Source organism: Ochrobactrum sp. RH2CCR150, assembly GCA_014138095.1.
Lineage (GTDB): Bacteria > Pseudomonadota > Alphaproteobacteria > Rhizobiales > Rhizobiaceae > Brucella > Brucella gambitense.
The window spans coordinates 57672-115342 of sequence record JACGXE010000002.1 but is presented as its reverse complement, the minus strand read 5'-3'; the positions used below and the strand labels follow the sequence as shown (position 1 = coordinate 115342).

The following is a 57671-nucleotide window of genomic DNA, read 5'->3' as shown; positions in this document are numbered from 1 at the left end:
GAGGCGACCGGCTCGCGGACGCTCGGGATACGGGCAGAAAGCTCATTCAAAAGCTTCCAAGCCTTGATTTCCATCGATACTTCATCGAGGCGATAGGGGCTAAGCTCCCGGCCAAGGAAAATATTGGCCACGACATCGAGATTTTCGCACAGCGCCAGATCCTGAAAGACCGTCGCTATGCCAAGATCGAGCGCAACGCCCGGCGAGGACAGCACAACCTTCTCGCCATTGAATTCTATCGTACCCGAACTCGGCTGATGCACACCGGCGAGCGTCTTGATGAGCGTGGATTTTCCGGCGCCATTGTCGCCAACCAGCGCCACCACTTCACCCGGATAGACTTCCAGATCGATATCGGTCAGCGCAGAAACCGCGCCGAAATTCTTGGAAATGCCGCTGAGGCGCAGCACGGGCTGCGACGATGACGTCGCCGCTTTGTTTTCCTGGGACATTTTTCACTTTCCCCGACATATCGCACGATATGTCTTTGCGCACGAAACACAGCACATCCCGAAAAATGTGAAACGGCTTTCGGATCAGATGTGCGTAAAAAAGACGCCCGACCGGTAAACCGGCCGGGCGGATCGTTGCTTAGTTCGTGATGCCGAGCTTCTTGCAACCATCGGCATAGCGATCGACGCACAGCGTTGCTGCTGGAACAACGTTCTTGTCGATGATTTCAGCCTTGAGGTTTTCAGCCGTCACAACCGCCGGGACGAAAAGCTTCGACGGCGTGTTGTAAAGGGTGGTTTCAGCCTTCGGCGTTTCGCCATTCAGCAACTGGGCGGCAACGCGCGCAGCTTCCGAAGCGACGATTTCCGATGGCTTGTTGATGGTGTTGAACTGGTCACCCGAAATGATCAGCTGAAGCGCCGCGATGGTCGCGTCGTTGCCGGTGATCGGCGGCAACGGATCGATGCCCGCAGCCTTCATGGCCGCAATCGCACCGCCTGCGGTGCCATCATTGGCAGCCACAATGCCGACGATCTGGTCGTTGAAGCGGGTGATCTGGCCACTCGCCCACTGCTGAGCCTTGCTTGGCGCCCATTCCGGCGTGTCATATTCGGCCAGCGTCTTGTAGCCGCTGTCCTTCAGACCGGCATGAATGCCGTTCTTGATAAGACCGGCAGCCGCGTCGGTCGGCGAACCGTTGATCTGAAGAACGCCGCCCTTGTCGGTCGGCACGTTCTTGGCCTTCAGGTCCTTGACGAGCGATTCAGCAATCGACTTGCCGATGGCTTCATTGTCGAACGAAACGTAGAAATCCGACGTCGCATCCGGGATCGGACGGTCATAGGCGATGACCTTGATATCTTGCGACTGGGCCAGCTTCACGAGGGAGGCTGCGGCAGCAGTATCAACGGCATCGAGAACAATCACCTTCGCGCCCTGCGAAATGACCGAATTGAACTGTTGCTGCTGCTTGGTCGCATCGCCATCGGCGTTGAGATAAAGCACCTTGCAGCTTTCGCAGAGCTTCTTCATTTCTGCTGCGAAACCCGGGAAATCGCGCTCTTCATAGCGCGTGGATGCCTGATCCGGCATCAAAAAGCCGACCACCGCGTCCTTGACTTCCGCATGAGCCGTCGTAGCGGCCATCATCAGCACGCCAGCCAGCGCGCCTGTCATCTTCGATACCTTCATGACACTCTCCTCCTGATTGTCTGTTTTTCTGGCATCCGACCGGGAATTTCGCCTGCACGAGGCGGCTTTACATGCGCTGAAGCCAACGGCTCGCTCACCGGACATCCCCGAAATACAATCCCGCTTTCGAAAGGATGTGCTTGAGCGCAGATATCTAGAGCGCCGATCCGATTCAAACAGATCGAAACGCACTCCGGACAGCCGTTTTCAAAAAATTCACGCGCGTAGCATTGCCTCCACTTGCCAGCGCCGCCATCTCCCGTCAGGCGGCGGCATCTCGTCCCCGGCCTCTTCCGGTTGGAGATGCTGTAACTTTGCACAACAATTTGCACAATCGATTGTGCAAGCTGATAATGCGCCAGCCTCTAAAATCTGTCAACACGATTCCGTGGTGTATGCGATGACGATGTCGGAGTGCTTGTAATAAAACGAGCTTGGAAAAACGCAGCGCGGTTCCGGCCAGAGCTGCGCCAGCAGCATGTATTTATTTGATATCTTTCAGACTATCCACCGGCAGCGCGATGGCCGAACGCGGCGCGATTAATCTGGGCATAACCAGATGCAGCTCCGGTTCCGTGACGTGTTTTTCCATCAGATCGAAGGCTTTGGCGATCATGCCTTCCACGTCCTGCTGGATTGAAATCACCGGAAACGACAGGAAGGAGGCAAAGGGGTCGTAGTCGTAACAGCCGACCACCAGATCGTTGAGCTGCTCGTGCGGATACTCGACCATATAGCGCAGCAGACCCTCAAGATTGATCGAGGAATTGACGAACAGACCACGCGGCAACCGACCATGATGCCTGCGATAGTCATCGAGCGCTCGCAGCGTATTAGACGGAGAATAGCCGGTGTGGAAAACGCAGTTTTCCGGATCGGAACCCAGCACGGCCTGCTTGGTATGATGAAAACCGCGAATACGCTGGCGTGTGGACTCATCGTTGCGCCCACCGAACAGACAAAGCTCCATCGGCTGCAATGGCTCACGATCGGCAAAATGCGCGATGATCGCTTCCGTCAGCATCCGGCCACCGGCGAAATTATCTGTGGTCACTGATGGCGCCCTCGATCCGGGCAGATCGATATTCACATGGGGGATCGCAGCCTGCTCGCATAATTCATGCAAACTGTCCGGGTCCGTCGCGCCACAGATGAACAATTCATCGATGGAATAGGAAATCAGCGTTTCCGCCGTTTCTCGCTCTTCATCCGGATCGCGCCCCGCACTGACCACGACGGGACACAGCCCCCGCGCGCGGACATGCGCCTCAAATGTCTGCGCCATGGACGAGAAGAAGCGGTTGTCGTGCAAAGGCAGCAGCAGTCCGACAAGGCCGGACCGGGAATGACGCAGCCCCTGCGCCTGACGGTTGGCGGTATATTGGTGCTGTTCGGCAAGGCCCAGAATGGATTCCGCCGTCGCCTGACTGATCCTGCGCTTGCGCCACGTACCATTGAGCACGGCACTGACCGTGGAAGGCGAGCTTCCCGACAGAACGGAAAGGTCGTAAATCGTCGCCTTCTTCTTGTCGCGGCGCATTCTGTCTCCCTCATTTCGCGGTATAGAAATATCGATCATCGGCGGAAACTGGAACAAGTTTCTCGGGCTGCCAGCGCTGGACCCACAGAGTTGACGTTCAGCAGTTCATCCGGCGTTGCCTGATGTGACAGCAATCATGTTTCACGATAACCCGGTCTACCGCGTCGATAAACTTCACGCATGGCGCGGTTTTTAGCATCGCATTCCTTAAGCGAGCAATCTGGTCAGCTACAATATTCCCCGAACACATTGCGCTGCTCCATATGTCCGATGGCATCCATCGGGCAATGAGTGGGCTTACGGAACACTGGAAGAAAGGTCTCTCATGTCCACCAATGGAAAGCCGCTCGATTTTCTCTGGTTCATCCCGTCATCGGGTGACGGCACCTATCTGGGAACCGACGCGCTGAGCCGCCCTTCCGATCCCGCCTATTTTCGGGAAATTGCACAAGCCGCCGACCGCCTCGGCTATTCCGGCGTTCTCATCCCGACAGGCGTTGCGTGCGAAGAGTCCTTCGTTCTGGCCGCAAACCTCGCCGCCTATACGGAAAAGCTGAAGTTTCTGGTGGCGATCCGTCCCGGTGTCGCCTCACCTGCTTATTATGCGCGCCTTGCCGCAACGCTTGATCGCGTGTCTCAAGGCAGGCTGCTTCTCAATATCGTCGTTGGCGGCAGCCAGCAGGAGTTGGCTGGCGACGGCATTTTCCTGCCGCATGATGAACGTTACGACCATGCCGATGAATTCTTCCAGGTGTTCAACGATCTGATCGAAACCGGCCACGGCAATCTCGACGGCAAATACATAAAGGCTCACAATGCAGCTCTCGGACTTCCGCCCGTGCAAGCCCATCCGCCTATTTATTTCGGTGGTTCGTCACAGGCCGGCATCGACTTTTCGGTCGGTCTCGTCGACAAATATCTGACCTGGGGCGAGCCTCCGGCTCAAGTCGGCGAAAAGATCGCCGCTGTTCGCAAAGCCGCCAAGGCCAAAGGCCGCGACGACCAGATTTCCTTCGGTATCCGCCTGCACTTCATCGTGCGCGAAACGGATGATGAAGCGTGGGAAGCCGCCGACCGTCTGATTGCGCATCTCGACGATGAAACCATCGCCGCAGCCCAGCAGGTTTTCCTGAAAAACTCCGATTCTGTCGGTCAAGCCCGCATGGTCGCCTTGCACAACGGACGCCGTGACAAGTTGGAAGTATCGCCCAATCTCTGGGCGGGCATCGGCCTTGTACGTTCCGGCGCTGGGACTGCTCTGGTCGGATCGCCGCAAACCGTTGCCGCGCGCCTGCGCGAATATCAGGAACTGGGCATCGATACCGTGATCGCTTCCGGCTATCCGCATCTGGAAGAGGCTTACCGGGTTTCCGAACTCCTGTTCCCCGAATTGGGGCTGGAAGGTCCGCGCAACCAGATCCGCTCGTCCTTCGGCAAAAAACAGGTGTTTGGCGGCGGCGGACATGGGGGTAATGTAAAGGTCGCTTCCGGCTCGTGAGATTTGAAATGCTGACGAAAGCCCACACAGGCACCGTCGCCATCATCGGCGGCGGTTTTACAGGCGCGGCTGTTGCGCTGCATCTGGCGCGCCAACTGTCCCACCACCAGCATGACGCCAACTGGCGGATCGTGGTGATTGAGCCACGCGAGAAGCTTGGGCGTGGCCTGGCTTATGACACGCTGGAACCGGTGCACCGCATCAATGTGCCTGCCGACCGGATGTCCATCCTGCCCGACGAGCCGCAGGATTTCAGCAACTGGCTCGCAGAAACCCGGATATTGGAAAGCGATCGGGATGCCTTCAGTCTGGACGGAGCCCCCTTCCCGGCCCGTACAGTCTTCGGCCTTTATGCGTCATCGAGACTGGAGCCGCTCATTGAGGCCGGACGCGTGGAGCACCGCCGCACCCGCGCTGTGAATGCGACCAAGGACAATGACTTCTGGACCATTGAAACAGAAGACGGCGAGCCGATCATCGCCGATGTCGTCGTATTGGCGGTCAGCCATCCCGCTCCATCCCTGCCGGGTGTGCTGGACCCGATCAGGGAGCATCAGGGGCTGATTGCCGACGCAACGCGCCCTGGCGCACTGGATAATGTTCAGTCAAAAGATCGCGTGCTGGTAGTCGGCAACGGACTGACGGCAGCCGACGTCATCGCCACGCTGAAAGCACATGGCCATAAGGGCCAGATCGTTTCGATTTCCCGCCGTGGCCTTCGCTCCCGCGGTCATCCCCGTACCACCCATGACCCTTATGGCGATTTCATCACCGAGCCATCGCTCAGCGCTTCAAAATTGCTGCACCGGGTGCGCAAAGTCATTAAGGCAGCACAAGCCGAAGGGTTGAGCTGGCATCCGGTTCTCGATGCAGTCCGTCTTCAAGGGCAGGACATCTGGCGGGCCTTGCCCGTGTCGGAGCGCAGACGCATTGCTCGCCATGTTCGCCCGTTCTGGGATGTGCATCGCTTCCGCATTGCTCCACAAGTGGAAAATGCTCTCGATAGCGCTGTCGCCGATGGCAGCCTGTCTGTCCGCGCCGCCTCCGTCCGTAGCGCGGCTGCCTCCGGCGACACCTTGCGCATCGGCCTCAAAGATCGCCGGACAGGCGAACTCGATATTCTCGACGTGGACAAGGTGGTTGTCACCACCGGTCCCGGTCATGGCGGCATTCTCGGATCACAGCCATTGCTGAGCGCGCTTGCCGCATCAGGGCATCTGGCGCTCTGTCCGACTGGCCTCGGTCTTCTCTGTGACCGGCAAAGTCGTGCGATCTCGACATCAGGCTTCGCCGATGAAACGCTGCTGATCGCCGGACCGCTCGCACGCGGCACCTTCGGTGAGCTGATGGGATTGCCGCAAGTCAGCGAGCACGCGGTTCTCGTTGCCGGGGTCATTGCCACGCTGATCGCTGAGCGGAACCGCGCCCTCGAAAAGGCCGCGGTCTGATCTTTCAGGACTTGGCTGGCTGTATGCGCGCCAGATGATCCTGAATGTGCTGGTGCAGGTTGGAAGCCGACATCGGATCATGCCCCGGAACTTGTTTCAGTTCGCGCAGATCTTGCGGTGAAACATCATAGCGATCCTTGAACAGCCGCGTGAACTGGGCGCGATCCGAGAAGCCGCATTTATAAGCGATCTCTTTCAGAGTTTCCGCCCTGCCTTTGCTATGGATGAGATAGCGGTAAGCCAGATCCAAACGCTTCTGCCGGATCAGTTTGGTAATGCCGTCATCCTGATCGAACTGCCGATACAGATGCGAGTGTGACAGTTTGAAATGCGCCATGATCGTCTTGGGGCTCAAACGCTGGTCGCGAATATTCAGATCGATATAGTCCATCACTCTTTGTCGCATAGACTGGTCAATGGCGCTCGATTGCGCCGGAGAGAGCGCAACACCATCCACGGCCGCGACCAGCAACAGGACAAGTGCTTCCTTGATCCCCGGTATTTCATTCTCCTGAACGAAATCCAGCGCACCATCCAGACTCAAAATAAAATCGAACAGCACCTGATTGATGTTCACATTCCTCGGCAGAACCAGCCCATGCAGATCTTTTGCGGGGAACCATTTGTTTATCTCAAACCGGGGTATGGCGAGGGTCACTCGGGAGCCAGCTTCCTTTCGACTATCCAGCACTTTGGTGAGGTCCATGAAAAACATGTCACCCGGCTGCACATAGACATTCGTCCCGTCGAAATCGCCTGTATATTCCCCTGACAGGACAAGCTGAAGCAGACAGATATCCAGATCGGTGCGCGCAATCATCTCCGGCGTCCGCCGGCAGATCTGCTCATTGAACGTCGTGTCGCCCAGAACCATACTGTCGAACAGCCGCGAGCGGATTGTCCCGATCAGCTCGGTATCGATATTCTCGTCGGCAGGTGAAACTTCGTATATGAGTTTCGATACTTCCTGCCAGAAAGCATTGCGAGATTTTTCATCCACCATATCGGTCGAGAGAAAAAATTCCGGCACTATTTACCAGCCTTTCTTCGAGCCAAACACAAATGTTGACGGCATTCATTACTTCCTAAAATCCACTTGAGAGCGTCAAGTAGGCCTTCTAAACAACACGCCCCTCGCGCGCTCATGAATTTGCCACGAAAATAACTGCTCTAAATGAAGCAAAGAGCACCCTTAACAGAAGCATCCGCTTTTATATTTCCATATAAATATAAACCGGTCGATTTCTATTTCCAAATAAATTCTAATATCTTCCAGTACGTATTAGATAGAGATAATATATATACCAATATGGGATAAATTCGTATTGCTCCTCTTTGAGTTTTACCTATAGCTCGTAGTTGAGGAGAATAGATGCGCCTGTTTCAATATGAAACACGCACGCGCAGCGAATATGCAGAAGACTAAATCTCTCCAAGGACAGTTTTCACTACAACCGGAAAAGCTCGCGCTTTTCTGACGCCAGATTCCTGCCCTTAACAGATACCTATCCTTTCAGATACAGGATCTCGCGAATGGACCACGATCAGTCAAGCCGGTTTAGCTTTTCACGACGTTCGTTCTTAAAAGTGGCCGGAGCTACTGCAGCCGCCACAATTGCCCCGGAAATTGCATTTGCTCAGCAGAAGACTTTTCCACCCGGTTTCAAGTGGGGCGCCGCGTCTGCTGCCGCGCAGACCGAGAGCCGCGCCGGTCGTGGCCGCAGCAACTGGGACGTTTTCGCGGATATCTCTGGAAGGATTCACGACGGCTCCTCCAATGTAACGAACACGCAGTTTGAAACGCGCTACGGCGAAGAGCTCGCCATGTTGTCAAATGCCGGTTTGAATGCCTTTCGCTTTTCTTTCTACTGGTCGCGCATTCAGCCGGAAGGACCGGGAGCGCCAAGTATTGCAGCACTCGATCTGTATGACCGCATGGTTGACGAAATGCTGCAGCTTGGGCTCGACCCCATGGCGACTATCGTGCATTTCGAAAATCCGGTCTGGGCGGGTAATTTTCGCAATCGTGAAATCATTCAATATGCAGCCGATTACACGGAAATCATCACGCGCAAGTTTGGCGACCGCATCAAGCTTTGGATCGCCATGAACGAGCCCGGCACTGTCTCCACCTTCGGTTACGGATCGGGGCGTTTTGCACCGGGATATATATCCTTAAGGGCGATGGGAGACGCTATCCACCATCAAAATGTTGCGCAGGGTCTTATCATCGCTACCGCCCGTGCCAACCTACCAAAAGATGCCAAAGTCGGCACCACTCTCAATCTCCAGACTGTTCGCTCCAAATCTAACTTCCCAGAGGACGAGAAAATCGTTCGAACCATGGATGCCTACTGGAACACAGCCTATCTCGATCCTTTGTTCGGACAGGAGTATCCGCAAGAGGTGCGCGCGCTGGTCGCACCAGTCATCCGCCCGGGAGACATGGAGATCATTGCCGCCAAGCCCGATTTTCTTGGCGTGAACTATTATTCACGTTTCTATGTCAAAGCCGAGCCATACACGCCACTTGGGTTCATACAGGACACACCTCCAGACAATCTCAAACTCACCAAATATCTGCCCTATGAACCAGACGGCTTTTCGGAAACGCTGCTGCGCGTTCACAACGGTTATGGTGCACCCGACATTTACGTCACTGAATTTGGTTTCCCTGTCGACGAACCCAATACCGTCGTCAATGGGGTTGTCGAAGACACAACCCGGATTGAATTCATCAAGGGCTATGTTGAGGAAGCCTATAAGGCGATGCAGAAAGGCGTCAACCTGAAGGGGCTGGTCTACTGGTCATCCACGGACAACTGGGAATGGAACGAAGGATTTGCAAAGAACTTCGGCCTGATAAAGGTTGACCCCAAAACGCAGAAGCGATGGCCGAAGCGCAGCCTCGAATATTTTGGAAAATGCTGCAAAACAAACAGCATCGTTTGAACGCTTCACCGATTGGCTTTCTCTGAAAGCAAATCCCTGAGTTCTCATCCATCATACCGGTGCTCGCCAGGCTGATACAGACTACACAGTCAATGTGCGGGCACCGGTGTCGATGTTCTGACATGCATACATTTGGGGAAGCGAATGGCTCGTGGGTGGTATTTTCTGGTTGCCGGAGCAATCCTCGCTTCGTCCTTTGGTTTTGATGCACAGGCTGAGGACACAAGCGGCAAGATCGAATTGCAACAAGGATGGCGTCTTATCCAGGATGACGCCGCTAAAGCTGTGCAGATCGATGTGTCCAACGGGCCGCTCGGCGATAAGGGCTACGCCATCCAGAGCATGCCATCCACTGTTTTGAACACGCTCAGCAAGGCCCGTGTCTACAAGGATATCTATTATGGCGACAATCTTGCAAGAGTGGATAACACCCTCTGGAAACACCAGTGGTGGTACCAGACCAAGCTAAACGTTCCAGAAGGTCATGACCGTTACACGCTGATCTTCAACGGTCTCAACTATCGCGGTGAAATCTGGCTGAACGGTCAGAAGATTGCCGGGCCCGACGAGATTGTCGGCATGAGCCGCAAGTACGAATTTGACGTAACGCAATACATTCATCCCGGGCTGGATAATCTTCTCGCGGTCAAGATCACCCCGGAGCAACGTACGCCCAGCCTGACTTTGGGCGACACACCCGGATCAGGAAAACATGAAGGTGTCGACCTGACCGATACATGGATGGATTGGATCAATCTCAAGTATTTTGGTGATCCCACAACCAAGACCTCCTATGTGCCTGATAAAGGCGCAGGCATCTGGCGCAAGGTCTATCTGACCTATGGCGGTGATGTTGCTCTGCGTAACCCCTATGTCAAAGCCGATTTGGACGTGCCCAGTCTTCAAACGGCAAAACTTGATGTCTATGCCAATCTGGTCAATCGCTCATCCAAACCCGTTACCGGGGTGCTGAGCGGTGAGATCACTCGCGAGGGCAAGCCAAGCATTCATCTTGAGAAGACCGTGACCCTAAAAGGGAATGAAACGCGCGAAGAGCGTTTCACGCCGGAACAGGTGAAGGCATTATTGGTTCAGAAACCTGATATCTGGTGGCCCTATATCTGGGGCAAGCCCAACCTTTATAATCTGAAACTGACATTCAGCATCGATGAGAAGGTTTCCGACACTGTTACGACTGATTTCGGTATTCGCAAGATCACCCAGCACGTCGACAGCAGCAAACTATTTCCCAAATTCAAGAATCCCGGCAGCTTCTATATCAAGGTCAATGGGCGCGATTATCTGATCCGGGGCGCGGCTTATACGCCCGATTTGTTGTTTGACAACAATCCGCAACGTGATCGCGACATCATCCGCTACGCGAAAGACCTTGGCATCAACATGCTGCGCTGGGAGGGCAAGTTTGCCGATGATGATATACTGGAGTTGGCCGACAAAGAGGGCATTCCTGTCATGCGCGGCCTCATGTGCTGCGGGTCGTGGGAACTGTGGAGCCATTGGGACAAGGAAGACTATACCGTTGCTTCCGCCACTGTCCGGGACATGATCCTGGACTACCGTTCGCATGCATCGGCGTTTATCTGGGCAAACGGCAGCGATGGCCTACCACCCAAAGATGTTCTTGAAAATTACCATAAAATCTTGAATGACCTGCACTGGCAGAACGCCGTTGTGGATACCGTTTCTGCGCGCAATACTCACTGGAGCGGCATCCACATGGCCGCCCCCTATTCCTGGCGCTCGCCCGCCTTCTGGTTCAAGGGCAATATCGTCGGCGCCATGGGCTCCATTGCCGAAGCAGGCAATGACGAGACTGTTCTGCCTCTGGATAGCCTGAAGAAATTCCTGCCAGCGGATAAGCTCTGGCCGATCAATGATTTCTGGTATATGCGCGCCGGTTCCGCGCCCGGCAATAGAACGCTGGATAGCGCCAAGGCCGCCGTTGAAAATCGATATGGTCCGTCGAACAGTGTCGAGGATTTTGCGCGCAAGGCGCAGCTCACCGCTTATGAAAATGTCCGTGCGCAGAATGAAGCTTATGGCGCGCTTGGCGGCGACACCCACAAGATGACGATCTTCTGGATGCTCAACAGCCACTGGCCATCCTTCTTTGGTCATCTCTTCGACTATTATATGAAACAGGGTGGCGGGTATTTCGGCGCCCAAAAAGCCCTGCAACCGCTGAGCGTGGTTTTTGACGGCTATGCAACAGGCAATCGCACCAAAGCCAAGATTTATCTCGTCAACCAGGCTCTGGAAGGCTTGAAAAACCTCACAGTCACCGCGCGCCTCTACGACATAAATGGCAAGCTAAAGCACGAGAAGAATGTAACCGTCAAATCCACCGGTCCCACGACCTCGACAGTCGCGATGACGCTTCCGCGTTATGACGACATGGGCACGGTCTATTTCGTCCGGCTGCAACTCAGCGATGCCAAGAACGAAATACTCGCAGAGAACACGTATTGGCAGTCGGCTAAGGACGACATTCCCGAGGACATGGACCCGAACAACATGATGGACGCCATGGTCCTGAAGCAGAAACAATGGGCTGATTTTACCCCGCTCAACACGATGCCGAAGGTGGAACTTAAATCTGCAATCGAAGAAATCGTCTCCCAAGACGACCTGCGCCGCTTCAAAATTTCGCTAACCAACCCGACCGACCACATTGCGTTTTTTGTCCGGGCGGAGCTTCGGCAGGACGATGGTTCCGGCGAAATCCTGCCCATCACCTATGACGACAATTACGTCACGGTCTATCCCGGCGAAACGCGCGAAATCGTGGCGGAAGTCTCAAAGGCACAGATCAACGGGCAGAACCCGCATGTCGCCATCGAAGGCTACAACACCAACTGATTGCCGTTGCAAAACCAACGTCACTGAACCACTGGATTAGAGCAGGCTCATGAAACCAGCATCCCAAACCCTAAAGCCTTTCCTCTGGTCCATTCCGGCGACGCTCCTCTGCTTTGGTGCGCAGGCCGCCGAAAACGGCCTCGGCTTTTACCTGCTGGGGTCCAAAGGGCCAATGGCCGCGATCCTGCCCGCGCCGGGTCTCTATCTGCAGAACGACACCTACTTCTATCGTGCAAGCGCTGGTGCGTCCGCGCCGCTGCCACTGGGCGGTGTGGTCGGGTTCGGTGTCGATGCCAAGGCCGTCGTCGACTTGCCGACCTTCATATGGTCCACTCCCTATGAACTTTTGGGAGGACGGCTGGCCTTTGGCTTGACCACACCGTTCGGTCACCAGAATGTCGATGCCGACCTCGTCTATGGCTCCTATTCTGGTGACATCGATAACAGTGTCATCAGAATCGGCGACCCGGTTGTCACGACGACAATCGGCTGGAGCGATGGTGACTTCCATTGCAGTCTCAATGGAATGGTCAATGTGCCCATTGGGGACTATCAGAAGGACTCGCTCGCCAATATTGCCTTTCATCGCTGGGGTGGCGATCTTTCCGCTGCGGGAACCTGGTTCGATCCGGCACGCGGCCTCGATATATCGGGCGTGGTCGGCGTTACCTTCAACGGAGAAAACCCGGAAACGGATTACCGCACAGGAACCGAAGTCCATGTGGAAGGCGCGATTTCGCAATATTTCTCGAAGCAGTTCTCGCTCGGCGCCGTCGGCTATTATTACCAGCAGATCAGCGACGACAGCGGCAGTGGTGCAATACTCGGCGGCTATCGCGGGCGTGTTGCGGCACTGGGAGTAACCGCCAGCTACAATTTCGAACTCGATAAAACACCGGTTCAGGCGCGGGTGAAATTGCTGCGTGAGTTTCACACCCAAAACCGGGTCGAGGGCACAGCAGCGTTTCTCACGCTTTCGGTTCCGCTTTACGTCAGCAAATGATGGAAATTTCGTCCCGTCGAAAGACCATACCTTACGGTTCGGAGGGTTAGAATATTCTAAGTATTCTCTATCCCATTATATTAGCAATATATAATTTTGCGATAACTTAATTACTGAAAATAATATATCGAATTGCTTTTATTGTTTCAAATATAATTTATATAAATTAAGTTATTGAGAGATTCTATACATATCGAAAGAACCGCTATGCCTTTAATCACCCCGGTGCAATTTACGATTGCACGGCCATGACACATTTAAACATGCAGTCTTGCGGAAGGCACTCCATCCCATAGCGTTCTGCCTCGCATGATCTGCGTTGAAGCCCCCAGCAAATGACGCAAGCCCTCCCAAACAATCAGAACAGACCCAGGCGACCGTGTTCCGCTACGAAGGTCCGCGGGCCGGGACAACCCACTTTGGTTGTCCTTGAAATAAGCAGGATAATTTGATGCGCAGATACCCATTGCACAAACTGGCAGCCGTCCTTTCCGCAAGCACGGCGCTACTCACATTTCCTCTTACCGCAAATGCAGCTGACATCGAATATATTGGCCCATCGGCTGGCGGACTTTGGGGAACAGCATCCAACTGGAGCAATGGTGCTGTGCCAACAGCGGCTGACACTGTAATCATCAATCCGGGCATCCTCAGCATATCAGTCAACCCTGGGCAGACTTACTCGGTCGGCAGGATTGACGTTCTTGAGGATTCCACTTTGAACGGTAACGGCATTGGAGGCACAACCACAGGGGGTACGCTGACATTTTACGGTGTCAATGGGATTGGCTTCCACTATGCCGCCAGTGGAAGTGGCGCTTCTGGTCCCAGAAGGTTTCAGCTCGCCAATGATGTTGCCTTCATTGTCGACAACCCCAATGGCAGCACTGTCACGCTCGCATATTTAGGCACGGTTGGCCTGAACGATAAGACGCTTACCATCAATACAGCCAATGCAAACAATACGGTTGTCATCAGCGGGGCTGTCTCCGGGGCGGGCGGCATCGTCAAAACCGGTGACGGGTTGCTATGGACGGCGGCGTCTAACAAGTACACAGGCGTTACAGATATACACTCTGGAACCATGGAGCTCCGTACGTCGGGAACCTTGAGTTCATCCAGCCGCATCAATGTGGACGGATTACTTGACGTCAGCGCCGTAACCCCCACTTCCACTTCGATCCAGACCTTGACCGGTACGGGCGAGGTTCGACTCGGGACCAAGACACTCGAGATCACAAACGCAAGCACAACATATGCGGGCGATATCAGTGGCACGGGTGGCCTCACGGTCAGCAACGGCAATCTCACTTTGTCGGGTGCGACCAGCTATACCGGTTCCACCGCGATTGCAGCCGGTGCCCGGTTACAGCTCGGTGCGGGCGGCGCGACAGGCAGTCTGGCCAGCCAGCAAATCTCCAATGAGGGTGAACTGGCTTTCAATCGCAACAATGCGTTTGATTTCAGCGCCGATATTTCTGGAACCGGCGCCGTGTTCCAGAGCGGAACGGGCACGACCACCCTGTCGGGCAACAACAGCTATACCGGCGCTACCCATATCGAGGCCGGAACCCTGAAAGCTGCCGCTGCCAATGGTTTCAGCACGTCATCGGCTTTTGCAGTTTCGTCCGGCGCAACGCTCGACCTCAACGGCATGGATCAGACGCTGGCGTCGCTCACCAATGCGGGTAATGTCAATTTCGGCACAGCCACCAGCAACAATCTCCACATCACCGGCGATTATGTCGGCAATAATGGCATGCTGACGATCAATGCCGTTCTGGGCGATGACACGTCAAACACCAACAAGATCGTGATTGATGGCAATACGTCGGGCACCAGCTTCCTCCACGTCAATAATCGGGGCGGAACGGGCGACAGCACAACGCTTGGCATTGAGGTCATCACTGTCAGCGGCAACTCACACGGCGATTTCATACTGGACGCGCAATATCGCGCAGGCGGCAGACCAGCTGTGGTGATCGGTGCGTATGAATACAGCCTTTACAAAGGCAATGCTCAAGGTCAGGACACCAATGACTGGTATCTGATTTCAAAGAAGACGCCAGTGATTCCCACGCCAGATCCAGACCCCAATCCGGAAAACCCCAACACCGAAAATCCAATTCCCGAGAAGCCAGAACCACAGCCGGAAGGCAAGCTGCAGGCTGGTGCGCCTGTCTATGAGGCCTATTCGCAGCATCTGCTTGGGCTGAACGGCGTCTCATCGCTGCGCCAGCGCACCGGCAACCGTGTGTGGGTGGGGCAGACGACAGCATCAGACAATGCAACCTCCATGGGCAACGGCGTCTGGGGTCGCATCGAAGGCGCGCATAATCATCTTGAGGCCGACTACAGCACCACCAGAACCCAAATCAGTCAGAACATCTTCAAGATGCAGGCGGGTATTGACGGCGCATTTCTGGAAAAGGAACGGGGACGCCTCGTTGGCGGCATCTTCGGCCAGTATATGCATGGCAAAACCAGAACATCGTCAAGCGACTTTGTGTCCGGCGACATTTCCACGGATGGTTATGGCCTCGGCGGAACACTGACCTGGTATGGCGAGAACGGCTTTTATGCCGATGGGCTAGCGCAGGCGACATGGTATGACAGCGACCTGACCACATCGGCAGAAGGTGCATCGGCTCTCGCCAACGGAAGTCGTGCTTTTGGCTATGCGCTCTCGCTGGAAAGCGGCCAGAAACTCACCATCGACGACCATTGGTCTGTCACGCCGCAAGGCCAGCTGGTCTATTCGTCGGTGGATGCCGACAACTTCATCGACGGTTTCGGCAGCGCCGTTCGGTTTGATCGTGGCGAAAGCCTGCAAGGCCGTCTCGGCCTCAATCTCGATTACACATCCTCCTGGCAAAACACCAAGGGAACGACCGACCGTGCCAGCCTCTACGGCATCGCCAACCTTTATTATGAGTTCCGCGACGGAACCCGGGCCGATCTCGCAGGCGTCAGTCTGGCAAGCGGTCAAGACCGTCTGTGGGGCGGTCTCGGCGTCGGCGGCAGCTATGATTTCGACAATCAGCGCTATTCCCTGTTCGGCGAAGGACTGGTCAACACAAGCCTGAATAATTTCGGCGACAGCTACACGCTGAAAGGCAATGTTGGCTTGCGCGTCAACTGGTAAGCGCACGACAGAGCGGCTTCGCATCACGAAGCCGCTCTCAATTTTGTTACAGGCCCGATTGAACCAAATCGCCAGAGCGGCGTTTATTAAGCATTCGTTAACCATAACGGAGGCTGTCATGCTCTGGTACTACAGACTGGAAAGCAGTTTTGCCGCCGCATTCGTGATCGCTGCGGCAGTCACACTCTGGTTAATGTGAGGCGGAGGCCTTTACCGCCCACTTTATCCAACATCATAACAACGGAGGACCACCCTATGCAGTGGCTCCATTGGCTTGCGCTTGGAATGATTGCCGTCATGCCACTTGTCGTGTTCGGCATTACCTATCTTGAAGTCGGTCGCAAATGATCTTTGTTAGGCTAGCAAGGCATCATCCGTCCCCAGACAGGTGATGCCTTGCATGCATAATGTCGTTCTCTTTCATGAGACGCAGAACCACAATTTCGGATGACTTCTGTGTATGCAGCCCTTATGCACAGGAGAACGATTTTTGCTGGTTTTGCTGCATGAAAGGACATCACGATGAGCGACGCCATCCTGATTACGGTCGATGAACTGTTCGAACTCGTGAAGGACACTCTCCGCAACGCCAAATTCAGCGATGACCATGCAAGCGCCATCGCGCGCACCATCGTGGCGGCAGAGAGCGATGGCTGCAAATCCCATGGCATTTACCGCATCGAAGGCTGCCTGCGCACCGTCAAGAGCGGTAAGGTGGTGACCAACGCCGTGCCGGTGCTGACCGTTGATGACAGCGCAGTCGTGCGCGTCGAAGCCAATGGCGGCTTTGCCAATCTCGCTTTCGAAACCGGCAAACCGGCACTGATCGAACGGGCGCGCAAGCTCGGTCTTGCCGCTCTCGTCATCAATGATTGCACCCATTTCGCCGCCCTTTGGCCGGAAGTGGAAGCGCTGGCCGATGAAGGCCTCGCCGCCATGGCCATGTGCCCAAGCTATGCAACTGTTGCGCCTGCGGGCGGCACCAAGCCGCTTCTCGGTACCAACCCGTTTGCCTTCGGCTGGCCGCGTCCGGGCGAAAATCCTTATGTGTTCGATTTTGCAACCAGCGTCGCAGCGCGCGGCGAATTGGAGCTTTACCGCCGCGCTGGCAAGCAATTGCCGGAAGGCTGGGCTGTCGATGCCGATGGCAAGCCGACCACCGATCCGGAAGCCGCCCTTGCAGGCGCAATGCTGCCTTTCGGCCAGCACAAGGGTTCTGCCATTTCGACCATGATCGAGCTTTTGGCCGGGTCCATGATCGGCGACTTCAGCAGCCCGGAGGCGCTGGCCTATCTCGGCACCACGACGATTGCGCCGCGCCACGGCGAACTGATCCTCGCTTTTGATCCGACGCGCATGGCTGGCGGACGCCTCAATCCAATCCAGCACGGCGAAATTCTGCTTGAAGCCATCGCCGGTCAGGGTGCCCGTCTTCCGTCGCAGCGCCGTTTCGCCGCCCGCCGTGAATCTCTGTCCAAGGGCATTTCGCTCACCCAGTCGGAAATGGATCACCTCGAAATGCTGCGCCAGAAAGGCCTCGACGCCATCGCGTAATTTCGAATTTCAGCCAAACAAAAACCCCGCCATTTGGCGGGGTTTTTTATTCGCAAATTTTATAACATTCAGGCTGCGTATTTCGCGACCACGCCGCCCTGCTTGATCCACGCTGCATACCAGGTCTGGAACAGCTTCAGCTGTGCTTCGCAATAACCGCGCTGCGCATCGGAAAGCTTGTCCGTCTCATTGAAATGCAGTTCGTATTCCGGGTTTCCGGTGACGACCATCATATGCTTGTAGAACAGGACGAGGTCCGGGCCTTCATCGAAGGACGACAGCACGCCGAGCGCGGCTTCCAGTTCAAGCGCAGCGACGCGGGCTTCAACATCGCCGGCAGCAGCAGCCTTGGACAGCGAAACCAGATGCTGAACTTCCTTCGGCAGCACATTGCCGATGCCGGTGATTGCACCCTTGGCGCCGCAATTGACGAAGCCGTGGAACACGCCGGTGTCAACGCCGACCATCAGGGTCACATCGTCATCGGCGCTGGTGATGTTTTCAGCGGCATAGCGCATGGCTTCCGCGCCGCCGAATTCCTTGAAACCGATCAGGTTCGGATGCTCGGCGCGTAGCGCGAAGAAAAGATCGGCGCGGGTTGCAAAGCCATAATAAGGGCTGTTGTAGATCACAGCCGGAAGATCAGGCGCAGCCGCCAGAATGGCCTTGAAATGCGCCTTCTGGGCCGAGATCGACGAGCCGCGCGACAGAACGCGCGGGATAACCATCAGACCCTTTGCGCCAACTTTCTGGGCATGCGCGGCGTGAGCGGCAGCCGAGGCAGTGTTGACGGCGCCGGTGCCGACGACCACAGGCACGCCAGCCTTGGCAAGCGCTTCAACGCCAGCCATGCGCTGTTCGTCGGTCAGAAGCGGCCAGTCACCCATCGAGCCGCAATAAACGACGGCAGACATGCCAGCGGCAATCAGTTCCTTGCCCTTGCGCACCAGCGCATCGAAATCCGGCGAGCGGTCTGGCTTGCATGGCGTCATGAGTGCGGGGATGCAGCCGGAAAAAATATCAGAAGTCATGGTCCTGTCCTTGAATCTCTTCAACGCGTTTTTCAATCAACCAGAGTCTACAACCGGCTTCAGCAAGCCTTGTATGAAGACAAATATACACAATGTATTTTTCTTGTCGACTAAAATTTCAATTGCAACTACGATCCAATCACCATCACAAAGGATATTGCGGATAGCTGCGTGAAAGCATGCCTCCCGGCTCTTCACGCCCTGCCCCTTTCAATAAAAGGACATGCCATGAGCAAAGCACCATCCAGCCAATCGGCGAACCAATCAGCCGACCGCAAGAAGGGCTCAGGCGTCAAGATGGTCTATGATGTGCTGCGCGATGAAATCATCGATCTTTCGCTCGCGCCCGGTAGCCCGATCGACGAGAACCAGCTGGCAGAGCGCTTTGCCATGTCGCGCACGCCGATCCGCGAAGCGCTGGTCCGGCTTGCCAGCGACGGCTTTGTCACGACATTGCCGAACCGCTCGACGGTGGTTTCCAATATCGACTTTCTAAGCCTGCCCGCCTTTTTCGACGCGATCACCCTGATGTATCGCGTCACGACGCGGCTTGCTGCGCGTCACCGCACCAAAGCGGACCTCAAGATCATTCGCGCCCATCAGGAAGATTTTGCCAAGGCCGTGCGTGCCCAGAATGCGCTGGACATGATCTCGACCAACCGCGATTTTCACGCAGCGATTGCCGAAGCCGGGCGCAACCCGTTCTATACGAGTTTTTTCGCGCGCCTTCTCGATGAAGGTCGCCGCCTGCTGCGCCTTTATTATTCGTCCTTCTCGGACCAGTTGCCGGAACAATATGTGACGGAACACGAAGACATGATCCGCGCCATCGAGGAACAGGATGTCGAAACCGCCGACCTGCTGGGCAAGGCCCATGGCGACCAGATCGTGCAGCAGATACGCAAGCTGATCGCCGAGGACCGGCGTGACGTCATGGATCTCTGATTAGCCGCCATTCACCAGCGCGAGCACAAGCTGCTGCACATTGCCGCCATTGCCCATCTCGACACGGTCGAAATCGCGGCCATGTGCACGCTGTACGGCAACCAGATCGGTGATTTCCTTGATCAGCACCTTGCGGATTTTCTGACATTTCGGGTCGTTAGGCACGGAAAGTCCGACCGTTCGGCGCACGATCTCGCGCGTCATGTCCTTGGCGCTGTCGCCATGCACCAGCTCATGCTTGCGAATGCCTTCGATGAAAACGTCCCAGTTTTCGCGCACCGGTGACGGCAGCTTTTCCGACGGTTTCGGCAGCGTATAGGTGATTTTCAGCTTCGGCTTTGCAGACAGGATCGTGCAGGCATTGTTGCTGTGATCGAATTTGCGATCCCAGGTCAGCACATAGGTCGTATGGGCGATCACCCGTCCGATGCCGATCTTCGGCCCACGCTGGCCGATGGATCGATAGAGATCAATGCCGGTCTGCCCTGTAATGGCATAGGGCTTGACCTCTTCAATCGCCTTCCAGTCGTCCTCTGCATGGGCCGGAAAGGCCGCGAGCAGTGCAAGAATTGCCAGTCCAACGATTTTCTTCACGGCCACTCCGTCCATAGAATACAGGCGGCAACTTACAGGACCCAATTGCATTCCAGAAGCCATGCATTTCGTTTCAGGAACCTATTGTCCACAGTGACGCAAATCGAAGGAGATTGACTCCCGCAAGCCGTCATCGTTTGATCGCACCATGCATGGGGGTTCTGCGGGTGGCATTTTGCCGGAGCAAGGAAAAACCATCTCATCGAACATAGAAACTGGAGTTGCGTTGTGCTCAAATCCACCAGACGGGGAATAATTCATCTTGCCTTTGCTCTTGCCGCCACGACGGCAATGGGCACCTTCGCCACGGCGGCGGAAGCCAAGGACAAGATCCTGCTCATCATCAATGGCGCGCTTGGCGACAAATCGTTCTTCGATTCCGCCGCCAAAGGCATGAAGATGATCAAGGACAAATATGGCGACGATGTCGAGACCAAGATTCTCGAAATCGGCGACGATCCGACCAAGTGGGAGCCTGTCTTCCTCGACGCTTCCGAACAGGATTGGGATCTGATCATCGGCGGCACCTATCAGATGTCGGAAACCGTCGGTTCGGTTGCAAAGCAGTATCCGGACAAAAAATACGTTCTTTACGATGCCAGCGTTCCTTATGAGGAAGGCGGCTATGACAACGTCTATTCCATCCAGTACAAGCAGAATGAAGGCTCCTATCTCGGCGGCATGCTGGCAGCCTCGCTGCTGAAAGACGGCAAGCTCGGCGATACCGGCAAGAATCTGGGCTTCCTCGGCGGCATGGACATCCCCGTCATCAACGACTTCCTCGCCGGTTATATCGCCGGTGCGCAGTCGGTCACGCCGGATGTGAAGATCGCCATTTCCTATGCCGGTTCCTTCATGGACGCCGCCAAGGGCAAGGAACTCGGCCTCGCACAATATCGCTCCAATGTGGCGCTCGGCTTTGTGGTCGCGTCGCAGACCGGCCTCGGCCAGCTTTCGGCTGCCAAGGAAACCGGCAAATATGTGCTCGGCGTCGATTCCGATCAGGAAGCGATCTTCAAGGACAGCGACCCGGCCATTGCCAAGCAGGTTGTCAGCTCCGTTCTCAAGAATGTCGATGTCAGCCTTTTACAGGCCTATGACCGTTTCAAGGCAGGCGACCTGCCCTTCGGCAAGGCGGAAGCGCTCGGCCTGAAGGAAGGCGCAGTCGGCATCGTGACCGATGGCAACATGGCCACCATGGCCAGCCAGGAAACCAAGGACGCTATCAAGAAGGCTTCCGACGAGATTTCCGAAGGCAAGATCACGGTTCCGACCGGTTTTGGCCTCAGCACCGAAGATCTCAATGCGATGCGCAACAAGGTTCGTCCCTGATCGTGTCAAATCCAGCTGAAAAACATGAAGGCGGCGATGCAATCGTCGCCTTCCACGATGTGAGCAAGGTCTATCCGAACGGCACCGTCGCGCTCAGCGACGTGTCGTTTTCGATCCGCGCCGGATCGATCCATGCCATTTGCGGCGAGAACGGCGCCGGCAAATCGACGCTCATGAAAATCCTGTTCGGCATTGAAAATGCCACGGCGGGAGAAATCGTCATCGATGGCCAGCATATTGCGTCCTGGTCGCCGGAAGATGCCGCCACCAAGGGCATCGGCATGGTGCACCAGCATTTCTCGCTGGTGCCGACACTGACCGTGACGGAAAACATCATTCTCGGTCATGAGCCGGTGAAGGCGGGGCTGATTGACCGTGTTGCCGCGCGCAAAATGGTCGATGAACTGATGCAGCAATATGACCTGCATGCCGACCCGGATGCGATCACGGGCGTGCTGTCCGTGGCTGCGCAACAGAAGGTCGAAATCCTGAAGGCGCTGGCACGCCGGACCCGTTTGCTGATCCTCGACGAGCCGACTGCCGTTCTCTCTCCGCCGGAGATTGAGGAACTGATGCGGCGGCTGAAAAGTCTGCGCGACGACGGTATCACCATTCTTTTCATTTCGCACAAGCTGAACGAAGTGCGCGAGCTGGCGGAAAGCGTCACCGTGCTGCGCGCCGGTGCCGTTACCGGCACGGAAAAGCTTGCCGATGTGCCGGACGACGCCATCATGCAGATGGTCATGGGCCATGCGGTCGACATTCCAAAACGCGCCCACAAGACCGGCCCGACCAGAACCGTCCTCGCCATGAATGGCGTGACGACCAAAGCGCCCGATCCTGCCGACCGCATCAACGATATCAGCCTCACCATTGGTGCAGGCGAAATCGTCGGTGTTGCAGGTGTGGACGGCAGCGGCCAGCGCGGCCTTGTTTCCGTTCTTTCCGGTCTTGCCGAAGCCGCGAACGGCACCATCAGCCTCAACGACGCGAATATGCTGCGCGCCGACACGGCGAGCTGGCGCAAAAAAGGCCTTGCCTATCTTCCCGCCGACCGCTTTTCACAAGGCGGCGCGCCCGGCTTGTCTCTGGCGGAAAATGCAATCGCCGGAACCGATCGCAATCCCGAAACGGATAGAGGTCCTTTCCTGCGCTGGAACGCGATCAAGACGCGCGTGCAGGGCATGATCAAGCGCTACTCGGTGCGCGCAGGCGCGATTACGGAGCGGCTCGATTCGCTTTCCGGCGGCAATGCGCAAAAGCTGATTGCTGCACGCGAACTGGCGACCAATCCGAAATTTCTCATCGCCGATCAGCCGACACGCGGCATCGACGTTTCGGCGGCAGCGTTTCTGCATCGTCGTATTGACGAAGTGGCACAAGGCGGCTGCGCGGTGTTGCTGGTCAGCGCCGATCTCGACGAATTGCTGCGTCTCAGCGACCGGGTTGTTGTGCTCTTCAACGGGCGCATCGTCGCCCATCTGGAAAACGGGCCCGACATCACGCCTGCGACGCTCGGCCCCTACATGCTCGGAACCAAGGTGGCTGCCTGATGCATAAAATTCTGGCTTCCCTCGTTCCCTTCTTTCTGACCGTGCTGGTTATCGCCGTCATCATGGCCGTGCTGCTGGTGCCGCTGGCGCTGATGCAGGACGACCCGGCGGCGATCCTGAAGACGTTCTTTCTTGGCCCCTTCGGCAGCATTCGCCATATGGGCAATATGGTGGAAGCGGCAACGCCGATCATGCTGACCGGCCTTGCCATCACCATCATGTTCCGCTCCGGCCTGTTCAATCTCGGTGCGGAAAGCGGTTTCTTTCTGGGTGCGCTCGGTGCGGTGACCGGCGCTGTGCTGATCCCGTCGCTCGGCTGGTTTTCGCTGCCGGTCGCCATACTGTGCGGCGCGGTCGCGGGCAGCTTTGCCTGCACCATTCCGGCGGCTCTGCGCCTGCGCTTCGGCGCATCGGAAATGGTGACATCGCTGGTGCTGAACTATGCCTTCCTGTTTCTCGGCCTGTTCGTGCTGAATTACGTCATCCGCGACCCGGCAGCGGGCGGCATGATGTCCTACAGAATTCCGCCTGAGGCAAAGCTTGACCGGCTTCTGGCGGGCACGCGCCTCAACAGCGGCTCGATCATCGCCATCCTCGCCTGTATCGCGGGCGGCATCTGGCTTTACTGGACGCGGTCCGGCCTCAATATCCGCATTGCAGGCTCCAGTCCCGGCTTCGCCAATCATCTCGGCCTGCCGCTGAAACGCATCATCATGCGGGCGCAGATCGTCGGCGGTCTGGTGGCAGGCATGGCGGGCGCGCTGGAAGTGCTGGGCCTTCATGCGCGCTTCTCCTGGCTAGATCTGCCGGGCTATGGCTGGACCGGTCTTGTCGTCGCCATTCTGGCGCGCGAAAACCCGTTCATGCTCATACCGGCTGCCCTGTTCCTCGGTTTCGTTCAGGTTGGCGGCGACCTTCTCGCCCGCAACATGAATATCCCGACCGAAGTGGTGGGGCTGGTAACAGCGGCCATCATGGTGGGTTCGACGGCAAGCGTCATTCATAACCACCCATCCGTGCTGCGCCTGATCCGCAACTTGCGTAACCGCAAGGACGAACAGGCTTCCGAACGGCAGATTGGAGAACACGCATGAGCACCGTTCTCGCACAAATTCTCGATCCGTCCTTCATCGGCACGATCCTGCGCGTTTCAACGCCGCTTCTGCTGGCGGCGCTTGGCGTGATGATTTCGGACCGCGCCGGTGTTCTGAATATCGGCATGGAAGGCATGATGCTTGTGGCGGCGCTCATCGCCGTTCTCGCCAGTGCCGCAACGGGAAGCCCGGCCATCGGCCTTTTGGCCGCGCTGATTGCAGGCGCGCTTCTCGGCTGGATCATGTCGGTTTCAGTCAACCGGCTCGGCACCGATCTGATCATGACCGGCATTGCGCTGAACATTGCAGCGGCGGCGGCAACAACGCTCGGCCTTTATCTCGCCACCGGCGACAAGGGCATGTCGGGCGCGCTGAAAAGCGGCGCGCTGCCAAGCCTGCCGGTGCCTTTCATCGGCAATATCCATGTGCTGACCTTCGCCGCCCTTCTGGCCGTCCCGGCGGTCAGCCTGTTGATGATGCGCACCCGCTTCGGCCTGCATCTGCGCGCCACCGGCGTCGATCCCAAATCGGCACGGGCGGCGGGCATCCATGTCGGGCGCGTGCAGATGCAAGCGCTGGTGCTTTCCGGCATCTTCGGCGGTGCGGCGGGCGCCTATCTTTCACTTGGCTATGTGACCTGGTTTGCCCAGAACATGACCGCCGGTCGCGGCTTTATCGCGATTGCAGCCGAAGTGATGGGACAGGGAACGGCATGGGGCACGCTTGCCGCAAGCCTTGTGCTGGCCGCTGCGGAATCACTCGCCATCACGCTGCAAAGTCTCGGACTGCCGTTCGAACTGATGCAGATGATCCCCTATCTCGTTCCGGTGGTCGTGCTGACGATCCATGCCGCCCGCAAGCAGCGGCGCGCACGGCAATTGAAGAACTCCTGACATGCATGAAAATGAGAAGAACATGAAGGCTTGGGAACTGACCCGCGACCTGCTGCGCGACACCAAACCCGTGGTGCGCACGGCGGAAGAACAGACATGGGATGCGAGCGCCGTCATGAAGGCGCAGGACGATCTCATGGCCATGTTCTGGAAAAGCAATGTGCCCGGATCGGCAGCCCCAGAATGCCTGATGGCTGGTGCGCTGCAATCGTTGGAAAACAAGGGCTATCTGCCGGAGCCTTACGCAGAGCTTCTGCGTGATGGGCTGGCAGCGCTTGAGCGCCGCGATTTCGAAACGCTTTACCGCATCGACATGCGCCTGCGCGTGCTGATGCGGGCAGCAAGGCCCGACCCGAACCACATCTCGCAGAAGACGGTGCGTTACACCTCGTGGGAGCAGTTCGACGCTGCCGTTCAATGGCCGGACGATGTGCTCTATGCTGTACAGTCTGACGATTTCCGCGACCGCACCGCAGCAGCATGGATGGCGCAGCTCGTGGGCGCGGCAGCTGGAACCGCACTCGAAGGCTATACGGCTGAAAATATCATGGAGGTTTTCGGCCCGATCCGCGATTATGTGCGTGAGCCAAACACCTATAATGACGACATCACCTTTGAAATCGCCTTTCTGGAAGCCTTTGGCGACAAGGGTTCCGCCGTCACCAGCCGTGACATTGCTGAGCGCTGGACTTCACTGATCCCGCTTGGCTGGTCGGCGGAAGCCATTGCGCTTTCCAATATGCGCCGCGGCCTGACGCCGCCGGAAACCGGCACATCCGACAATCCGTTTGATGAATGGATAGGCGCGCAGATGCGCGGCACTATTTGCGGCATGGTTGTGCCCGGTCGCGCCCGCGAAGCGGCACGGCTTGCATGGATGGACGCGGAGATTTCCCATGCCGGCAATGGCATTCTGGGCGAGGTATTCAATGCCGTCATGGCGGCCCGCGCTTTTGCCGTAAAAGACACGCGTGAACTGCTTGTTTCAACGATAAAGCTGTTTTCAACCGAAACGGAATATGGCGCTGTTTTGGCCTTCGCGCTCGATGCCTGCCATGCCGCAAACAGCTGGCAGGATGCATGGGCGAAATGCGATGCGGAATATGCCGAATATAACTGGATCCATGTCTATCCGAATGCCGCGGCGCAGGTCATCGCCTTGTGGTTCGGTGAAGGCGATTTCGACCGCACGCTCGAAATCGTGTGCGGCATTGGTCATGACGTCGACTGTAACGCAGCGCAGATCCTCAGCATGATCGCCATCCAGCACGGCCCTCGTATCATCGCGGAGCGTTGGTCCAAGCCGCTGCTGGCCGACGACATCGTCACCTATATGCGCCGCCCGGCGAAAATCTCTTTCGAAGCGCTTGTCGACCAGACGGTCAATGCAGCGCGCAACGCTCTTTAAATCCCCTATTAGGAAACCTATCATGGCCCGTAAAATTATTATCGATACCGATCCCGGTCAGGACGATGCCGTCGCCATTCTTCTGGCACTCGCAAGTCCTGAACTGGACATTCTCGGCATTACCGCCGTTGCGGGCAACGGCCCGCTGGCCCGCACCGAAATCAACGCGCGCACCATCTGCGAAGTGGCGAAGAAGCCTGACACCAAGGTGTTTGCAGGCTCCATCCGCCCGCTGGTGCGCCCGCTTGTGACCGCCGAAAACGTGCATGGCAAGACCGGCCTCGACGGCTATGACCTGCCCAAGCCGACCATGCCGCTGCAGGCGCAGCACGGCGTTGACTTCATCATCGAAACGCTGATGAAGGAAGAACCGGGCACCGTCACGCTTTGCCCGCTTGGACCGCTAACCAACATTGCCTCCGCGCTGATCCGCGAACCGAAGATCGCCGAGCGCGTCAAGGAAATCGTGCTGATGGGCGGCGGCTATTTCGAGGGCGGCAACATCACGCCTTCGGCCGAATTCAACATCTATGTCGACCCACATGCCGCAGCGGTCGTATTCAAATCCGGCATCCAGATCACCATGCTGCCGCTTGACGTCACCCATAAGGTGTTGACCACCGAAAAGCGCATCGCCGCCATTCGCGGTCTCGGCACCCATGTTGGCGAAGTCGTCGCGGCATGGCTCGAATTCTTCGAACGCTATGACGAAGCGAAATACGGCACCGATGGCGGCCCACTGCACGATCCAAATGTCATCGCCTATTTGTTGAAGCCGGAGCTTTATTCCGGCCGTCATTGCAACGTGGAAATCGAGATCAATTCGGAGCTGACCATCGGCGAAACTGTTGTCGACTGGTGGGAAGTGACCGACCGTCCGAAGAACGCGCTCTTCATCAAGGATGTCGATGCCGATGGTTTCTTCGCGCTTCTGACAGAACGTCTGGCGACGCTCTGATCCCTCGCTAAAATGAAAAAAGCCGCGCTGGTTCAGCCAGCGCGGCTTTTTGTGTCTGAAACTCAGGCGCTGGCGATCAGCGCTTCCACTTCGCGTGCAGTCGGCGCTGCCGCGCCAGCACCTGCCCGCGTGACCGCAATTGCGCCTGAAGCGGATGCGAAACGCACGCAATCATGCAGCGATTTTCCTGCCGCATAGGCGACCGCAAAGCCGCCGTTGAAACTGTCGCCTGCCGCGACCGTATCCACGACCTTGACCTTGAACGGCTCGAAATGCCTGACCTCGTCTGCGGTGACCAGCAATGCCCCACGGCTGCCAAGCTTGAGTATGACGGTCTTCGGGCCACGTTCCAGAAGACTACGGGCTGCCGCTTCCGCCGAGGCCAGATCGGTCGGCTCGATGCCGGTGATTTCGGCAGCTTCAGTCTCGTTCGGCGAGATGATGTCGCAAAGCGCAATCAGGTCCGCCATGCGGCTGGCATCGCCAACCGGAGCAGGGTCGAACAGCACCTGCCCGCTTGAAGCGCGCACCGCTTTCGCGACCGCCAGATTGGCTTCATGCGGCACTTCGCGCTGTAAAAGGGTAATCTTCGCTTTGGCAATATCCGCGGCGTGCGCATCGATATCAGTTGCCGACCAATGCGCATTGGCCCCGGCACAAACCGCAATTGTGTTCTGGCCCGCCTCGTCAACCTGAATGATGGCCATGCCTGTCTCGACACCGCTAGTCACACGCACGCCGTTGGTGTTGAGACCGAACTCCTGCATCTGCTTGACGGCAAGATCACCAAAGGCATCGTTGCCGACCGCGCCGACGAAGCGCACATCGCCGCCGAGCTTGGTGACAGCCACAGCCTGATTGGCGCCCTTGCCGCCGAGACCGATCCCGTAGCCCGACGCATTCACCGTCTGCCCCGGACGCGGCAACGCCGCCATTCGCGCGCTGACATCCACATTCACACTGCCGAAAATGAAAATCTTCAACGGCTTCCTCCATAGAAGTTTTGCTGCACCATAGAGCATTTCCAACAAAAGTGCGAAGCGGTTTTGTGTCGGATAGCACGCAAAAACAAAGAGATAGAGCCGTTCTGGCGAAAAGCTCAGCACGGGCAATCGAGCCATACACAGTCACGCACCTGTCATCGCCCAAGGGTAGCCTCCGCTGGACCCCAAGACACGAGCCAATTCTGGCAGGAGACTGACATGATAACCCGTCGTAATGTTCTGATGGCGAGTGCTGTCGGCACGCTGGCTATACCATTTGCCGGTTTTGCCATCACCAGTGCAAGCGCCCAATCGGGCCCATTGTTTCGCTTCGGCGTCGTGGCCGACCCACAATATGCGCCTGTCGTGCCAAACTTGCAGATGAACCGCTATTATTCCAACAGCCTGTGGAAGCTTTCGGAAGCCATCGAAGCCTTCAACGAGGAAGACCTGCAATTCGTGGTGACGCTCGGCGATATTATCGATCGCCATTGGGAGAGCTTCAACCATGTCCTGCCGCTTTATGACAAGCTCGATCATGACCATTTCTTCCTGCTCGGAAACCATGATTTCGATGTGGCGTCCGAGTATTTGACTTCCGTTATCCGCACTGTCGGCATGCAGAACGCCTATTACGATTTCACTGGCGGCGGCTATCGCTTCATCGTTCTGGATGGCAACGATGTCAGCCTTTTCGCCCCACCCAAGAACGATCCGCGCCGTGAAGTCGCGGCCCAGCGGCTGGAAGCTCTGAAGGCAAAAAATGCGCCCAACGCCCAAAGCTGGAACGGTTCTCTCAGTGACCAACAGTTTGCGTGGCTGGGCGACACCATGAAAAAGGCCCAGACCGCCGGTGAAAAGGTCATCGTAATGGGGCACTACCCGGTCTTCCCGGCTAACGAGCACAATATGTGGGACTCCGAACGGGTCGTGGAGCTTCTCACCGGCTTCGACAATTTCGTCGCTTACTTCAATGGTCATAACCACGCCGGTAACTACGGTGAGGTGAATGGCAAACACTTCCTCAACTTCAAAGGCATGGTCGATACCCCTGCGGAAACGGCCTATTCCGTGGTGGAAGTCCATGCGGACCGGATCGAAATTCGTGGCTTTGGACGCGAAACCAACCGCACACTTAAAATCTGACCACGCGTCGACGTACCGAATAGAAAAGCCGCGAAATTATCTCGCGGCTTTTCTTCAGTCACTGTTCAACCGACTTATTCGGCTTTCAGGAACTCGCCGACTTCCAGCAGCACGAACTCATTGTCGTCAACCTTGTCGAGCGAACGGCCTGCCGAGAATGGCAGATTATTGTCGTTGCCGACGATGATATGGGTATCGTCCACGCGGTCGACATTCTCGATCGTCACGAACGGCATGTCGTAAATAGCGTCATGACCACCCTGACGGCGCTTGTTATCCGGGTCTGCAATGGTCAGCAGATCGATGTAGCCGATCTTGCGCACTTCCTTGCCGACATTGCTGTCGTCGAAGGAAATCTTGTAGATGCGCTTGACCTTGGACGGCACGTCGAAGCAATCCGGCTGCGGCTTCTTCGGATCGGCGCAAGCCTTTTCGGCAACGCCTGCACCATTATCGCGCTCAATGACCAGACCCGTGCTGGCATCCAGCATGTTGAAGTCGCCAATCGCTTCGCCGCCTTCAGCCAGAGGATAGAGCCACGAACGGCCCGTCCACTTCTTGTCGGCGACGCTGAACTCGATGATGCGCAGACCAGTCTTGCCGCTTTCGGTCTTTTCCGGTGCGCCATCGACGAAAAGCGGGCCTTCGAGGAGACCATAAAGCTTCGAACCGTCCTTCGACATGGCGAGGCCTTCGAAGCCGCCCGAACGCTTCAGATTGTAAACCGGAAGCTTGAGGCTCGGATTGGCCGGCAAAGCGAGCTTTGGATTGTCCGGCGAGACGACCTGCGTTTCACCAACCTGCGTTGAGAACACGTCGGTCAGCTTGCCATCAGTATCGAATTTCAGCAGGAACGGACCGAATTCCTCGCCCACCCAGAAACCATCCGCCACCGGCTGGATCGATTCCACGTCGAAATCCGCGCCCGTCAGGTAACGCTTTTCCGCGCCTTCCATGACGATCGGGAATGGGGCCTTCTTGTCCGGGTCGGTGAGGAAGAGGGTCTTCACGCGCTCGACCTTGCCGTTGTCCCAGTCGAACTTGACATTGTGCAGCATCAGCATGGCGTCGGGTGAGTTGAGCTTCGTGCCGAACCCATTGTCCGACAGCGTCCAGAAGCTGCCATCTTCCATGGTCTTGATGCCCGAAAAGCCCTGCACAGGCTGGCCGTCGAAGGGAAGCGAAAGGCCGGTTTTACGCACGCCATCCTTGCCTTCAATCGTGCCAATGCCTTCCGCGCGCTTGCGGTCCGCGGTCGTGAACTTGCCGGAAGTCTTCAAATGATCTGCCGCATCGTCCGGTGCTGCGATGACCGTATTGGCTGGCAGGATCGCATGGGCCTTCAGCGTGGCCGGAAAGGCTTTTTCCTCCGCCGACGCCGGAACAATGGTGAAAGCCAGAAGGCTGGCGAGAATGGTTGACGTGCCGAAATACCGATGCATGGAATGTCCCCGTTCCGAGTTAGAGCACGTCCCGAAAAGTGCGAAGCAGCTTTCGGATGAGGCGTGCTAAAAAGTAAAAAGCGAGAGCGGTTAAGTCGATTTTACCCTCACGGAAACCGCTTAAGCCTGCGGCATAGGTAAGCACGCTTCGTGACACGTGCTTGACTGTCCAATGAAGCTTTGAAGACTGCCACTGACAAAGCGCTAGAAAATCGAACTTCGGTGATTTGGAATATTTTTCCTCTATTCGGCAGGCAACTATGACGCTAGTTTCCGGTGTCGCTGTATGAGGGAAAAAATGACCGACAATTCGTCCGTTCGCCGCAATATTCTTATCCTGACGATGGCACAGGCGCTCGGTGCGTCGAGCCCGCCTATCGTCATCTCGCTCGGCGGCCTTGTCGGGCAGAAATTGTCGTCCGATCCGGCCCTCGTCACCTTGCCCGTCAGCCTGTTCAATCTGGGACTGGCACTCGGCACTTTGCCTGCCGCGTTCTTGATGCGGCAACTCGGGCGGCGCAATGCCTATATGATTGGCGCGCTTGTCGGCGCGACGGCGGGGCTTGTCGCAGCCGCTGGCATCTTCTCCGCATCATTCCTGATCTTCTGCCTTGGCACGCTGACAGCAGGCCTCTATGCCGCCTATGTGCAGAGCTATCGCTTCGCCGCCGCAGACACCGCCAGCGGCGATATGAAGGCTAAGGCAATTTCCTATGTGATGGTTGGTGGGCTCATTGCCGCAATCGTCGGGCCGCAGCTGGTGATTTGGACCCGCGACACGATACCCGATGCCATGTTCGCCGGCAGCTTCCTCAGCCAGGCGGTGCTCGGCCTCATCGCATTGCCGGTCCTGTCCCTGCTGCGCGCGCCCAAGGCTGTCAAAGCGGCCAATGCCAGCAATGACACCGGAAGGCCCCTGATCGAAATATTGAAAATGCCGCGCTTCATTCTGTCGGTGGCGGCAGGCGTCTGCTCCTATGCCCTGATGACCTTTGTGATGACGGCGGCACCTATCGCCATGGTTGGCCACGGTCATTCGGTCGATCACGCAGCGCTTGGCATTCAATGGCATGTGCTTGCCATGTTCGGACCAAGCTTTTTCACCGGCAAGCTGATCGCCCGCTACGGCAAGGAAAAGATCACCGCGCTCGGCCTTGTGCTGATCGCCGGGGCAGCAGCCGTTGCACTTGGCGGCTTCGATGTCGGTCATTTCTGGATGGCGCTGATCCTGCTTGGTATCGGCTGGAACTTTGGCTTCATCGGCGCAACCGCAATGGTCACCGACTGTCACACGCCAGCCGAGCGCGGCAAGGCGCAGGGCGCCAATGATTTCATCATGTTCGGCACGGTTGCCTGCGCGTCGTTCTTCGCGGGATCGCTGCTGCATGCTTCCGGCTGGGAAACCATCAACTGGCTGGTTTTCCCGGCTGTCGCACTGGTGCTCGTGCCGCTTATCCTGCGCCTGAAGCCGAAGGCAGTGACACAATAGCCAGCTTTACAAATAAGCACGCTAACGTGACTTGGACTTAGTTTCGCCAGAAGCTATCTGTTTTACTGAAGAGCACCGATCCGATTCCGTTGGGTCGGTGCTCTGTCTTTCTTTTCTGAAGCTATGATGCGACGCCGTATATTCAGCTTATTGAGTGCCGGACGAACCGCTGGAACGAGACAATGATCAACGATCTGACCGACGAAATGTTCTGGCTGTTCACCATCGGTGTCTGCATTCTGTTCATCATCCGCCTGCTGTCGCCGCCACCGGCGATGCGCAGCAAAACCTCTGCTCAACCGCTGCCGCGCCCACGCTGGCGCTCGCGTCGCCGGGCTTTCCGTGAACGCTGGATGGCGCGCAGCAAAGCAGAACGGCCCTAAAAGGCGAAAGACGTCTCAGCGCATAAAGATAAGCGCCATACCGACCACGGTAAAAGCCGCGCCAAGCCATGCGCCCGCGGCGGGGCGCTCGCCCGTCCTGAGCCAGAGCAGCGGCAAGATGATGACCGGTGTTGTGGCAGAAATGGTCGAGACAATGCCCGCTTTCCCGCCCGACAAGGCGAAAAGCAGCAGGGTCATGCCGATGCCCAGCGACAGAAATCCGGTCAATGCCGTCATCGCCCCAACCCGCCAATTGAGCGGATTGCGCGGCTTCACGGCAGCGAATGGCAACTGCATCAGTATCGACAGACATAAGGCGGCAGTACCAACACGCAACATGGAGCCGACGAGCGGGTCAATGCCCGTTTCCATCACCGGACGCGCAATGATCGAGCCGATGGCCTGACCCAGCGCAGACAACAAGCCAAGGCCGATGCCCGCCCATAGCGATCCCTTGATCGTTTCCCATGGATGCAGCTGCGTTGCGCGCTTGCCAAAGAAAATCGCCAGCGAAACCCCGAAAACCGTGATGACAATGCCGAGCACGGCGATCAGAGACAGAGTTTCACCAAGCACCAGCCAGCCGAGCAATGCGGTCATTGGCGCATTCATGGCGAAGAGAATGCCGGAGCGGCGCGGTCCAAGCCTGTTCAGCGTGATGAAGAGCAGAGTATCGCCCAGAAAAATGCCGATGAAACCTGACAGCATCAGGGGCAGGACGACATCGCCGCTCAGCTGCTGCCATTTTCCAGTCGCGATGACATAGATGGCTAGCAGGCTCGTAACAAACACTTGCCGCACGCGATTGAAGGCAAGCGCGCCCAGATGACCGGCTGGCCAGGCAGAGATGAGGCCCGTCAGTGCCCAGCACGTTGCTGCGCCAGCGGCAGCCAGCTCATAGATCGGCATGTTATTCCTGCAATTTTCCCAAATCCGGCATTTGGTGCGCCACTCCTCCGGCGCGCCAAACACTATGCCGCTTTCTATCGGGGCAGGAAAATGCCGTCTATTTCATTCTCGTGAACTGGCTATCACGGAAATCGAACGGTCCGTCACTGGCTAGAACCGGTAGGTCACGCCCAGAACGGGACCGTTGAGGCGTGAATCGAACACGTAGCCGTCACGGTCATAATCGACATGCAGCGCCTTATAGCCTGCCGAAACCGACAGGTGATCGGTGAGCACATAATTGACTGTGCCAAGCACTGACCAGGTCAGTTCGGAACCGGCGCCAAAGCCGCCAATATCCGCCTGCGCCTGCAAGGAAAGCTTGTCCGTCAGACGTAAAAGCGCCCGCGTGCCCACCACCGGATCGACCCAGTTGAAGCTTTCGCCATAACTGCGCGAAAGGCCCAGCGCGCTGACCGTCACATCATTGGAAATGTGCCAGAAGCGGATGCCGCCCAGCGCATCAAGGGTGAATTTCGGCGTATCGACAACGCGATAACCGGCTTGCAGCGTGGCCATGAACTGCTTGCTATCCACATCGCCCTTGACGACAGTGCCCGATGGAATGGCGATCGGCAGCGGCGGCAGGTTGCCATAGGCGTGGCTTTCCGTGGTATCGACATACATCATGTCGCCCGAGACGACGAAACGGTCGTATCGGCCCCAGACATTGACGAAGCCGCTGAAATTGAGATCGCTCAACACATCGGAAAAGGACTTTTCAATGCCAATGGTCGGTGCGCGCTGGAAGGGCGAAATATCTCCCTTGAGACCCGCTGCCCAGACATAGGGCGTGACTTGCAAGGCCCAACGCTGGCTTTCCACGACGGACGGCGCTTCCGGCGGAACGACGACCGCGTCGGCAGCACTTGCGGCCTGCGCACCGCAGAGGGACATGACAACGGCGACAGCATACGTGTTCAGTCTATTCAAAATGCGTCCCTCAAGCTGAAAGCGTGTTCTTGTGAATGCGCCCATCCTTCATGATGAGCTTCATCGTGCGATCCGGATCGGCAATCAATGAAATATCATCGAGAGGATTGCCATCCAGCACGAGAATATCGGCATAGGCTCCGGCTTCTATACGGCCAAGCTTTGCCGGGTAAGGATTGCGCGGCCCCGAAAGCGCGACCAGATCGGCATTACCGCTGGTCAGCATGCGCAGCACCTCAGCATTGTCATACCAGCGCGCGAATTTCGCGAGCTGTTTGCCTTGCGTCGCCGTGCCCTTCGGGTTGAACAGGATGTCGGTTCCAAGCGCCATCTTGACCTTGTACTTCCGGCCAAGCTCGATGGCCCGCACAGTACCGTCGGAGATCTGCTGCTGTTGCTGGCGCTGCACCGGATCGGATTTCGGATTGGCATCCTCGTCAGCGAGAAATGGCTGGATGCTCCACCAGGCATCGGCATCGGCCATGCGCTTGACGGTTTCCTCATCGGCAAGCTGGCCGTGCTCGATGGACTTCACACCGCAAGCCAACGCCCGCTGGATACCGGCGGACGTATAGGTGTGGATGCAGACATAGGTGCCCCAGTCGGAGGCAGCAGCAACAGCCGCCTTGGTCTCGGCTTCCGTGAATTGGATGCCATCGATAGGATCGTAAGACGAAGAAACGCCGCCGCCACCCATGATCTTGATCTGGCTTGCACCGAGCATCAGCTGCTCACGCACGCGGCGCAGCACTTCCGCCTCGCCATCGGCAATGGCCGAAATGCCTGCCCGTTCTGCAACGCTCAGATCACTCTGGGCGCTTCGCGGCAGATCGGTGCGCATGCGGAAATCACCATGACCGGAAGTTTGCGAAATCATCGCGCCCGATGGGTAAATGCGCGGGCCAACCACGCCGCCCTCGTCAATGACGCGCTTGAGCGCGAAGGACGGCCCGCCGACATCGCGTACCGTTGTGAAGCCGCGCAGTACCGTGCGCTCGGCTTCCTGCGCAGCGACCAGATGCACATAGGGAATATCGGCCGTCATGGCCGCCAACTGCGAAATTCCGGCCAGAATGGAGTGCCAGTGCGCTTCGATCATGCCCGGCATCAGCGTGCGCCCGCCGCAATCGATAACGTCCGCGTCTGCCACCGTTTCCTGCGCGCCGACCAGCGCCTTGATGAAATTGCCTTCCACCAGAACGTTCTGGCCCTCAATAAGCCTGGTGCCTGTGCCGTCGAAAATCTTCACATTGGTGAGAAGAACGGGCTTTGCCGGGGCTTTGGTCTGGGCCATTGCCGTGCCGGTCAGGCCCAAGGCAGAGACCGTAAGCGACGCGGCAGCCGCCTTGAGCAAATTGCGGCGAGACAGCTTCTTCTCCATCCGCGCCATCAGTTGCAAGGCCTGCGGGCTGTGGCAAGCGCAGCTCCATCCGTGAATGAGGTGTCCGTATTTTTGGCCAATCCGTATCGACAAGACACACCCCTTCTTTTCATTTGCGAACTATAGCGCGCAGAAAGCTTCAGGAAGCCGAAGCGATAACTTTCATGTTAGAGGATTCTTCAATAAAAACATCCCGAATTTGCCGGTTTCATCCATTCGATGTATATATTTTCCATCCTGTGCATCGCGAATAAAATGTCGAACGAACCTCCCTGCCCTACCGCCGATTTGACTATTGAATTTGGAGTAAAAATTGCGCCGTGAACAAACTGTCCTTCAAGTCTCGATAGGCGTTACTCTCCTTGTCGCCGGTTTCGGCGTCGTATTCGGTCTTTTGTCCGGTTCATTTTCGATTGTATTCGACGGCGTCTATATGCTGGCCGACGCGGCCATGAGCGGGCTCGCGCTCATCGTATCGCGGCTGATTGCACTTTCCGCCTTGCCGGAGCGGACCAACCGCAAACTGCGTGAACGTTTCACCATGGGTTTCTGGCATCTGGAACCGATGGTGCTTGGCCTCAACGGCATCATGCTGACCGGCGTAGCAATCTATGCGCTCATCAATGCAATCGCCATTATCATGCAGGGCGGTCGCCATCTCGAATTCACCTATGCCATTTTCTATGCCGTGGTGGCATTGATTGCCTGCCTCGGCATGGCCTGGTTCGAAATGCGCGCCAATCGCCACATCAAATCGGATTTCGTGGCGCTGGACGCCAAGGCCTGGATCATGTCCGGCGGCATTACCGCCGCGCTGTTGATCGCCTTCCTGATCGGCTATCTCGTGGAGGGCACAGAGCTTGGATGGATAGCGCCCTATATCGATCCGACCGCGCTGGCCGTGGTCTGTCTCGTCATCATCCCCATGCCCATCAGCACGATCAAGCAGGCGCTGGCCGACATTTTTCTGGTCACGCCTGCGGACCTCAAACAGCATGTCGACAGCGTGGCGCAGGACATTGTGAAGCGCCATGGCTTCGTGTCCTATCGCGCTTATGTTGCGAAAGTCGGTCGCGGCAAGCAGATCGAGCTTTACTTCATCGTCCCGCCCAACCTGCCACCCCGGCGGCTGGAGGAATGGGACGCCTTGCGCGATGAAATCGGCAATGCGCTGGGTGAGGAAAGCCCGGACCGTTGGCTCACCATCGCCTTCACCACCGATGTGGAATGGGCAGTGTAATCCCTGATTTAGCTAGAAAGCTTCTTCGCCTGAATTTTCTGCGATGACGTCTCGACCGTCACATCGTAGTGGTCGCCCTGCACGACATCGAGAATGCGGCTCGGACGAAAGGCGGCGATGTTGACGCCGCCTTCATGCCGCAGGCTGTCGAACAGGATGCCGTCTTCTCCGGCGGCGCGCATTTCCTCGCCGAAATGCTGCGATGCGCCGTAATCGCTGGAGGCGTAGACTTCAGGTCTTGCCACCTGCTCACCACATATATCGACGAAGTCGCCTTCAAGGCGCGCGCTATAGACACGGAATGTCCGGGAAAGTGTCGCCCGCCCCGTGGCAACCGCCTCACGGCGCATATGATGCGCAATCTCCACCACGGAGGTGGTGAGGCTTGCTGCGGCATACCATGCGCCAAGCTCCGGCCCGTTGAACCGCATGCCGCCCGGTGCAACATGCAGGAATGTCGCCATGACGATGCTGGAATTCGGCCTGCCGAACACCCATTCCTCCTGCGGCAGCCTTTGCAGGCGCTCGACCAGAAGCCGGTCATTGGTCCAGCCCGCCAGTTCCATCACGGCTTCCAGATCGGCAGCGGTTGCCACCGTGTCGAAAAGCCCGACCGGAGGAAAACGCGACGGAATAAGCCGGTAGCTCGGTTGCGGGGCGGGGTTGCGCCTCACGAAAACACCACGTCGGAATCGCGATAAGGTGTGAAGGCGCTGTCGATTTCATTCGGCTCCATGAAGTGGCCGCCTCGCGCCGCATCGAGAAACCGCCGCACGGTCAGCAATCCATCCTGCGTGCCGCCTGTGACCAGCCTCAGCGGCGCATGCCCGCCAAACACCGTTGCGCGATTGGGCGTCGTCAGCCAACGCACGCCCGCTATCTCATCCGCATAAAGAACACCCAGCGCCTGATGAATGCCGAGCACGGCGGACAGGCGCGTCAGCACATCGACATCCAGCGTGATATCGCGATGCTCGCGCACGGCTTTGATCCAATTGTAATAGGTTGAGCGCGATGGAAGCCCCAGCACCAGCAGACGCTGCTGCTCGTCCAGCCCCCAGAGATCGGCAATGGCCAGAAAGGTGCGCAGACCGGGAGCGCTCAGCCGCTTGCGCAACAATGGTTTGAAACGGCCCGGGTCAAGAACATCCGGTCCTTTTTCAATCCCTGTCTTTAACATCGCCGCGTTCCGAGCCATGACCTTCTCCATTCGTCCAGAATGGAATATAGTCCAAATTTGGACTTTTACAACCCGGCGTTACCAGAACTGGTTATTCAGCCGCGATGAGCGGGGCGTTGGCAGCACCTGGAAGATCGAAATGAACCGGACGCAGCGAGACATGGCCGTTGCGGATATCCAGCACATGCGAATAGACCTGCGCGCCGCTTTCGAGTACCGGCAGCTTTTCCTCATGCATAATGCTGATGACGATGGCGTCGGGGCAGCGGGTCTTCAGGGATGCATGGAAGCGTGCCTTTGCAGCCGGGTCGAGAGCACCTGTGGCTTCGTCGAGGAAGATGATCGAAGGCTTGTGCAGGAGAATGCGCGCCAGCACAATCTTCTGCTTCTGCCCGCCGGACAGAACCATATCCCACGGCGCGCCACCGGCATCGCTATCGTTCATTCGTTCGATGAATTCGCCCAGACCCGCTTCATGCAGGACGGCTGCAACGGCAAGATCGCTGAAGCTTCCGGCATCGCCCGGCAGACTGACAAGCTGCTTCAGCGACACGGACGGGAACTTTGCATCCTGCGTCGCATAGAGCGAGGTCGCATTCTGCGGATAGATGATATCGCCGGTGCCATAGGGCCAAAGACCGTTCAGCGCCTTGACGAAGGAGGTTTTGCCAGAGCCGGATTCACCGCGCATATAGACCCAGTCGCCAGCGCGGATATTGATGACGCCGGAGCGCAGGAACGGCGCTTCGCTATCCGGCCCCTGCATCAGCGTGAGGTTGCGGACAGACAGGCCGAAGCGCGGATGCTGACGGGCGAAGGCAAAGCGATTGATGCCCGAGCGCGCATAGAATTCCGTCGGGTCCTGCACATTTTCCATGGCCTGCGCCAGCCCGGTCACGCGGTTTGCATTGGCGCGCAGATTGGCGATTGCAGGCATGACCTGAATGAACCACGAGCAGTCGTTGATCATCGCGGCGACCAGTTCCGCACCCGTGACATAATTACGGAAGCTCACCGACCCACTCATATAGGGCAGGAGACCCGGAATATAGGCGACGATGCGGTTGGACAGGAAACCATAGGCCTGCGAGAAGGCGAGATAGGCCGCGTCAAAACGATTGAGCTTGTTCCAGGTGCCGTCAACATCCTTGTAGAGACGTTCATTCACCGAACGCTGGACGGCCTCGCCATTGGAGGCCGAAATCTGGAAGCTGCGACGCAGAAGGGTTGTCCATTCGCCACGATACGAACCTTCCGCCTGCTGAATGCCGAGATTGAGGCGTTCCAGACGGCGGCCGATCTTGATGGCAACGAATGTGCCGAGCGGCACGTAAAACAGGATAGCTGCAAAGGCGAGAACCGCGCTGCCATAAGAGCCGAAGACTTCCAGCCCCTCCACATCCGTAGACATTTCAATGAGCTTCTGCCCGATGAAGAAGGCCGACAGGACGACGCCGACAATACCCATCACGAGGCCGATGGCGCCGCCAGTCATACCCTTGATCGATTCCTGCAAGCGCTGATCGACATTGTCGATCTGGTCCTTGCCGCGACCTTGCTGCAAATGGAAATGGCTGTGCTTGCTATTCAGAAGCGCTGCGGAGAACTGATCGTTCAGCCACTTGCGCCACTTGCGATGCAAGGTCGTGGAAAGGAAATGGCGCGAGCCAACCAGCATCACATCCTTGCCCAGCATCAGCAGAACCAGAAGACCGGCATTGATCGAAATCGTCGCCAGCGGGTTTTGAACCGGTGCGGTATTGGCGTTGACGATGGAGTTCATCAGGTGACCGGAGGCTTCCGCTACCCAGACCGTCATCTTGCTGACGAAAGCCGTCAGAAGAAAAATCGCGGCGGTGAGCGCCCAAGCTTCTCTCCAGCGATCGGATACCCAATAGGCGCGCATCAGGCCCCAGAACGAGGTCATGCTGGCCACGGCAGACTTGTCCCCTTGTTGCAGGCTGGCCTGCCGGGACTGTCGTTCTATCTGCCGTACTCCTTTCAATCCACACCTCGCTTCCAGTTCACCAATTGTAACTCTGTGTAACACATTGCAACAAACTGTGGTTAACGCAATGTTAACAGTCAATACAAAACGCGAGCACGGAAACTTGAAAAGCGGGGCACGCCCTTTCAAGAACATGAAATCGTTCAGCTATTGGATGTGCTAAATTTTATGGGGAAGCGTCGTTTTATGCGGAAAACACACGCTTAGAAGCAAATATGCAACATGATTCGGCGTGATCGCTCTGTTACAGAGCGAGAAATGCCTGCAATCGCGGTACCGCGAAATCGAGGAAAACCTTCACGCGCTGGGGCAATCTGGCCCCGCCAAGGAACACGGCATTCACCTCTTCCTCGTCGCTTTCGATGACATCCGCCAGCACCTCGACCAGCCGTCCGGCTGCTATGTCGTCGCGCGCATGGTAATGCGCAATGCGGGCCAACCCCACCCCGGCTATGGCCATGCGGCGCACTGTTTCACCATTATTGGCGAGCAATGATCCATAGACGGCGCGGTCAACAATGCGACCGCTTTCCTTGAGCGGCCAGACCGGCGCGACACGGCGGAAGTTGAAGCCGATGCAATTATGCTCGGCAAGATCGTCAACCGAGCGTGGCATGCCGCAGCGCTCCAGATAGGCGGGGGCCGCCACGATCTTGCGCCGCGCCAGACCGATCTTGCGCATCATCATGCTGGAATTTGCAAGCTTGCCGGTGCGAAACGCCACATCGGTCCGGTCGCGATAGAGGTCGACAATCTCGTCGTTGAGAGACAGGTCCACCACGATATTCGGATAGGCGCTGAGAAATTCCGGCAGCACCGGCTCCAGCCCCAGTGTGCCCAGTGCAACCGACGTGGTGATGCGCACCGTGCCGCCCGTGCTGGCCGAGCCTTGCGACAGTTCACGCTCGATCTCGTCAAAGTCGTGCAGCAGCCCCTGACTGCGCTCATAATAGATGCGCCCTTCGGCGGTCAGCGACAGGCGGCGGGACGACCGTTCCAAAAGTCGCACGCCAAGCCGCGTCTCAATACGCGAAATCAGCTTGCTGATCGTGGATGGATTCATGCGCAAAAGACGCGCAGCCTCCGAAAAGCTGCCCGCGTCCACGACCCGCAGAAAGACCTGCATCTCACCGGCGCGATTGTCCATCTGTGACTCCATCTGTGAAATTGTTTCATAGATAATGTGGAACACGAGCGCATTTTCAAGTGGGAATGTTGGGCCTATCTCTTTGTGCATCACAGGATTCTAATGGATTCCTGACTGGACGTGTTTGCCTCCCAAGCTTCGTGCGCCTTCGCGCGAAACGCGTCCAGCCAGTCAACAGGAGTTACAATGAAGATTGTCAACGCACATGGCGCGGCTATTCCCGCGCTCGGTCTCGGCGTTTACCGCATGTCGGACGCCGAAGTTGAAGCTGTCGTTCCAGCCGCACTGGAAGCAGGCTTTCGCCATTTCGACACGGCACAAATCTATCAGAACGAAGCCTCTCTCGGCAAAACCCTGCAAAAATCGGGTGCACGTCGCAACGATCTGTTCCTGACCACCAAGGTCTGGGTCGATAATTATAGCGAAGACAAGTTTGCCTCGTCCGTGACGGAAAGCCTCGACAAGCTGCAAGTCGATCAGGTTGATCTCTTGCTGCTGCATTGGCCAGCCCACAAAGTATCGATTGCCGAACAGGTCGACTTGCTGAATGCGGTTCAGGCTTCCGGCAAGACGCGCTTCATCGGCGTCAGCAACCAGAATATCGCGCAGATGAAAGAATCGATTGAACGCAGCCAAGCGCCAATCGTGACCAACCAGATCGAGGTTCACCCTTATCTCGACCAGAACGCGATTGCTGCTGCCGCCAAGGAAGCAGGCGTTGCCATTACCGCCTATTTCGGCATGGCCGATGGCGCGGTTCCGCGTGATCCGGCTTTGCAGGCTATTGGTGCGAAATACGGCAAGACCGCCGCACAGGTTGCGCTGCGCTGGCTCATCGAACGCGGTTTCATCGCGCTTTCGAAGACCGCTAAGCCGGCACGTGTCGCGGAAAACTTCGATCTGTTCGACTTTGAACTCAATTCTGAAGACATGGCGGCGATTGCAAAGCTCGCCCGCCCCGACGGACGTCTGGTCAGCCCTCCCGAGCTGTCGCCTGTCTGGGACAAGTAACACGGAGATATCGCTATGAGTGCTTCAAACGCTCAGGATAGCGCAACCAAGGCGGCCAGTTTCAACTGGCCGCTTCTTGCGCTTGCAATCGGTGCCTTCGGCATCGGCACCACCGAATTTGCGCCGATGGGCCTGCTGCCTGTCATCGCCGATGGTGTGAATGTATCGATCCCGACCGCTGGCCTTCTGGTCAGCGCCTATGCCATTGGCGTCATGATCGGCGCGCCGATCATGACGCTGGCCTTTGGGCGTTTCGGTAAACGAACCGCGCTGATGTTGCTGATGGCGATGTTCACGATCGGTAACATTCTGTCCGCAATGGCGCCCGATTACTGGACGCTTCTTGCCGCTCGTCTCGTGACCAGCCTCAACCACGGCGCGTTCTTTGGTCTTGGCGCAGTTGTTGCGGCCAGTGTCGTGCCGCCGGCAAAGCGGGCCAGCGCCGTTGCGACCATGTTCATGGGCCTCACCATCGCCAATATCGGCGGTGTTCCTGCAGCAACCTGGATCGGCCAGCAGATCGGCTGGCGCATGTCGTTTGCGGGAACTGCGGTCCTCGGCCTCATCGCCATTGCCGCGCTGTGGCTTTCGCTGCCGCGTGGTGAAGCGGGCAAGATGCCGAATGTCCGTCAGGAGCTGGGTGTTCTGATACGTCCAACCGTGTTGAAGTCGCTGGCGACAACCGTGATGGGTGCAGGCGCAATGTTCACGCTCTACACCTATGTTGCCGCCGTTCTGGCTGACCGCACCGGTGCGTCGGAAGGTTTCGTGACGCTGGCACTCGTGATCATCGGCGTGGGCTTTACCATCGGCAACGCGCTGGGTGGCCGTCTGGCCGACTGGTCGCTGAATGGCGCAACGCGGATCTTCCTCGGCCTGCTCGCTGTCATCAGCTTCGTGCTGCCGCTCGCGCTCAACAGCCATGTCGGCGCAGTGATAGGCCTGCTTGCCTGGGGTGCTGCGGCATTCGCCATTGTACCGCCGGTTCAGATGCGCGTCATGCAGGCCGCAGCCGAAGCACCGGGTCTGGCTTCGTCGATCAATATCGGCGCATTCAACCTTGGCAATGCAGTGGGCGCGGCTCTGGGTGGCGCTGTGTTGAGCGCGGGCTACGGCTATGCTGCCATCCCGGTGGCCGGTGGCCTTCTGGCTGCAGCGGGTCTGCTGTTCACGCTGTCACGCCGCCCGAAAGCGGAGCTTGCCCCTTCGGCTTGCTGATAAAACTTGCCCCGGCGCGCGCCTGATCAGTCGAGCGTGCGCCGGAAGCGCAACAGAGCCATCGTGGCAAACAGAATAACGAACAGAATCAGCGCATTCACCTCGCCGGCAATATCGGCAAGGGTTGCGCCTTTCAGCATGACGGCGCGCACAATGCGCAGGAAATGCGTGAGCGGGAAAATCTCGCCCAGTGTCTGCGCCCAATCGGGCATGCCCCGAAACGGGAACATGAAACCCGACAGCATCAGCGATGGCAGAAAAAAGAAGAACGTCAGCTGCATGGCCTGCATCTGCGTCCTCGAGGCCGTCGAAATCGTATAGCCGAGCAACACCAGCGACAAAACGAAGATCAGCACGCAAGCCAGAAGCAGTGCCAGCGATCCGACGAACGGCACGCCGAACAGAAGCTTTGCCGCAACCAGCACGACCACCACCTGCACCGCCCCCACAGCGAGAAACGGCAGCACCTTGCCCAGCATGATCTCGGCAGGCGTGGCGGGCATGGCCAGCAGGTTTTCCATGGTGCCACGCTCGGTTTCACGGGTCAGCGCCATGGCCGTCATCATCACCATCGTCATTTGCAGGATGACGCCGAGCAGGCCGGGAACGATATTATATTGCGACACGCCTTCCGGATTGTACCGACGGTGCACAATCACCTGTAGCTGGCTGCGGGCGGCCTCCGTCGCTTCGGCCTGCTTGCCCTGCTCGCGCAACAGCGCCTGACTGGCCACAGTGCTCAGCGTCGATATTGCCCCGCTTGCCACAGAAGGGTCGGTCGCATCGGCTTCGATGAGAATTTGCGGTGCATCGCCCGCATCCACCCGACGTGCAAAGTCGGACGGGATGGTGACCACGAAGGAGACCGTACCGTTGGCAATCAGCGCTTCGGCTTCGGCGGCGCTTTGAACCACGTGATCGAAGCGATAATAACCAGTCGTTTCCAGCGCCGATATCATCGCCCGGGTGTAATGATCCTGACTGGTGACGACCACGGCGCTCGGCAAGCTTTTTGGGTCGTTGTTGATGGCAAAGCCGAACAGCAAAAGCTGCATCAGGGGTACCACCAGCATCATGGCAAAGGTAATGCGGTCACGCCGCATCTGGATGAATTCCTTCATCAGCATTGCGCCAAGACGCTCGAATGAAAACCAGTTGCCGGTCATCCTTTGCTACTCCCGGCCTTGTTAATCCCGGCGTTGGCCGCTTTCGACATATTGTCCTGCGCATTGGCCATGAACTGGATGAAGACATCCTCAAGGCTGGTTTCGCCCGCCTCGACGGTAATCCCGTCTCGATGTCTGATCTTGTCGAGCGCCGTTTCAAGCTTGGCCCGGTCAGAGCCGACAACGTGCAGCGTCGCCCCGAACGGCGCCACTTGCTGAACGCCCGGCTCGCTCTCCAGTTCGCGTGCGACATCGCCCAACCGCTGGCCGCTGACGATGAAAGTCGTCAGCCCCGCCTCGGCGATCACATCCTTGACCGTTCCCGTCGCCAGAAGCTTGCCATAGGAAATATAGCTGATGCGGTGGCAGCGCTCGGCCTCATCCATGTAGTGGGTTGAAACCAGCACCGTCAGGCCGCCATCGGCAAGGCGATGAATCTCGTCCCAGAAATCACGGCGCGCCTTGGGGTCAACACCGGCGGTCGGCTCATCCAGCAGCAGCAGCTTTGGCTTGTGCATGATACAGGCAGCAAGTGCGAGCCGCTGTTTCCAGCCGCCGGAAAGCGTTCCGGCCAGCTGATTTCCGCGCGATGTCAGCCCCAGCTCTTCCAGCGTGCGCGCCACATGGTCCTGTACCGGCTTCAGACGATAAAGCCGCGCCACAAATTCAAGATTTTCGGCGATGGTCAGGTCTTCGTAGAAGGAAAAGCGCTGCGTCATGTAACCGACCTCGCGCTTGATCTTCAGCCCTTCCGTGCGCAGGTCAAACCCCAGCACCTGCCCCTCGCCTTCGTCGGGCGTCAGCAGGCCACACATAATGCGGATGGTAGTGGTCTTGCCGGAACCGTTCGGCCCCAGAAATCCGACAATCTCGCCCTCCGCCACCGACATGCTCACATGATCGACGACGGTTGCATCGCCAAACCGCTTCACAAGACCTTTGACATCAATGGCGTTGGACATGCTCGCCTCCGCCTACCGGGCGGCCAGATCGACATCGACGATCTGGCCCGGCTGGAGCGGCGAAGCCGGATCGACCGGATGCGCCTCGACGAGATAGACGAGCTTCTGGCGTGTTTCGAGCGAATAGATCACCGGCGGGGTGAACTCCGGGTCAGGCGACACATAGCTCACCTTCGCCTTGAGGTCTGCCGCGCAGCCGTCGCAACGGACCGAAAGCAAATCTCCAACCCGGACGGAAGAGAACTTGGCTTCAGGAATATAGACCTTCAGCTTCACCGCGCCGTCCGGCAGCATGGTCAACACGGGAGCCGTCGGCCCGGCGGTGTCGCCCGGATTGCGGATGACATCGGTGATCCGCCCGGCAGCGGGCGCAACGATGGTGCGCTTGATCAGGTGCCAGCGTGCGGAATCGAGCTGTGCGGCAGCGCTCTTGACCGCATTCTCGGCAGCCTTGATTTCTTCCGGGCGGGCGGGCAAACGCCCCACGGCCAGATTGGCCATGCTCTGATTGATGGACGCTTCGGCCACTTCCACACTGGTTTTGGCATCGTCCAGCTGGGCCTGCGTCATGACCCCGCGCTTTGTCAGGTCCTGCGTGCGCAAAAGCGTGCGCCGCGCATCATCGGCCTGTGCATTGGCGGTACGCACCGACGCCTCCAGAACCGCAATTTCGTCCGGACGTTTGCCAACCTGCAAATCGGCAAGCTGCGCCTCGGCCTGCGCCAAAGCGGCTTCTGCCTGCGCAACGGCGATCTTCGCATCTGTATCTTCGGTGAGCGCAATCGGCTTGTCCGGTTCCACACGGTCGCCGCGCTTCACCATGACGGATTGCACCTGCGCAACTTCCAGCGGGGCGAGCTGTACGAACTCGCCTTCGACATAGCCGACGGCCAGCGGCTGGCTGCTGCACGCCGCGAACAGATAGGACGCGAAAGGAACGATACAGAGGAGGCTCATTGCACTTCGTCCTTATTATGCTGTTCATCGCGGGCGGCGAGAATGGCAAAAAGATTTTGCCGCGCGACGGCGGCAACCGCCCTGGCCTCATCGGGACCGAAAGCCGCCCAGCCCATGCGCCGCTTCACCGCCTCCTGCCCGATCCGAAAATAGACAACCTGCCCAAGCAGCGTGAAAACGGTGAGCCGCGTTTGCTCGCTTTCGGCCGGTTCGCCGGTCGCCGCTTCCCAGACGGCGCAAAGCCGTTTGTGAGTCGGCTCGAAAACGCCGGAATAGATGCGGTCGAGCGCCGCTGTCGGATGCGCCAGCTCGCGCAACAGAAACTGAACAATTTCGCCGGATGCCGGTTGCGCCACGATAAACTGCACCATCCGCTCCAGCGCGAAGCCCAGCTGCTGGCGTGCAGCTTCCTTCGTTGTCGCAGGGGCCCCGATTGCCCCGTAATGGCCAAGTGCCTGACCGGCAACGCCTTGTATCGTTTCGACAATATAGTCGGCAGCGGCAAGCCGCAGCCCTTCCTTGCCGCCGAAATGATAGGCGATGGAGCCGATATTCGCCTTGGCAAAAGCCGCGATCTCGCGCGTCGAGGTGGCGTCGAAGCCTTTCGACCCGAACAGCCGCAACGCCGCATGAATCAGCGCCATGCGCGTCTGGTCGCTGGACAATGACGGCTCGCTTTGGGCGGGGTTGGTGACGGTGCCAGTATTACGCGGTTTTCTCATAATACAATTTAATCAATCGATTGATTAAATGTCAAGTTGACGAAAACTGCGTGAGGACATCGCGCAGTTTTCGGTCAGATTCGGCGGGGTTTTACGAAGGGCTCTCGCCCATCATTTTGCGCTGGCGATAACTTTCTCCAGCCGCGTCTGGACGATCTTCGGTTTCTTGGCGGCAACGATCTGTTCGAGATTGGCCGGATTGTCGCCGACAGCGATCACCGCAACCATGCCCATGGCAAAGTGCGGTGTGCATTTGACGAGATAAGCGCCTGGCTCCGTGACGGTCAGCACATAATTCTCGTTCATCTTGCTTTTGAACGGGGCCACGCCTGCCGGGAGCATGTCCTTGACCGACTCGACATAATGCCCCTTGTCCACCGAGATGAAGGTTACCGTGTCGCCCGGTTTAGCCTTGATATAGGCCGGTTCGAACACCATGACGCCTTCAGCGCCCTTGTTCAGCATGTGAACTTCAATGTTTTCAGCAAAAGCAGGCGCAGCAAGCAGGCCCAAGACACCGGCGGCAAGTCCCAACGCGGTCATACGCATTTTCATCTCGATCTCCATCACGAACGCTGCGGCTGCCCAAGCGGACAGGCCGAAAGCGCCCAAACATGCGGGCAAAGCAGCCCGCAATCGGAAATCTAGTCCCTTCATTTCAGGTTTTCCTTGATTGCAATCAAGGAAGTGGGGTGACGGCATGTTTCAGTGCAGGCCGAGATAGGCCTTGCGCACCTCGGCATTGTCCAGAAGCGAAGCACTGTCGCCTGACAGATGAATGCGGCCATTGACCATGACATAGGCGCGCTGCGACAGTTTCAACGCGTGATTGGCATTCTGCTCGACCAGAAAAATGGTCTTGCCCATCGCGGCAATCTCTCCCAGCACCTCGAAGACGCGCTTCACGACCAGCGGCGCCAACCCCAGCGAAGGCTCATCGAACAGGATCAGCTCGGGCCGCGCCATCATGGCGCGCGCAATGGCCAGCATCTGCTGCTCGCCGCCAGACATGGTGCCCGCAACCTGATTGCGGCGTTCCTTGAGGCGGGGAAACAATTCAAACATGGTCGCGCGATCGGCGTCGAAATGCTCCATGCCGACAGGCGTAGTGCCCATCATCATGTTTTCCTCGACCGACATTTCCTGATAGATCTGCCGTCCTTCCGGCACCAGCGCCACGCCCCGCCTTGAAATGCGATTTGTCGCCAGCCGGGAAATGTCCTCGCCGCGATGGACGATCCTGCCTTTCGACGCGCGCGGCGAACCGAAGATCGTCGAAAGCAGCGTGGTCTTGCCTGCGCCATTCGCGCCAATCAGACTGACAATCTCGCCCTTGGAAATATGCACATTGACCGAGCGCAGCGCTTCCACCGCGCCATAATGCGCGTGCACATCCACCAGCTCCAGAAGCTTGTCGGTTGCGCCCTGCCCGTTTGGTTCTGCCGCCTGGCTCACGATTGCACCTCTTCTTCACTGACACCGAGATAGGCAGCGATCACTGCCGGATCGTTGGCCACCTGCCCGGGCGTTCCATCGGCAATGACCTCGCCGTGATCCAGCACGACAATGTGGTTCGATATGCGCATCACCAGCCCCATATCGTGCTCGATCACCAGCACGGTCAGTTCCTGCTCGGCGCAAAGCCGCTGGATGATCTGCGAAAGCTCATGCGTTTCGGATGGGTTGAGCCCCGCCGCCGGTTCGTCGAGACAGATAAGCTGCGGCCCGGTACACATGGCGCGAGCGATCTCCAGCCGTCGCTGCCGGCCATAGGGAAGCTCGCCAGCCAGCCGGTTCGCGTCTTCAAGCAGGTTCATCTGGCCGAGCCAGTAATAGGCGCGGTCCACCGCCTCCGTTTCGGCCTTGCGGAAGGCCGAGGTTTTGAAAATGCCGCCCAACAGCCCGTTGCGGGTGACAAGATGCTGGGCAACCAGCAGGTTCTCCACCACCGACATTTCCTTGAACAGCCGGATGTTCTGGAATGTGCGGGCGATGCCCGCCCGCGTCACCTGATGGGAGCCGCCGGTGATCGGCTTATCCATATAGGCGCCGATGTCGCGCGGGCCTTCCGGACCGTTGAGCACAATGCGGCCTTCGCTCGCGCGATAAAAGCCGGTGATGCAGTTGAACATCGTCGTCTTGCCAGCGCCGTTGGGGCCGATCAGCGCTGTGATACCGCCTTTCGCCACCGAGAAATTGACGCCGCGATTGGCGACGATGCCGCCAAAACGCATAGTAACATTCTGAACCTCGAGAATAGGCGCGCTCATCGGCTGGCCTCCATGGTCAATTGGTCCGGCTTGGAGGAAAGCCCCGCCGAAACCACCGCCTCCGAGGATGGGAAGAACGCCGGACGCGTGACCCGCACCAGTCCACGCGGCTTCCAGATCATCATGACGACCATCAGCACGCCGAAAATGAAGACGCGATATTCTGCGAAGTCGCGCAGCAATTCCGGCAGGATGGTCAGGACCAGCGCGGCCAGAATGACACCCACCGTCGAGCCAAGACCACCCAGCACCACGATGGCGAGGATGAGCGCGGATTCGAAGAAGGTGAAGGATGTCGGGTTCACGAAGCCCTGATGCGCAGCAAAGAACACGCCTGCAATCCCGCCCGTCGATGCGCCAAGCATAAAGGCTGAGAGCTTGATGAAGACGTGATTGACGCCGAGTGAGCGGCAGGCAATCTCATCCTCGCGCAACGCTTCCCACATGCGCCCCAGCGGCATGACGCGCAGGCGCTCCACCGTGTAGATCACCCCGCACACAACGAGGAACAATACGAAATACAGGAACCAGAATTTGTAATCGGAATTATAGGCGATGCCGAAGAAATCATGGAACGGCGTACCGCCCTGTTTCGCGGTCCGGCTGAACTCCAACCCGAAGAGCGTGGGGGCGGGCGCGGGGGCGCCGTTCGGTCCTCCGGTGAAGTCCAGCCAGTTGTTGAGCACAAGGCGGATGATCTCGCCGAAACCCAGCGTCACGATGGCCAGATAATCGCCGTGCATCTTGAGCACCGGAAATCCAAGGATCATGCCGCAAAGGCCCGCGAGAAACGGCGCGATGACCAGCGCGCTCCAGAAGCCCAGACCGAGATATTGCGAGCCGAGCGCCAGAAGATAGGCACCCACCGCATAGAAGGCCACAAAGCCGAGATCGAGCAGGCCAGCCAGCCCGACAACAATGTTCAGCCCCAGACCCAGGAGGCAGTAGATCAGCGCCAGAATGGCGATGCCGAGGAAATATTTGTCGGCCACGAAAGGCAGCATCAACCCTGCCAGAAAAATCACCGCCAACAGCGGGGCTGCGGATTTTTCCTTGCCGGTCCTGACGGTGACGCCGCCGCTATTGCTGGACAAAAGGGCTTTCAGCCTCGCGCCGAGCGGGCTCATGCCGATCAGCGAAAATATCAGCCGTCCGGCTGTGACGATGGCGGCGAGTGTGACGGCCCGCATCAATTCGTTGCGGAAGGAGAAGCCGTCCAGCACGAGACCGGAGATCGGCCCAAGCAGGATCAGCGAAATCGTGAAGGTCAGCAGCGCTTCCTTGAAAAGCGCGAGAAGACGGTCGTTCAGCATGGTTTACGGCCTCCCCCTCAGACTTTCTGGATTTCCGGACGACCGAGCAGGCCGTAAGGACGGAAGAACAGAAGAACAATCAGCAAGGCAAAGGCGAAGACGTCCTTGTAGTCCGTGCTGACATAACCGGCGAACAGCGCTTCGGTGAGGCCAAGCAATATGCCGCCGAGCACGGCGCCCGGCAGAGAGCCGATGCCGCCAAGCACTGCCGCCGTGAAGGCCTTGATGCCCATCACGAAGCCGATGAAGAAATTGAACGAGCCATAGTTGAAGGTCACGAGCACGCCGCCGACGGCAGCCGTCGCCGCGCCGATCACGAAGACGGTGGAGATGGTGCGGTCGGTATTGACGCCGAGGATCGCAGAAATGCGGATATTTTGCTGGGTCGCGCGGCACTCACGGCCAATGCGCGTATAGCCGATCACATAGGTCAGAATGCCCATGGCGATCAATGAGGCCAGCAGGATCACGGTCTGCATATAGGTGATCTGGGCGAAATGCTGTTCGGTGCCGAACCGGAAAGCGCCCTGGATCAGCGTCGGCACGCCCTGATCGCGCGCGCCTTGCGAAATCTGAACATAGCTTTGCAGCATCAGCGATATGCCAATCGCCGAAATCAGCGGCGCCAGTTTGGTGGAGCCGCGCAACGGCCTGTAGGCCACGCGCTCGATCACCCACCCGTAGACCGCCGTGATGGCGCAGGTGATGATCAGGATCGAGATCAGCGCGAAAGGAACCGACTGAACGCCGAAGAAGCCCAGCACCGCAAGCGTGATCGCGGCAATATAGGCCGACACCATATAGACGTCGCCATGAGCGAAATTGATCATGCGGATGACCCCGTAGACCATCGTGTAGCCGACAGCGATCAGTCCGTAGATAGCGCCCAGCGTGATCCCATTGATCAGCTGCTGGGCCAGAATATAGAAGTCCATGGCAACCCCTTTTGCATTCAGAGCGACATGCGATCTGAACTCTTGGTCCGACGCATCCAGCCAAACAGCATGACGGGCTGCGGATGCGGTTCAGGCAAGGAGGAACCAGCCAGACCGCAGGGTCTGGCTGGAGCTGGTAGAGCCTTAATTGACGAGAACTGGGGTTCCCTTGTCGTCGAAATTATAGAAGACGAACTTGAAGTCCTTGATGTCGCCCTTCTCGTCCCAGGTGATCTTGCCAATGGCGGAATCAACCGTGTTGTTACGCAGCCAGTTGGTCTGGGCCTTGATGTCGTCACCCGCTTTCAACGCAGCCACGATGGCCTGCGCATTGGCGTAGCCATAGAGCGTGTAGTTGGCTGGGGTGATATTGGCCTTCTTCAGCGCATCCTGAACGCCCTTGGTCGACGGATCGGCCAGCGGGTCCGGCGTTGCCGAATAATAGACATTCTTGAGATTGCCCGCGCCGCCAGCTGCCGCAATCAGCTCGGCCTGCGCGAAGGAATCGCCGCTCACCACAACCACATCCAGACCCTGTTCCTTGATCTGACGGATCAGCGGGCCGCCTTCCGGAATAAGACCGCCAAAATAAACGGCCGTTGCACCGGAGCTTTTGATCTTGGTCACCAGTGCATTGAAGTCGCGCTCACCGCGCGTCAGCCCTTCATAGAGAACCGGCTTGATGCCGCGTGCTTCGATGGTCTTCTTGACCGCATCGACGAGGCCCTGACCATAAGTGTCCTTGTCATGGATCAGCGCGATCTTGTCCCGCTTCAACGTGTCGAGAATGAACGCACCGGCAACAACTGCCTGCTGATCGTCGCGTCCGCAACCGCGAAACACGGTTTCAAGGCCGCGCTCGGTCACGGTTGGATTGGTGGATGCAGGAGCCATCTCCAGAATGCCTGCATCATTGTAAACTTCGGAAGCAGGGATGGTGCTCGACGAGCAGAAATGGCCGATCACCGCCTGAACCTTGTCCTGATCGACAAAACGGTTGGCAACTGCAATCGCCTGCTTCGGTTCGCAGGCATCGTCGCCCTTCACCAGCTCGATCTGCTTGCCATTGATGCCGCCGCTGGCGTTCACATCGTTCACATAAGCGGAAACGCCACTGTAAACCTGTTCACCGAATGTAGCGTTGGGGCCTGTCATCGGGCCTGCAACACCGATCTTGATCGTGTCGGCGGCAAAGGCCTGCGACAGCAGGAGACCGGATGCGATGGCCGATCCGGCGAGAAGTCTTGCGATGGATTTCATGGAGTTTCCCTCTGGTTTTAACCGTTGTTCTTATCGAAGCGATTTCTGTTCCGATGGAAGTGTTCGAACCGCTCCAACTCTTTGCTTGCATGCATTTTCGGGGCAAAATCGCTCTATATTCTCACTGGAAAGGTTCTGGACTCTTTCGGCCCTCGCCATTTCCTCGCGACTGGTCGCATCGCGCCAATCGTCTGATTTTGCTTGCCTATTACCTCCACCAAACAAAAACCGGCCAGCTGAATCGCCGTTTTTGCGGCTTGTTTTCATGTTGACACATATATGATAAGTGACGTATTTAAAGATCGTCAAGTGGAAATACGAATGAGCGCGGCCAGACACCATCAAGACGCATCAATTCCCGACCCCGACGGCCCGATCTTCCACCCGCCTCCATACGACCCAGCACAAAGAAATGCCGTGAGCGGCAGCAAGCCAGGAACCACAGGCCAGGGAGACCAGACATGAACATGATCGCGTTCGAAAGCCGGCGCGCAGCGACCATCAAATCCTCACCGTCGATGGCAGTTTCGATGGCGGCCAAGGCCATGCGGGCCAGAGGCGAAAACGTCCTCGACCTATCGCTCGGCGAGCCGGATTTTGATACGCCGTCGCATATTGTCGAGGCGGCAATCGGCGCGATGCGCAGCGGCATCACGCGCTATACCGCACCCGATGGCCTGCCCGAACTGCGCCAGGCCATTGTCGATAAGTTCAGGCGCGAGAACGGTCTCGACTATGCGCTGGATGAAATCTCCATCGGCAATGGCGCAAAGCAGATCCTGTTCAACGCCTTTCTCGGCACCTTGGAGCCCGGCGATGAGGTGATCGTTCCAGCCCCTTACTGGGTGTCCTATACCGATCTGGTGATCCTGCATGGCGGCCTGCCGAAAGTGATCGCCTGCGGTGTGGAAGACGATTTCAAGATCACGCCGGAGCGGCTGGAAGCGGCAATCACCCCGAAAACCCGCTGGTTTTTGTTCAACTCCCCATCCAATCCAACCGGCGCGATCTATACGGCGGATGAATTGAAGGCGCTGGGCGAAGTGCTGGCGCGCCATCCGCGCGTCGCGATCATGTCGGATGAAATCTACGAACACATCGTCTGTGGCGACACGCCTTTTACGTCATTCGCCATTGCCTGCCCCGATCTGCGCGACCGCACATTGATCATAAACGGCGTTTCCAAGGCCTATGCCATGACCGGCTGGCGCCTCGGCTATGCGGCGGGTCCGAAGGAACTGACCAAGGTGCTCAACAAGCTTCAGTCGCAGAGCACCACCTGCCCCTCGTCCATCACGCAGGTTGCGGCGGCGGCCGCTCTCAACGGCCCGCAGGATTTCGTGCGGACGGCGGTTGCGGAATACAAGGCGCGTGGCGAACTGGTGACAAAGGGCTTTGGCGCCATTGCGGGGCTTGAAGTGCGCGCGCCGGAAGGTGCATTCTATCTCTTCCCGAAATGCGCCGCCTATATCGGTAAAGTGACGCCGGACGGCACTCTGATTGCGAATGATACAATGCTCGCTTCCTATCTTCTGACCGAAGGCAAGGTCGCCACTGTGCCCGGCGCGGCTTTCGGCGTTGAACCTTACATCCGCCTCTCTTTCGCGACCTCCCGGGAAAACCTGACCGCAGCCATCGAGCGCACGTCCGATGCCCTCGCAAAACTTCGCTAATTAGGACCTCCTCATGACCCACTTTCAAAGAACGCTGTTGACCGGCGCTGCCGGTCGCCTCGGATCGGAGCTGCGCAAATCGGGAACGCGGCTGGGCCAGATCGTGCGCTTGTCGGCGCTGGAACCGTGTCAGGATCTCGCGCCGCATGAAGAGGATTTCCCCGCCGATCTCGCGGACTTTGACGCGGTTTCGCGCGCTGTCGAAGGCTGCGACGCCATCATACATATGGGCGGACAATCGGTCGAAGCGCCATGGAAGACCATCCTCGATTCCAACATTTCTGGCGGCTACAATATTTACGAGGCAGCCCGCCGCCATGGCGTGAAGCGCATCGTCTTCGCAAGCTCGGTCCATGCCATCGGCTATTACGAGCGGACGGAAACCATCGACGGCACTGTTCAAACACGCCCGGACAGCCTTTACGGCGTCTCCAAAACCTTCGTGGAAAATCTGGCCCGGTATTATTTCGACAAGTTCGGCATCGAAACCGTCTGCGTGCGCATCGGCTCGTCCTTTCCAGAACCGACCGACCGTCGCCATCTGATTACCTGGCTGTCCTTCGAAGACTGCCGCCAGCTGGTCGAGAAGTGCCTGTCGGCACCGCGTGTCGGTTTCATGGTCGCCTATGGCATGTCGAACAACAGCGAATCCTTCTGGGACAACCGCACAGCCGCTGTCCTTGGCTACAAAGCCAAGGACAGCGCCGACGATTATCGCGATGCGGTTTTCGCCAAGACGCCGCAGGGCGATCCCAACGATCCGGCAGTCCGGTTTCAGGGTGGCAGCTTCTGCGCCGCCGGTCATTTCGAAGACGAAAACAAGTAGGCTTACAATGCAGGCTCCCAAGACTTCCTATGATGTCGTCATTGTCGGCGGCGCGGTTGTGGGCAGCGCGACTGCTTATTTTCTGGCGACCAACCCCGATTTCAGCGGCACCATACTGGTGATCGAAAAGGACTGGACCTATCAGCGCTCGGCAACGGCGCTGTCGTCCAGCTCTATCCGCCATCAGTTTTCCAACGCCATCAATGTGCAGGTTTCGCGTTTCGGCACGGAATTCATCCGCAATTTCCGCGAAAACGTGGCCGTTGACGACGACACGCCGGAAATCGGCTTCCACGAAGCAGGCTATCTGTTCCTCGCCGCCGATGACCGCGGCGATCAGGTTCTGCGGCGCAATCATGAGACACAGGTTTCCTGCGGCGCGGAAGTTTCGCTGCTGGATGTGGATGGCCTTGGCCAGCGCTTTCCCTGGCTCAACCTTGAGGGGCTGACTCTTGGCAGCACCGGCGAACGCGGCGAAGGCTGGTTCGACAGTTCCGCGCTCATGCAGGGTTTCCGCAAGAAGGCGCGCTCGCTTGGCGTCGAATATATCGAGGACGAGGTGGTGGCCGTCAATCGTGAGGGCGACCGCATTGTCTCCGTGACCACCAAAAGCGGGCAGACGATTGCCTGCGGCACCATGGTCAACACGTCGGGCACCAACGGCAAGAAAGTCGCCCGCATGGCCGGGCTGGACATTCCGGTCGAACCGCGCCGCCGTTCGCTGTTCGTCGTCGATTGCCGCACACCACTGGAAGGCAAGGTGGGCCTTACCATCGACCCAAGCGGCGTGTTCTTCCGGCCTGAAGGCAAGTTCTATCTGATGGGGACCTATCCCAAACACGACCCGGAAGTCGATCCGAACGATTTCGATGTCATGCATGACGAGTTTGACGAGGAAATCTGGCCGACCTTGGCCAATCGCGTTCCGGCCTTCGAGGCGATCAAGGTCGTCAACTCATGGGCTGGCCATTACGACTATTGCACGCTCGATCACAATGTCATTCTGGGACCGCATACCGAGGTGAAGAACCTCCTGTTCGCCAACGGGTTTTCCGGTCACGGATTGCAGCAGTCGCCAGCCATGGGGCGCGGCTTGAGCGAGTTGATCATCTATGGCGCGTTCAAAACGCTCGACCTCTCGCCCTTCGGCTATGAGCGCGTGACGGTCAATCGTCCATTCCTGGAAGATGCCGTGATCTGACCGGCCTTCCGGACAAAATCAAAAAGCCCGAAACCGTCGCCGGTTCCGGGCTTTTCTTGTAATTTTCGCTGCTCAGTCCGTCAGCGCATCGCTGGCCGGTTCTTCCAGCAAGGAGCGATAGCGATTGAGGCTTTCCTCCAGATGCGCGACCAGCGCATTGCGCGCCGCCTTTGCATCGCCCTGCGTGATCGCGGCAAGGATCATCGCATGTTCCTTGTTGATCTTCTTCAGGTAGGACCGCGAAGCCCGCACGGGCTGGCGGTGCTTCAGCAGCAGATCGAAGTTGATCTCGCCGATCACCGCTTCCAGAAAGCTCGGGAAATGCGGATTGCGGGTTGCCCGCGCAATCGCAAGGTGGAAATCGAAATCGGCGCGTGCCTCGACTTCCGGATCGTCGGTTTCCAG

49 protein-coding genes (2 of these 49 cut by a window edge) are annotated in these 57671 nt (G+C 57.7%); 23 read left to right on the top strand and 26 right to left on the bottom strand.

Features of this window, described 5'->3' with window-relative positions:
* From FHW03_RS04230 to FHW03_RS04220, 3 genes are all read right to left on the bottom strand, one after another.
* Nucleotides 1-452: the 5' portion of an ATP-binding cassette domain-containing protein gene (locus tag FHW03_RS04230; protein ID WP_138783453.1), read on the bottom strand. The gene continues 373 nt to the left of window position 1, outside the view; the window shows 452 of its 825 coding nt (coding positions 1-452); it begins with the start codon at nt 450-452; its stop codon lies off the left edge, out of view.
* Nucleotides 453-591: 139 nt separating this feature from the next.
* Entirely contained in the window at nt 592-1644 is a 1053-nt protein-coding gene (locus FHW03_RS04225) for a sugar ABC transporter substrate-binding protein (RefSeq protein ID WP_182519508.1), read from the bottom strand.
* A gap of 484 nt (nt 1645-2128) precedes the next feature.
* A complete protein-coding gene (locus FHW03_RS04220; RefSeq protein WP_182519507.1) occupies nt 2129-3184 on the bottom strand; it encodes a LacI family DNA-binding transcriptional regulator in 1056 nt (351 codons plus the stop codon).
* A gap of 325 nt (nt 3185-3509) precedes the next feature.
* Between FHW03_RS04220 and ssuD the strand changes: the two genes are divergently transcribed.
* Together ssuD and FHW03_RS04210 are read left to right on the top strand one after the other, a co-directional pair.
* A complete protein-coding gene (ssuD, locus tag FHW03_RS04215) occupies nt 3510-4682 on the top strand; it encodes an FMNH2-dependent alkanesulfonate monooxygenase (protein WP_182519506.1) in 1173 nt (390 codons plus the stop codon).
* A gap of 8 nt (nt 4683-4690) precedes the next feature.
* Nucleotides 4691-6130: an FAD-dependent oxidoreductase gene (locus FHW03_RS04210; protein ID WP_182519505.1), complete on the top strand. Its 1440-nt coding sequence runs from the start codon at nt 4691-4693 to the stop codon at nt 6128-6130.
* 4 nt (nt 6131-6134) lie between these two features.
* Here FHW03_RS04210 and FHW03_RS04205 read toward each other — a convergent pair whose 3' ends face one another.
* Nucleotides 6135-7160: a helix-turn-helix domain-containing protein gene (locus FHW03_RS04205; RefSeq protein WP_182519504.1), complete on the bottom strand. Its 1026-nt coding sequence runs from the start codon at nt 7158-7160 to the stop codon at nt 6135-6137.
* 503 nt (nt 7161-7663) lie between these two features.
* Here FHW03_RS04205 and FHW03_RS04200 point away from each other — a divergent pair.
* The 5 genes from FHW03_RS04200 (at nt 7664) to FHW03_RS04180 (ending at nt 17664) form a co-directional block, all read left to right on the top strand.
* Nucleotides 7664-9082 (top strand): family 1 glycosylhydrolase, encoded by a 1419-nt coding sequence (locus FHW03_RS04200; RefSeq protein ID WP_182519503.1) that lies wholly within the window; start codon nt 7664-7666, stop codon nt 9080-9082.
* Between the two features lie 144 nt (nt 9083-9226).
* A complete protein-coding gene (locus FHW03_RS04195; RefSeq protein WP_182519502.1) occupies nt 9227-11962 on the top strand; it encodes a sugar-binding domain-containing protein in 2736 nt (911 codons plus the stop codon).
* 49 nt (nt 11963-12011) lie between these two features.
* Nucleotides 12012-12965, top strand: a complete 954-nt coding sequence (locus FHW03_RS04190; protein WP_182519501.1) for a transporter — start codon at nt 12012-12014, stop codon at nt 12963-12965.
* A 451-nt stretch (nt 12966-13416) separates the two neighbouring features.
* Complete coding sequence (locus FHW03_RS04185; RefSeq protein WP_182519500.1) at nt 13417-16110, top strand: autotransporter outer membrane beta-barrel domain-containing protein; 2694 nt, start codon at nt 13417-13419, stop codon at nt 16108-16110.
* Between the two features lie 522 nt (nt 16111-16632).
* Nucleotides 16633-17664, top strand: a complete 1032-nt coding sequence (locus FHW03_RS04180; protein WP_182519499.1) for an Ldh family oxidoreductase — start codon at nt 16633-16635, stop codon at nt 17662-17664.
* Between the two features lie 68 nt (nt 17665-17732).
* Here FHW03_RS04180 and FHW03_RS04175 read toward each other — a convergent pair whose 3' ends face one another.
* Nucleotides 17733-18695: a dihydrodipicolinate synthase family protein gene (locus FHW03_RS04175; RefSeq protein ID WP_138783442.1), complete on the bottom strand. Its 963-nt coding sequence runs from the start codon at nt 18693-18695 to the stop codon at nt 17733-17735.
* 228 nt (nt 18696-18923) lie between these two features.
* On the opposite strand from FHW03_RS04175, the gene FHW03_RS04170 reads away from it, so the two are divergent.
* On the top strand, nt 18924-19640 hold the full coding sequence (locus FHW03_RS04170) for a GntR family transcriptional regulator (RefSeq protein ID WP_078339004.1): 717 nt from the start codon (nt 18924-18926) through the stop codon (nt 19638-19640).
* Here the strand turns inward: FHW03_RS04170 and FHW03_RS04165 are convergent, their stop codons facing one another.
* Complete coding sequence (locus FHW03_RS04165; RefSeq protein ID WP_377514343.1) at nt 19641-20216, bottom strand: DUF922 domain-containing Zn-dependent protease; 576 nt, start codon at nt 20214-20216, stop codon at nt 19641-19643. It lies immediately after the preceding gene.
* 246 nt (nt 20217-20462) lie between these two features.
* On the opposite strand from FHW03_RS04165, the gene FHW03_RS04160 reads away from it, so the two are divergent.
* Genes FHW03_RS04160 through FHW03_RS04135 form a run of 6 tightly spaced genes read left to right on the top strand, consistent with a single transcriptional unit; the run spans nt 20463 to nt 27472 of the window.
* The gene (locus tag FHW03_RS04160; protein WP_078339006.1) at nt 20463-21566 is read left to right on the top strand and encodes a BMP family ABC transporter substrate-binding protein; all 1104 of its coding nucleotides are present in this window, start codon (nt 20463-20465) and stop codon (nt 21564-21566) included.
* 2 nt (nt 21567-21568) lie between these two features.
* The gene (locus FHW03_RS04155; RefSeq protein WP_182519497.1) at nt 21569-23119 is read left to right on the top strand and encodes an ABC transporter ATP-binding protein; all 1551 of its coding nucleotides are present in this window, start codon (nt 21569-21571) and stop codon (nt 23117-23119) included.
* A complete protein-coding gene (locus FHW03_RS04150) occupies nt 23119-24213 on the top strand; it encodes an ABC transporter permease (RefSeq protein WP_182519496.1) in 1095 nt (364 codons plus the stop codon). Before FHW03_RS04155 ends, FHW03_RS04150 begins: the two co-directional genes overlap by 1 nt.
* Nucleotides 24210-25106, top strand: a complete 897-nt coding sequence (locus FHW03_RS04145; RefSeq protein WP_151588842.1) for an ABC transporter permease — start codon at nt 24210-24212, stop codon at nt 25104-25106. The genes FHW03_RS04150 and FHW03_RS04145 overlap by 4 nt, the downstream gene beginning before the upstream one ends.
* A gap of 22 nt (nt 25107-25128) precedes the next feature.
* A complete protein-coding gene (locus FHW03_RS04140; RefSeq protein ID WP_377514096.1) occupies nt 25129-26514 on the top strand; it encodes an ADP-ribosylglycohydrolase family protein in 1386 nt (461 codons plus the stop codon).
* Nucleotides 26515-26536: 22 nt separating this feature from the next.
* Nucleotides 26537-27472: a nucleoside hydrolase gene (locus FHW03_RS04135; RefSeq protein WP_078339011.1), complete on the top strand. Its 936-nt coding sequence runs from the start codon at nt 26537-26539 to the stop codon at nt 27470-27472.
* A gap of 62 nt (nt 27473-27534) precedes the next feature.
* Here FHW03_RS04135 and rbsK read toward each other — a convergent pair whose 3' ends face one another.
* Nucleotides 27535-28494, bottom strand: coding sequence for a ribokinase (rbsK, locus tag FHW03_RS04130; protein WP_182519494.1), 960 nt, complete (start codon nt 28492-28494; stop codon nt 27535-27537).
* A gap of 204 nt (nt 28495-28698) precedes the next feature.
* Between rbsK and FHW03_RS04125 the strand changes: the two genes are divergently transcribed.
* Nucleotides 28699-29601, top strand: coding sequence for a metallophosphoesterase (locus tag FHW03_RS04125; protein ID WP_377514341.1), 903 nt, complete (start codon nt 28699-28701; stop codon nt 29599-29601).
* A 74-nt stretch (nt 29602-29675) separates the two neighbouring features.
* On the opposite strand, the gene FHW03_RS04120 is transcribed toward FHW03_RS04125, so the two are convergent.
* Nucleotides 29676-31043, bottom strand: coding sequence for an esterase-like activity of phytase family protein (locus FHW03_RS04120; RefSeq protein ID WP_182519492.1), 1368 nt, complete (start codon nt 31041-31043; stop codon nt 29676-29678).
* Nucleotides 31044-31341: 298 nt separating this feature from the next.
* Between FHW03_RS04120 and FHW03_RS04115 the strand changes: the two genes are divergently transcribed.
* Entirely contained in the window at nt 31342-32532 is a 1191-nt protein-coding gene (locus FHW03_RS04115) for an MFS transporter (protein ID WP_182519491.1), read from the top strand.
* A 182-nt stretch (nt 32533-32714) separates the two neighbouring features.
* Nucleotides 32715-32915, top strand: coding sequence for a hypothetical protein (locus FHW03_RS04110; protein WP_138783432.1), 201 nt, complete (start codon nt 32715-32717; stop codon nt 32913-32915).
* A gap of 15 nt (nt 32916-32930) precedes the next feature.
* On the opposite strand, the gene FHW03_RS04105 is transcribed toward FHW03_RS04110, so the two are convergent.
* The 3 genes from FHW03_RS04105 to FHW03_RS04095 all read right to left on the bottom strand — a co-directional run bounded on the left by FHW03_RS04105 (nt 32931) and on the right by FHW03_RS04095 (nt 36270).
* On the bottom strand, nt 32931-33824 hold the full coding sequence (locus FHW03_RS04105; RefSeq protein ID WP_182519490.1) for a DMT family transporter: 894 nt from the start codon (nt 33822-33824) through the stop codon (nt 32931-32933).
* Nucleotides 33825-33974: 150 nt separating this feature from the next.
* Nucleotides 33975-34760: a hypothetical protein gene (locus FHW03_RS04100; protein WP_210277183.1), complete on the bottom strand. Its 786-nt coding sequence runs from the start codon at nt 34758-34760 to the stop codon at nt 33975-33977.
* 46 nt (nt 34761-34806) lie between these two features.
* Nucleotides 34807-36270 carry an amidohydrolase family protein gene (locus FHW03_RS04095; RefSeq protein ID WP_377514092.1) on the bottom strand — a complete coding sequence of 488 codons (1464 nt, stop codon included), beginning with the start codon at nt 36268-36270 and terminating at the stop codon, nt 34807-34809.
* Nucleotides 36271-36490: 220 nt separating this feature from the next.
* On the opposite strand from FHW03_RS04095, the gene FHW03_RS04090 reads away from it, so the two are divergent.
* Nucleotides 36491-37417 (top strand): cation transporter, encoded by a 927-nt coding sequence (locus FHW03_RS04090; RefSeq protein WP_182519489.1) that lies wholly within the window; start codon nt 36491-36493, stop codon nt 37415-37417.
* An 8-nt stretch (nt 37418-37425) separates the two neighbouring features.
* Here the strand turns inward: FHW03_RS04090 and FHW03_RS04085 are convergent, their stop codons facing one another.
* The 4 genes from FHW03_RS04085 to FHW03_RS04070 form a co-directional block, all read right to left on the bottom strand.
* Nucleotides 37426-38091 (bottom strand): RES family NAD+ phosphorylase, encoded by a 666-nt coding sequence (locus FHW03_RS04085; protein ID WP_182519488.1) that lies wholly within the window; start codon nt 38089-38091, stop codon nt 37426-37428.
* Nucleotides 38088-38615 carry an MbcA/ParS/Xre antitoxin family protein gene (locus FHW03_RS04080; RefSeq protein ID WP_182519487.1) on the bottom strand — a complete coding sequence of 176 codons (528 nt, stop codon included), beginning with the start codon at nt 38613-38615 and terminating at the stop codon, nt 38088-38090. The genes FHW03_RS04085 and FHW03_RS04080 overlap by 4 nt, the downstream gene beginning before the upstream one ends.
* Nucleotides 38616-38688: 73 nt before the next feature.
* The gene (locus tag FHW03_RS04075) at nt 38689-40533 is read right to left on the bottom strand and encodes an ABC transporter ATP-binding protein/permease (RefSeq protein WP_182519486.1); all 1845 of its coding nucleotides are present in this window, start codon (nt 40531-40533) and stop codon (nt 38689-38691) included.
* A gap of 316 nt (nt 40534-40849) precedes the next feature.
* Nucleotides 40850-41752, bottom strand: a complete 903-nt coding sequence (locus tag FHW03_RS04070) for a LysR family transcriptional regulator (protein ID WP_182519485.1) — start codon at nt 41750-41752, stop codon at nt 40850-40852.
* A 186-nt stretch (nt 41753-41938) separates the two neighbouring features.
* Between FHW03_RS04070 and FHW03_RS04065 the strand changes: the two genes are divergently transcribed.
* Nucleotides 41939-42763, top strand: a complete 825-nt coding sequence (locus tag FHW03_RS04065; protein WP_182519484.1) for an aldo/keto reductase — start codon at nt 41939-41941, stop codon at nt 42761-42763.
* 15 nt (nt 42764-42778) lie between these two features.
* Nucleotides 42779-43981 carry an MFS transporter gene (locus tag FHW03_RS04060; protein WP_182519483.1) on the top strand — a complete coding sequence of 401 codons (1203 nt, stop codon included), beginning with the start codon at nt 42779-42781 and terminating at the stop codon, nt 43979-43981.
* Nucleotides 43982-44007: 26 nt separating this feature from the next.
* On the opposite strand, the gene FHW03_RS04055 is transcribed toward FHW03_RS04060, so the two are convergent.
* From FHW03_RS04055 to FHW03_RS04010, 10 genes are all read right to left on the bottom strand, one after another.
* On the bottom strand, nt 44008-45147 hold the full coding sequence (locus FHW03_RS04055; protein WP_182519482.1) for an ABC transporter permease: 1140 nt from the start codon (nt 45145-45147) through the stop codon (nt 44008-44010).
* On the bottom strand, nt 45144-46109 hold the full coding sequence (locus FHW03_RS04050; protein WP_182519481.1) for an ABC transporter ATP-binding protein: 966 nt from the start codon (nt 46107-46109) through the stop codon (nt 45144-45146). The genes FHW03_RS04055 and FHW03_RS04050 overlap by 4 nt, the downstream gene beginning before the upstream one ends.
* Before the next feature lie 12 nt (nt 46110-46121).
* On the bottom strand, nt 46122-47066 hold the full coding sequence (locus tag FHW03_RS04045; protein ID WP_182519480.1) for an HlyD family efflux transporter periplasmic adaptor subunit: 945 nt from the start codon (nt 47064-47066) through the stop codon (nt 46122-46124).
* Nucleotides 47063-47788: a DUF1956 domain-containing protein gene (locus FHW03_RS04040; protein WP_182519479.1), complete on the bottom strand. Its 726-nt coding sequence runs from the start codon at nt 47786-47788 to the stop codon at nt 47063-47065. The genes FHW03_RS04045 and FHW03_RS04040 overlap by 4 nt, the downstream gene beginning before the upstream one ends.
* A gap of 111 nt (nt 47789-47899) precedes the next feature.
* Nucleotides 47900-48337: a pseudoazurin gene (locus FHW03_RS04035; RefSeq protein WP_182520037.1), complete on the bottom strand. Its 438-nt coding sequence runs from the start codon at nt 48335-48337 to the stop codon at nt 47900-47902.
* A 156-nt stretch (nt 48338-48493) separates the two neighbouring features.
* Entirely contained in the window at nt 48494-49243 is a 750-nt protein-coding gene (locus FHW03_RS04030) for an ABC transporter ATP-binding protein (RefSeq protein WP_182519478.1), read from the bottom strand.
* A complete protein-coding gene (locus FHW03_RS04025) occupies nt 49240-50058 on the bottom strand; it encodes an ATP-binding cassette domain-containing protein (RefSeq protein WP_182519477.1) in 819 nt (272 codons plus the stop codon). The genes FHW03_RS04030 and FHW03_RS04025 overlap by 4 nt, the downstream gene beginning before the upstream one ends.
* Complete coding sequence (gene livM, locus FHW03_RS04020) at nt 50055-51371, bottom strand: high-affinity branched-chain amino acid ABC transporter permease LivM (protein ID WP_078339028.1); 1317 nt, start codon at nt 51369-51371, stop codon at nt 50055-50057. Before livM ends, FHW03_RS04025 begins: the two co-directional genes overlap by 4 nt.
* 17 nt (nt 51372-51388) lie before the next feature.
* Nucleotides 51389-52306: a branched-chain amino acid ABC transporter permease LivH gene (locus FHW03_RS04015; protein ID WP_121539362.1), complete on the bottom strand. Its 918-nt coding sequence runs from the start codon at nt 52304-52306 to the stop codon at nt 51389-51391.
* 144 nt (nt 52307-52450) lie between these two features.
* Nucleotides 52451-53566, bottom strand: a complete 1116-nt coding sequence (locus FHW03_RS04010; protein WP_182519476.1) for a branched-chain amino acid ABC transporter substrate-binding protein — start codon at nt 53564-53566, stop codon at nt 52451-52453.
* A gap of 461 nt (nt 53567-54027) precedes the next feature.
* On the opposite strand from FHW03_RS04010, the gene FHW03_RS04005 reads away from it, so the two are divergent.
* The 3 genes from FHW03_RS04005 to FHW03_RS03995 are packed head-to-tail and all read left to right on the top strand — an operon-like array spanning nt 54028 to nt 57266.
* Entirely contained in the window at nt 54028-55239 is a 1212-nt protein-coding gene (locus tag FHW03_RS04005) for a pyridoxal phosphate-dependent aminotransferase (RefSeq protein ID WP_078339031.1), read from the top strand.
* A 13-nt stretch (nt 55240-55252) separates the two neighbouring features.
* A complete protein-coding gene (locus FHW03_RS04000) occupies nt 55253-56065 on the top strand; it encodes an NAD(P)-dependent oxidoreductase (RefSeq protein ID WP_182519475.1) in 813 nt (270 codons plus the stop codon).
* 7 nt (nt 56066-56072) lie between these two features.
* The gene (locus FHW03_RS03995) at nt 56073-57266 is read left to right on the top strand and encodes an FAD-binding oxidoreductase (protein ID WP_182519474.1); all 1194 of its coding nucleotides are present in this window, start codon (nt 56073-56075) and stop codon (nt 57264-57266) included.
* Nucleotides 57267-57338: 72 nt separating this feature from the next.
* Here the strand turns inward: FHW03_RS03995 and FHW03_RS03990 are convergent, their stop codons facing one another.
* A protein-coding gene (locus FHW03_RS03990; protein WP_078339034.1) for a FadR/GntR family transcriptional regulator crosses the window boundary here: on the bottom strand, nt 57339-57671 show its final stretch. Its footprint extends 399 nt past the window's final position; only the last 333 of its 732 coding nucleotides appear in the window; its start codon lies off the right edge, out of view; the stop codon is at nt 57339-57341.

Bases quoted from the DNA above. Each gene is read 5' to 3' on its own strand.
- FHW03_RS04210 (WP_182519505.1), top strand. From the start codon at position 4,691: ATGCTGACGAAAGCCCACACAGGCACCGTCGCCATCATCGGCGGCGGT.
- FHW03_RS04140 (WP_377514096.1), top strand. From the start codon at position 25,129: ATGAAGGCTTGGGAACTGACCCGCGACCTGCTGCGCGACACCAAACCC.
- FHW03_RS04040 (WP_182519479.1), bottom strand. From the start codon at position 47,788: ATGAGAAAACCGCGTAATACTGGCACCGTCACCAACCCCGCCCAAAGC.
- FHW03_RS04005 (WP_078339031.1), top strand. From the start codon at position 54,028: ATGAACATGATCGCGTTCGAAAGCCGGCGCGCAGCGACCATCAAATCC.
- FHW03_RS04100 (WP_210277183.1), bottom strand. From the start codon at position 34,760: ATGTCCCTCTGCGGTGCGCAGGCCGCAAGTGCTGCCGACGCGGTCGTC.
- ssuD (WP_182519506.1), top strand. From the start codon at position 3,510: ATGTCCACCAATGGAAAGCCGCTCGATTTTCTCTGGTTCATCCCGTCA.
- FHW03_RS04145 (WP_151588842.1), top strand. From the start codon at position 24,210: ATGAGCACCGTTCTCGCACAAATTCTCGATCCGTCCTTCATCGGCACG.
- FHW03_RS04180 (WP_182519499.1), top strand. From the start codon at position 16,633: ATGAGCGACGCCATCCTGATTACGGTCGATGAACTGTTCGAACTCGTG.
- FHW03_RS04170 (WP_078339004.1), top strand. From the start codon at position 18,924: ATGAGCAAAGCACCATCCAGCCAATCGGCGAACCAATCAGCCGACCGC.
- FHW03_RS04070 (WP_182519485.1), bottom strand. From the start codon at position 41,752: ATGGACAATCGCGCCGGTGAGATGCAGGTCTTTCTGCGGGTCGTGGAC.
- FHW03_RS04060 (WP_182519483.1), top strand. From the start codon at position 42,779: ATGAGTGCTTCAAACGCTCAGGATAGCGCAACCAAGGCGGCCAGTTTC.
- FHW03_RS04010 (WP_182519476.1), bottom strand. From the start codon at position 53,566: ATGAAATCCATCGCAAGACTTCTCGCCGGATCGGCCATCGCATCCGGT.
- FHW03_RS04000 (WP_182519475.1), top strand. From the start codon at position 55,253: ATGACCCACTTTCAAAGAACGCTGTTGACCGGCGCTGCCGGTCGCCTC.
- FHW03_RS04175 (WP_138783442.1), bottom strand. From the start codon at position 18,695: ATGACTTCTGATATTTTTTCCGGCTGCATCCCCGCACTCATGACGCCA.
- FHW03_RS04055 (WP_182519482.1), bottom strand. From the start codon at position 45,147: ATGACCGGCAACTGGTTTTCATTCGAGCGTCTTGGCGCAATGCTGATG.
- FHW03_RS04195 (WP_182519502.1), top strand. From the start codon at position 9,227: ATGGCTCGTGGGTGGTATTTTCTGGTTGCCGGAGCAATCCTCGCTTCG.
- FHW03_RS04200 (WP_182519503.1), top strand. From the start codon at position 7,664: ATGGACCACGATCAGTCAAGCCGGTTTAGCTTTTCACGACGTTCGTTC.
- FHW03_RS04150 (WP_182519496.1), top strand. From the start codon at position 23,119: ATGCATAAAATTCTGGCTTCCCTCGTTCCCTTCTTTCTGACCGTGCTG.
- FHW03_RS04115 (WP_182519491.1), top strand. From the start codon at position 31,342: ATGACCGACAATTCGTCCGTTCGCCGCAATATTCTTATCCTGACGATG.
- FHW03_RS04065 (WP_182519484.1), top strand. From the start codon at position 41,939: ATGAAGATTGTCAACGCACATGGCGCGGCTATTCCCGCGCTCGGTCTC.
- FHW03_RS04225 (WP_182519508.1), bottom strand. From the start codon at position 1,644: ATGAAGGTATCGAAGATGACAGGCGCGCTGGCTGGCGTGCTGATGATG.
- FHW03_RS04220 (WP_182519507.1), bottom strand. From the start codon at position 3,184: ATGCGCCGCGACAAGAAGAAGGCGACGATTTACGACCTTTCCGTTCTG.
- FHW03_RS04050 (WP_182519481.1), bottom strand. From the start codon at position 46,109: ATGTCCAACGCCATTGATGTCAAAGGTCTTGTGAAGCGGTTTGGCGAT.
- FHW03_RS04025 (WP_182519477.1), bottom strand. From the start codon at position 50,058: ATGAGCGCGCCTATTCTCGAGGTTCAGAATGTTACTATGCGTTTTGGC.
- FHW03_RS04080 (WP_182519487.1), bottom strand. From the start codon at position 38,615: ATGGCTCGGAACGCGGCGATGTTAAAGACAGGGATTGAAAAAGGACCG.
- FHW03_RS04110 (WP_138783432.1), top strand. From the start codon at position 32,715: ATGATCAACGATCTGACCGACGAAATGTTCTGGCTGTTCACCATCGGT.
- FHW03_RS04125 (WP_377514341.1), top strand. From the start codon at position 28,699: ATGGCGAGTGCTGTCGGCACGCTGGCTATACCATTTGCCGGTTTTGCC.
- FHW03_RS04105 (WP_182519490.1), bottom strand. From the start codon at position 33,824: ATGCCGATCTATGAGCTGGCTGCCGCTGGCGCAGCAACGTGCTGGGCA.
- FHW03_RS04190 (WP_182519501.1), top strand. From the start codon at position 12,012: ATGAAACCAGCATCCCAAACCCTAAAGCCTTTCCTCTGGTCCATTCCG.
- FHW03_RS04120 (WP_182519492.1), bottom strand. From the start codon at position 31,043: ATGCATCGGTATTTCGGCACGTCAACCATTCTCGCCAGCCTTCTGGCT.
- livM (WP_078339028.1), bottom strand. From the start codon at position 51,371: ATGCTGAACGACCGTCTTCTCGCGCTTTTCAAGGAAGCGCTGCTGACC.
- rbsK (WP_182519494.1), bottom strand. From the start codon at position 28,494: ATGCTCTATGGTGCAGCAAAACTTCTATGGAGGAAGCCGTTGAAGATT.
- FHW03_RS04045 (WP_182519480.1), bottom strand. From the start codon at position 47,066: ATGAGCCTCCTCTGTATCGTTCCTTTCGCGTCCTATCTGTTCGCGGCG.
- FHW03_RS04185 (WP_182519500.1), top strand. From the start codon at position 13,417: ATGCGCAGATACCCATTGCACAAACTGGCAGCCGTCCTTTCCGCAAGC.
- FHW03_RS04015 (WP_121539362.1), bottom strand. From the start codon at position 52,306: ATGGACTTCTATATTCTGGCCCAGCAGCTGATCAATGGGATCACGCTG.
- FHW03_RS04135 (WP_078339011.1), top strand. From the start codon at position 26,537: ATGGCCCGTAAAATTATTATCGATACCGATCCCGGTCAGGACGATGCC.
- FHW03_RS03995 (WP_182519474.1), top strand. From the start codon at position 56,073: ATGCAGGCTCCCAAGACTTCCTATGATGTCGTCATTGTCGGCGGCGCG.
- FHW03_RS04035 (WP_182520037.1), bottom strand. From the start codon at position 48,337: ATGCGTATGACCGCGTTGGGACTTGCCGCCGGTGTCTTGGGCCTGCTT.